Annotated in this window: 55 protein-coding genes and 1 pseudogene (1 of these 56 running past the window's edge); 20 read left to right on the top strand and 36 right to left on the bottom strand. The window is 41.1% G+C overall.

Annotation, left to right across the window (positions count from 1 at the left end; all coding sequences use genetic code 11):
- The 3 genes from dptF (JF50_RS27605) to JF50_RS14790 all read right to left on the bottom strand — a co-directional run.
- A protein-coding gene (gene dptF, locus JF50_RS27605; RefSeq protein WP_235423479.1) for a DNA phosphorothioation-dependent restriction protein DptF crosses the window boundary here: on the bottom strand, nt 1-398 show its 5' portion. The gene continues 352 nt to the left of window position 1, outside the view; only the first 398 of its 750 coding nucleotides appear in the window; its start codon is at nt 396-398; its stop codon lies beyond the left edge, outside the window.
- 262 nt (nt 399-660) lie between these two features.
- Entirely contained in the window at nt 661-1,242 is a 582-nt protein-coding gene (gene dptF, locus JF50_RS27600) for a DNA phosphorothioation-dependent restriction protein DptF (RefSeq protein ID WP_235423444.1), read from the bottom strand.
- A 928-nt stretch (nt 1,243-2,170) separates the two neighbouring features.
- Entirely contained in the window at nt 2,171-3,673 is a 1,503-nt protein-coding gene (locus tag JF50_RS14790; protein ID WP_039610241.1) for a calcium-binding protein, read from the bottom strand.
- Between the two features lie 418 nt (nt 3,674-4,091).
- Here JF50_RS14790 and JF50_RS14785 point away from each other — a divergent pair, with 418 nt between their 5' ends.
- Both JF50_RS14785 and JF50_RS14780 read left to right on the top strand, forming a co-directional pair.
- On the top strand, nt 4,092-5,036 hold the full coding sequence (locus tag JF50_RS14785; RefSeq protein ID WP_052262330.1) for a sensor histidine kinase: 945 nt from the start codon (nt 4,092-4,094) through the stop codon (nt 5,034-5,036).
- Nucleotides 5,036-5,593, top strand: coding sequence for a heme NO-binding domain-containing protein (locus tag JF50_RS14780; RefSeq protein ID WP_039610240.1), 558 nt, complete (start codon nt 5,036-5,038; stop codon nt 5,591-5,593). Before JF50_RS14785 ends, JF50_RS14780 begins: the two co-directional genes overlap by 1 nt.
- Before the next feature lie 13 nt (nt 5,594-5,606).
- On the opposite strand, the gene JF50_RS14775 is transcribed toward JF50_RS14780, so the two are convergent.
- Both JF50_RS14775 and JF50_RS14765 read right to left on the bottom strand, forming a co-directional pair.
- On the bottom strand, nt 5,607-6,191 hold the full coding sequence (locus JF50_RS14775; RefSeq protein WP_039610239.1) for a hypothetical protein: 585 nt from the start codon (nt 6,189-6,191) through the stop codon (nt 5,607-5,609).
- A gap of 1,197 nt (nt 6,192-7,388) precedes the next feature.
- Entirely contained in the window at nt 7,389-7,952 is a 564-nt protein-coding gene (locus JF50_RS14765; protein ID WP_039610237.1) for a hypothetical protein, read from the bottom strand.
- A gap of 241 nt (nt 7,953-8,193) precedes the next feature.
- Between JF50_RS14765 and JF50_RS14760 the strand changes: the two genes are divergently transcribed.
- Nucleotides 8,194-8,592 (top strand): helix-turn-helix domain-containing protein, encoded by a 399-nt coding sequence (locus JF50_RS14760; protein WP_039610236.1) that lies wholly within the window; start codon nt 8,194-8,196, stop codon nt 8,590-8,592.
- 638 nt (nt 8,593-9,230) lie between these two features.
- On the opposite strand, the pseudogene JF50_RS14755 reads toward JF50_RS14760, so the two are convergent.
- The 11 genes and pseudogenes from JF50_RS14755 to JF50_RS14705 all read right to left on the bottom strand — a co-directional run bounded on the left by JF50_RS14755 (nt 9,231) and on the right by JF50_RS14705 (nt 21,396).
- A pseudogene (locus JF50_RS14755) lies at nt 9,231-12,325 on the bottom strand (efflux RND transporter permease subunit).
- Entirely contained in the window at nt 12,303-13,388 is a 1,086-nt protein-coding gene (locus JF50_RS14750; protein ID WP_080760255.1) for an efflux RND transporter periplasmic adaptor subunit, read from the bottom strand. Before JF50_RS14750 ends, JF50_RS14755 begins: the two are co-directional and overlap by 23 nt.
- Nucleotides 13,389-13,622: 234 nt before the next feature.
- On the bottom strand, nt 13,623-14,477 hold the full coding sequence (locus tag JF50_RS14745) for a formyltransferase family protein (protein WP_039610235.1): 855 nt from the start codon (nt 14,475-14,477) through the stop codon (nt 13,623-13,625).
- Nucleotides 14,477-15,592 carry an acyl-CoA dehydrogenase family protein gene (locus tag JF50_RS14740; protein WP_052262328.1) on the bottom strand — a complete coding sequence of 372 codons (1,116 nt, stop codon included), beginning with the start codon at nt 15,590-15,592 and terminating at the stop codon, nt 14,477-14,479. The genes JF50_RS14745 and JF50_RS14740 overlap by 1 nt, the downstream gene beginning before the upstream one ends.
- On the bottom strand, nt 15,589-16,035 hold the full coding sequence (locus JF50_RS14735; protein WP_052262327.1) for a type II toxin-antitoxin system RatA family toxin: 447 nt from the start codon (nt 16,033-16,035) through the stop codon (nt 15,589-15,591). Before JF50_RS14735 ends, JF50_RS14740 begins: the two co-directional genes overlap by 4 nt.
- Before the next feature lie 9 nt (nt 16,036-16,044).
- A complete protein-coding gene (locus tag JF50_RS27375) occupies nt 16,045-17,268 on the bottom strand; it encodes an aspartate aminotransferase family protein (protein ID WP_039610234.1) in 1,224 nt (407 codons plus the stop codon).
- Nucleotide 17,269: 1 nt separating this feature from the next.
- Nucleotides 17,270-18,283 (bottom strand): SDR family oxidoreductase, encoded by a 1,014-nt coding sequence (locus tag JF50_RS14725; RefSeq protein ID WP_039610233.1) that lies wholly within the window; start codon nt 18,281-18,283, stop codon nt 17,270-17,272.
- A gap of 303 nt (nt 18,284-18,586) precedes the next feature.
- Nucleotides 18,587-20,473, bottom strand: coding sequence for a M6 family metalloprotease domain-containing protein (locus JF50_RS14720; RefSeq protein ID WP_039610232.1), 1,887 nt, complete (start codon nt 20,471-20,473; stop codon nt 18,587-18,589).
- Between the two features lie 74 nt (nt 20,474-20,547).
- A complete protein-coding gene (locus JF50_RS14715) occupies nt 20,548-20,928 on the bottom strand; it encodes a hypothetical protein (RefSeq protein ID WP_152614553.1) in 381 nt (126 codons plus the stop codon).
- Nucleotides 20,929-20,942: 14 nt separating this feature from the next.
- Nucleotides 20,943-21,239, bottom strand: coding sequence for a tetratricopeptide repeat protein (locus JF50_RS14710; protein ID WP_080760254.1), 297 nt, complete (start codon nt 21,237-21,239; stop codon nt 20,943-20,945).
- Entirely contained in the window at nt 21,211-21,396 is a 186-nt protein-coding gene (locus JF50_RS14705) for a hypothetical protein (RefSeq protein ID WP_039610229.1), read from the bottom strand. Before JF50_RS14705 ends, JF50_RS14710 begins: the two co-directional genes overlap by 29 nt.
- Before the next feature lie 861 nt (nt 21,397-22,257).
- Here JF50_RS14705 and JF50_RS27850 point away from each other — a divergent pair.
- A complete protein-coding gene (locus tag JF50_RS27850) occupies nt 22,258-22,446 on the top strand; it encodes an NUDIX domain-containing protein (RefSeq protein ID WP_327077598.1) in 189 nt (62 codons plus the stop codon).
- A gap of 269 nt (nt 22,447-22,715) precedes the next feature.
- Here the strand turns inward: JF50_RS27850 and JF50_RS14690 are convergent, their stop codons facing one another.
- Nucleotides 22,716-23,336, bottom strand: coding sequence for a class I SAM-dependent methyltransferase (locus tag JF50_RS14690; RefSeq protein WP_039610227.1), 621 nt, complete (start codon nt 23,334-23,336; stop codon nt 22,716-22,718).
- 149 nt (nt 23,337-23,485) lie between these two features.
- Here JF50_RS14690 and JF50_RS14685 point away from each other — a divergent pair, with 149 nt between their 5' ends.
- The gene (locus JF50_RS14685) at nt 23,486-24,439 is read left to right on the top strand and encodes a slipin family protein (RefSeq protein WP_039610226.1); all 954 of its coding nucleotides are present in this window, start codon (nt 23,486-23,488) and stop codon (nt 24,437-24,439) included.
- Between the two features lie 3 nt (nt 24,440-24,442).
- Entirely contained in the window at nt 24,443-24,898 is a 456-nt protein-coding gene (locus JF50_RS14680; protein ID WP_039610225.1) for an NfeD family protein, read from the top strand.
- Nucleotides 24,899-25,129: 231 nt separating this feature from the next.
- Here JF50_RS14680 and JF50_RS14675 read toward each other — a convergent pair whose 3' ends face one another.
- On the bottom strand, nt 25,130-25,465 hold the full coding sequence (locus JF50_RS14675) for a helix-turn-helix transcriptional regulator (RefSeq protein WP_080760252.1): 336 nt from the start codon (nt 25,463-25,465) through the stop codon (nt 25,130-25,132).
- 165 nt (nt 25,466-25,630) lie between these two features.
- Between JF50_RS14675 and JF50_RS14670 the strand changes: the two genes are divergently transcribed.
- The 4 genes from JF50_RS14670 to JF50_RS27205 all read left to right on the top strand — a co-directional run bounded on the left by JF50_RS14670 (nt 25,631) and on the right by JF50_RS27205 (nt 27,328).
- Nucleotides 25,631-25,951, top strand: a complete 321-nt coding sequence (locus JF50_RS14670) for a helix-turn-helix domain-containing protein (protein WP_039610224.1) — start codon at nt 25,631-25,633, stop codon at nt 25,949-25,951.
- Between the two features lie 328 nt (nt 25,952-26,279).
- Nucleotides 26,280-26,435 carry a hypothetical protein gene (locus JF50_RS27210; RefSeq protein ID WP_160290487.1) on the top strand — a complete coding sequence of 52 codons (156 nt, stop codon included), beginning with the start codon at nt 26,280-26,282 and terminating at the stop codon, nt 26,433-26,435.
- Nucleotides 26,436-27,041, top strand: coding sequence for a hypothetical protein (locus tag JF50_RS14665; protein WP_039610223.1), 606 nt, complete (start codon nt 26,436-26,438; stop codon nt 27,039-27,041).
- Between the two features lie 146 nt (nt 27,042-27,187).
- The gene (locus JF50_RS27205) at nt 27,188-27,328 is read left to right on the top strand and encodes a hypothetical protein (protein WP_160290486.1); all 141 of its coding nucleotides are present in this window, start codon (nt 27,188-27,190) and stop codon (nt 27,326-27,328) included.
- Nucleotides 27,329-27,367: 39 nt separating this feature from the next.
- Here JF50_RS27205 and JF50_RS14660 read toward each other — a convergent pair whose 3' ends face one another.
- The 6 genes from JF50_RS14660 to JF50_RS26775 form a co-directional block, all read right to left on the bottom strand.
- The gene (locus tag JF50_RS14660; RefSeq protein WP_235423443.1) at nt 27,368-28,288 is read right to left on the bottom strand and encodes an SDR family NAD(P)-dependent oxidoreductase; all 921 of its coding nucleotides are present in this window, start codon (nt 28,286-28,288) and stop codon (nt 27,368-27,370) included.
- 118 nt (nt 28,289-28,406) lie between these two features.
- Nucleotides 28,407-29,261, bottom strand: a complete 855-nt coding sequence (locus JF50_RS14655) for an AraC family transcriptional regulator (protein WP_039610221.1) — start codon at nt 29,259-29,261, stop codon at nt 28,407-28,409.
- A gap of 21 nt (nt 29,262-29,282) precedes the next feature.
- Entirely contained in the window at nt 29,283-29,780 is a 498-nt protein-coding gene (locus JF50_RS14650; protein ID WP_039610220.1) for an SRPBCC family protein, read from the bottom strand.
- 166 nt (nt 29,781-29,946) lie between these two features.
- The gene (locus tag JF50_RS14645) at nt 29,947-30,702 is read right to left on the bottom strand and encodes an SGNH/GDSL hydrolase family protein (protein ID WP_235423442.1); all 756 of its coding nucleotides are present in this window, start codon (nt 30,700-30,702) and stop codon (nt 29,947-29,949) included.
- Entirely contained in the window at nt 30,689-30,934 is a 246-nt protein-coding gene (locus JF50_RS27595) for a hypothetical protein (protein ID WP_235423478.1), read from the bottom strand. The genes JF50_RS14645 and JF50_RS27595 overlap by 14 nt, the downstream gene beginning before the upstream one ends.
- The gene (locus JF50_RS26775; RefSeq protein WP_080760251.1) at nt 30,847-31,047 is read right to left on the bottom strand and encodes a hypothetical protein; all 201 of its coding nucleotides are present in this window, start codon (nt 31,045-31,047) and stop codon (nt 30,847-30,849) included. The genes JF50_RS27595 and JF50_RS26775 overlap by 88 nt, the downstream gene beginning before the upstream one ends.
- A 240-nt stretch (nt 31,048-31,287) precedes the next feature.
- On the opposite strand from JF50_RS26775, the gene JF50_RS14640 reads away from it, so the two are divergent.
- The 3 genes from JF50_RS14640 to JF50_RS14630 all read left to right on the top strand — a co-directional run bounded on the left by JF50_RS14640 (nt 31,288) and on the right by JF50_RS14630 (nt 35,462).
- The gene (locus JF50_RS14640) at nt 31,288-31,983 is read left to right on the top strand and encodes a response regulator transcription factor (RefSeq protein ID WP_039610219.1); all 696 of its coding nucleotides are present in this window, start codon (nt 31,288-31,290) and stop codon (nt 31,981-31,983) included.
- Nucleotides 31,970-33,307 carry a sensor histidine kinase gene (locus JF50_RS14635; protein WP_039610218.1) on the top strand — a complete coding sequence of 446 codons (1,338 nt, stop codon included), beginning with the start codon at nt 31,970-31,972 and terminating at the stop codon, nt 33,305-33,307. The genes JF50_RS14640 and JF50_RS14635 overlap by 14 nt, the downstream gene beginning before the upstream one ends.
- A gap of 139 nt (nt 33,308-33,446) precedes the next feature.
- Nucleotides 33,447-35,462: a TonB-dependent receptor domain-containing protein gene (locus JF50_RS14630; RefSeq protein ID WP_039610217.1), complete on the top strand. Its 2,016-nt coding sequence runs from the start codon at nt 33,447-33,449 to the stop codon at nt 35,460-35,462.
- 70 nt (nt 35,463-35,532) lie between these two features.
- On the opposite strand, the gene JF50_RS14625 is transcribed toward JF50_RS14630, so the two are convergent.
- Nucleotides 35,533-37,473 (bottom strand): RecQ family ATP-dependent DNA helicase, encoded by a 1,941-nt coding sequence (locus tag JF50_RS14625; protein ID WP_039610216.1) that lies wholly within the window; start codon nt 37,471-37,473, stop codon nt 35,533-35,535.
- 288 nt (nt 37,474-37,761) lie between these two features.
- Here JF50_RS14625 and JF50_RS14620 point away from each other — a divergent pair, with 288 nt between their 5' ends.
- From JF50_RS14620 to JF50_RS14600, 5 genes are all read left to right on the top strand, one after another.
- On the top strand, nt 37,762-38,187 hold the full coding sequence (locus tag JF50_RS14620) for a GNAT family N-acetyltransferase (protein WP_039610215.1): 426 nt from the start codon (nt 37,762-37,764) through the stop codon (nt 38,185-38,187).
- 102 nt (nt 38,188-38,289) lie between these two features.
- On the top strand, nt 38,290-38,925 hold the full coding sequence (locus JF50_RS26180; protein WP_052262326.1) for a hypothetical protein: 636 nt from the start codon (nt 38,290-38,292) through the stop codon (nt 38,923-38,925).
- A gap of 480 nt (nt 38,926-39,405) precedes the next feature.
- Nucleotides 39,406-40,383: a GGDEF domain-containing protein gene (locus tag JF50_RS14610; RefSeq protein ID WP_039610214.1), complete on the top strand. Its 978-nt coding sequence runs from the start codon at nt 39,406-39,408 to the stop codon at nt 40,381-40,383.
- A 596-nt stretch (nt 40,384-40,979) separates the two neighbouring features.
- Nucleotides 40,980-44,213 (top strand): two-component regulator propeller domain-containing protein, encoded by a 3,234-nt coding sequence (locus tag JF50_RS14605; RefSeq protein WP_152614552.1) that lies wholly within the window; start codon nt 40,980-40,982, stop codon nt 44,211-44,213.
- Between the two features lie 150 nt (nt 44,214-44,363).
- Complete coding sequence (locus JF50_RS14600; RefSeq protein ID WP_235423441.1) at nt 44,364-45,920, top strand: tannase/feruloyl esterase family alpha/beta hydrolase; 1,557 nt, start codon at nt 44,364-44,366, stop codon at nt 45,918-45,920.
- Nucleotides 45,921-46,128: 208 nt separating this feature from the next.
- On the opposite strand, the gene JF50_RS14595 is transcribed toward JF50_RS14600, so the two are convergent.
- The 5 genes from JF50_RS14595 to JF50_RS27585 form a co-directional block, all read right to left on the bottom strand.
- Nucleotides 46,129-46,521 carry a hypothetical protein gene (locus tag JF50_RS14595; RefSeq protein ID WP_039610212.1) on the bottom strand — a complete coding sequence of 131 codons (393 nt, stop codon included), beginning with the start codon at nt 46,519-46,521 and terminating at the stop codon, nt 46,129-46,131.
- 320 nt (nt 46,522-46,841) lie between these two features.
- Nucleotides 46,842-47,246: a DUF4177 domain-containing protein gene (locus JF50_RS27370; protein WP_039610211.1), complete on the bottom strand. Its 405-nt coding sequence runs from the start codon at nt 47,244-47,246 to the stop codon at nt 46,842-46,844.
- Nucleotides 47,247-47,580: 334 nt separating this feature from the next.
- Nucleotides 47,581-47,958 (bottom strand): DoxX-like family protein, encoded by a 378-nt coding sequence (locus JF50_RS14580; protein ID WP_039610209.1) that lies wholly within the window; start codon nt 47,956-47,958, stop codon nt 47,581-47,583.
- Between the two features lie 582 nt (nt 47,959-48,540).
- Nucleotides 48,541-49,419, bottom strand: coding sequence for an alpha/beta hydrolase family protein (locus JF50_RS27590; RefSeq protein WP_235423440.1), 879 nt, complete (start codon nt 49,417-49,419; stop codon nt 48,541-48,543).
- Nucleotides 49,398-50,612, bottom strand: coding sequence for a TolB family protein (locus tag JF50_RS27585; protein ID WP_235423439.1), 1,215 nt, complete (start codon nt 50,610-50,612; stop codon nt 49,398-49,400). The genes JF50_RS27590 and JF50_RS27585 overlap by 22 nt, the downstream gene beginning before the upstream one ends.
- Nucleotides 50,613-50,751: 139 nt before the next feature.
- On the opposite strand from JF50_RS27585, the gene JF50_RS14570 reads away from it, so the two are divergent.
- Nucleotides 50,752-51,267 (top strand): DUF2975 domain-containing protein, encoded by a 516-nt coding sequence (locus JF50_RS14570; RefSeq protein WP_039610208.1) that lies wholly within the window; start codon nt 50,752-50,754, stop codon nt 51,265-51,267.
- A gap of 2 nt (nt 51,268-51,269) precedes the next feature.
- Nucleotides 51,270-51,479 carry a helix-turn-helix domain-containing protein gene (locus tag JF50_RS14565; RefSeq protein ID WP_039610207.1) on the top strand — a complete coding sequence of 70 codons (210 nt, stop codon included), beginning with the start codon at nt 51,270-51,272 and terminating at the stop codon, nt 51,477-51,479.
- A 200-nt stretch (nt 51,480-51,679) separates the two neighbouring features.
- Here the strand turns inward: JF50_RS14565 and JF50_RS27795 are convergent, their stop codons facing one another.
- From JF50_RS27795 to JF50_RS27200, 6 genes are all read right to left on the bottom strand, one after another.
- Nucleotides 51,680-52,150 (bottom strand): alpha/beta hydrolase, encoded by a 471-nt coding sequence (locus JF50_RS27795; protein ID WP_268747834.1) that lies wholly within the window; start codon nt 52,148-52,150, stop codon nt 51,680-51,682.
- Entirely contained in the window at nt 52,117-52,479 is a 363-nt protein-coding gene (locus JF50_RS27790) for an alpha/beta hydrolase-fold protein (RefSeq protein ID WP_052262324.1), read from the bottom strand. The genes JF50_RS27795 and JF50_RS27790 overlap by 34 nt, the downstream gene beginning before the upstream one ends.
- Nucleotides 52,480-53,017: 538 nt before the next feature.
- Nucleotides 53,018-54,910, bottom strand: coding sequence for an acyltransferase family protein (locus JF50_RS26160; protein WP_152614551.1), 1,893 nt, complete (start codon nt 54,908-54,910; stop codon nt 53,018-53,020).
- 634 nt (nt 54,911-55,544) lie between these two features.
- Complete coding sequence (locus tag JF50_RS26155) at nt 55,545-55,820, bottom strand: hypothetical protein (protein ID WP_052262322.1); 276 nt, start codon at nt 55,818-55,820, stop codon at nt 55,545-55,547.
- 222 nt (nt 55,821-56,042) lie between these two features.
- On the bottom strand, nt 56,043-56,816 hold the full coding sequence (locus JF50_RS14545; protein ID WP_039610206.1) for an alpha/beta fold hydrolase: 774 nt from the start codon (nt 56,814-56,816) through the stop codon (nt 56,043-56,045).
- Between the two features lie 383 nt (nt 56,817-57,199).
- Nucleotides 57,200-57,671, bottom strand: a 472-nt coding sequence (locus JF50_RS27200) for a hypothetical protein (protein ID WP_039610205.1), incomplete at its 5' end; no start/stop codon positions are given.

Here is a 57,671-nt window from a genome sequence, read left to right as displayed (position 1 = left end):
ATTAAGTATTGCCCTTTATCTAGTTGCGGAGCATTGCGGTTGTTGTACTTTCTAATTGCAGAGCGGAGTAACTCGTTATAGAAAGGTTTTAACTGCTTTCGTTGTTTACCACTATTATCAAAATCTCTATGTAACTGATAAATTTGTACGTATTGCTCAATTAGGCTTTGACTATAATCTTGAACAAACTTTGCATGATAATTATTACTAAACTCAGCTCCTTTAAGTACATAGAAAAGCCGTAAATATGAAAACGCGTTTGATAATGGCTCAATACCAAATTGCGAAAGTGAATCACAATACTCATCAAAAGCTTGGTCTGTGAGCCCTAAGTCTTTTTCTATAACAAATGAGTCGATATTCTTAGTGCGGTTGTGTGCGGGGTCGAAATCTACCAGTTTATTTGCCAGTTCGTTATCACCACCAGCAAATAGGTTATCAAATAAATATTTTGGCCCCGGTAATTAACAAGAAAGTAAAATCTAGTAAAGCACGTGCAGTTAAAAACTGGTCACGCATTAAACGAGCTTTAAAAGAAGCTCAATTATATTGCTTTGGACTGCGGGTAAGCTTAATAACTTATAGTTGGCTTGAATACGACGACTTTCTTTATCTTTGTTTTCAAGAATATCTTTGTCTACAAGCTGGTGGATTAAGCTGTCATTCGCAGTTAAACGCTGCAACAAACTTCTGCGCAAACTCAGCTGTGTAGCCAGTTTCGTCAATGTAAAACTTTGGATAATCTTCAAAGCTAATAAAGGTTATATTACCTACTATTTTAACACCTTCATACAAATAAGATTTTATTGCCTGTTTGAAAGCAACATTTTCACCTTCTTCGGCGTAGTTACCAAGCATGCCCGTATTAATACCGACCACAAGTGGGTAGGTGCCTTCATCAAAGTCAGCAAATACTTTATCCAATGTTTGAATAGCATTTTGACTTGGTTCAAAACTGTGTGTCGCGTCTAAATGAAATTTTATACGAGCATCAAATTTCTTTTTAAACTTGGTAAGTAACTCAGATTTACCATCACCACTACTACCACAAAAAAAGAAGATTTCTTTGGACCCTGAAGCCATACTTGAAAGTTGCTTTTGGACATCAGCTTCAATCGGCATTTCAATGAAGAGCTCTTTTTTAATTCTGCGATGATGATTCATTTCACCTTCACTACGTTCTGTAGAGACAGCATAAGGTGATGCCATTGACATGACACTAAGGGCTTCTTTTAGGCGCATAAAAATCCTGTTATCACACGGTCGTTCGTCCTTAACCGCGTTACGTAAATACTTATTGCCAGAGATTTAATATAAAACTCTGATTATTGACGTATTAAACACGAATTTTTTACTCATTTGTAGTGCTTCAGCTCAAGTTTTGAGCACTTAACTTCCCTTAAATCAATTTGTTTGCGCAATACGAAGCCAATAAACAATTAAAAAACTTTTAAAGGTAGCAATAACAATTAAAAATTTACATTACATAGGATTACACCTTATATAGTTCCCTCCGAGCAGCTTAAATACAATTTATATCTGCAAGCACTCCACTTCATCATTGTAAAGCCATTCTTTTAATCAACCTCAATGATTAGCGCTTTGGGTAAGCAGAAAATGGATCCTGACGTTCATCAGGATGACGCAGTTTGGGTTCTGTTTAAATCTAAACGTTCGTCATTGTGGGCTTGCCCCGCAATCTATTCATTTAAACAATCTGAATGATTGGCCCTTTGAATGAGCAGAAAATGGTTCCTGACGCTCGTCAGGATGAAGGGGTTGAAACCTGCTTTCTATTTAAACGCCCGCCATTGTGGGCTTGCCCCGCAATCCATTCTTTTAAACAATCTCAATAGTCAGCGCTTTGAGTGAGTAGAAAATGGATCCTGACGTTCGTCAGGATGACGCAGATGAAACTCAGCTTCAATCTAAACACCCGTCATTGTGGGCTTGCCACGCAATCCATTCTTTTAAACAATCTCAATAGTCAGCGCTTTGGGTGAGCAAAAAATGGATCCTGACCTTAGTCAGGATGACGAAAGTTAATACACCACTGCACGCACTCAACTAAGATCCAGAACCCAATCCCTAATACCAAAGCCACACTCACCCACCATCAAAAAAGCCCACAAATGTGGGCTTGGGTTGATAACCTAATTACCAGATCAGGTTAGTCACATGAAATTGTATTGCCGTCTTTGTTATAGCATTGCTGGCTTTGGCCGATTTGCCATACACAGTTATAAGCCACATTGTCTTCCATACAGTGAGTATATGTACCATACATGCCATTGCCTGGATTGAACGACACTTTCCACTCGTAATATGACCAAGGCGTGGTCGCGCGGTTATCTAACCAGCGGTAAAACACCGACGATGACACTATGTCATACAAGGCATGGGGCTTTTGGTTTTCTTTATAACTACGCCAACCGTTTTTAAAACCTGAGTGCGAGTTATCCATTTCTACTACGGCATCAGCGGCATCAAAATATGGATTATCAAAGTTACTGCGCTTATCCACTTTTGACAGCAAGCCTTGATAGTCATCTACCCAAGTCGTGCCTTCGCATTTGTCCAGGAAGACCATACCTTTGTCATTGCCCTGACCACATGACCCTTGTGGAGCACTGTCGCCAGTCCAAATGTAATCGCCGTTTTTACCGCCTTCAATTTTGGCATCATATCCCGTTGAAAGCGCGATGATCACATCGTTTCCTTTACCCCCTTCTTGATCAGAAAACTCGCCGTTGGTCACGAGGATATCGTCGCCGTCATTACCCCAGGCTTTGTGCCAACGCTTGTTGTTTGAATTGCCGTCGCCATCTTCAAACAACGCATCATCGCCGTCGCCACCATGCAAGCGGTCTTCACGGCCTTCGTTACCCGCAAGGTAATCGTCGCCGTCATCACCATGTAAAGTATCGCTGCCTCTGCCGCCGCTTAGCACGTCATGGCCGTTGCCGCCATACAGCTTATCTGCGCCGTCTTTACTGTGGTCACAGTGCGGTGCATCGTAAATATCACCGCCATTGGCGTTTTCAAGCACACACCCGCCGCCAATGTAATCATTATCATTGCCGCCGTACAGTCTATCTTCGCCTTGACCGCCCATGATGAGGTCGCCGCCATTGTCACCTAAAATCGTATCGTTGTTGTACGAGCCCAATAATTTGTCATGGCCACTCCCACCGCGGATAGAGTCATTACCATAACCGCCATCCACTTCATCATCGCCATTGTCACCTAAAATGGTGTCGTTACCGCTGTTCCCAAAAATCGTATCGTTATTATTTCCACCGCGAATATAGTCATTCTGACGACCAGTAGTGATGTGATCGTTACCATCGCCGCCATACACCTTTTGAATGACATTGACATCCTTGCCGTTGTAGGTGTCATTGCCACTGTTGAGTACGGCATAAACCTCATCAATTTGGCTCAAATAAAAATTATCGCAACTGCTACTGTTACCCACTCTTCGAGTAACCTTTAAGTTGTCACCAGACACACTCAGCGTGAACTTCTCGCTGCTATTCGTGCCATTAATTTTTAGTGTATCGCCGTCAATGTAAGCGATTGCGCCATCACTTAAGCCGCCGCAGCCCGCCATCGCATAATTTGACAAACCCAATGCCAAAGCTGCGCAGAGTGTACTTTTTTTAAACATCATTTTATTTCCTCAATATGATTGATATAGAGGCATTTTTATTCCTTTACCTGCCTACTCTTGAGGAAGCTAAAAAGCAAATAAGTAAGAAAAGTGAAGGCCGCAACTCCCAGCCCTTTTTGGCGTAAACGGCATGTATTTTGGCAGCATCTGCCAGTACCAACTTGCAAAACAGCTTTGCTTTTCGCAAATTGAGACTCACGGCTTTTATATCGTGAAATTTTGCATTTTGAGAATTAATTACGCCTTTTTAGGTCTTTGCAAAATGCAAAAAACGCATTTACATTCGCCGTCAAACTGAGGCTGGCTATTCCTTACTTGCTGTTTTTTATAGGTAAAAAATACAAAGTTGATATTGAGAGCTAAATTGGAGCTATTCTTGCTTCGTTGCTTATAAATGTAACAACTAGATTGGATTTGCATGACAACACTAGAAGCAAGTAAAACCATCGCGCTGCTTGAAAAAAAGCTGCAACGTGCGCTAGCAGGTAAAGCACATGCTGAAGATTTACTCGAGTCCAGAGCTCGCAGCTTGTACAAAGCCAATGAAGAGCTTTGTGAAGCACTTGAAGCCCTTAAAAAGCAGGAGGTGCAACTAATTCAGCAAGAAAAAATGGCGTCATTAGGCCAGCTATCTGCGGGCGTTGCACATGAACTCAACACCCCTACCGGCTATGCTAAGTCTAATATTGAGACGCTAAAAATGTATCTCATCACGTTACTGGCGTATCAGGAAGATCTTGAAAAAATGGCACCAAACGAGCAAGCAATGTTAGCGCTCAAATCCAGTTACGACGTCGCCATTATTCAAGACGACATTCCCGATTTAATGGATGAGTCTTTGTGTGGCTTGAATAAGATCGCATCTATCGTTACTGAGTTGCGTAACTACACACACATCGACAACGAGGAGATGGTACCTGAAGATCTTAACCTAGTCCTTGACCAAGCCATCAATCTAGCACAGAGCAGCTTTAAACATCACGCGACCTTGAACACCCAACTAGGCAAATTACCCAAGCTTGTATGTAGCGGTAACAAGCTGTGCCAAGTGTTTTTAAACTTATTGATCAATGCTGGTCAAGCAATTGAGAAGCTAGGCAAAATTGACATCAGCAGCAGCTTTGATGAGCGCAATATTTACATCACTATCGCCGATGACGGCATGGGGATCTCAGCACAAAATCTACGCAATATATTTGACCCATTTTTTACCACTAAGCCAGTCGGAAAAGGCACAGGGTTGGGCCTCTCGATTTCTTATAAAATCATTCAGCAACACAAAGGTAAAATCGCCGTTGAAAGTACAGAGGGTAAGGGTACGCGCTTTACCATTAGTCTGCCATTCAAACCGGAGTTTGCATAATGAAAGGTCATATTTTTATGTTACTTGAAGAATTTGTCACTGAAGTTGCCGGTGAAGAAGTATTATACGACGCTTTTGAAGCCTGCTCGTTTGATACTAACACCGCATTTGTGCGGACAGAAAACTACCCTGACGAACATCTTATTGAATTGGTCGATATCGTCATCAATAAAATAGGCATTACGCTCGCACAAGCGCATTTTAGCTTTGGTAAATGGCTTTACCCAAGGCTGTCAGGGTTACTGCCTAAGCATTTCACTGATTACGCACACCCCGCGTATGTATTACAACAATTGGATGACTTACATCATATCGAACTCAAAAAGCTTTACCCAGATGCACTGCCGCCAAAATTCCAATACAACACGTTGTCCTTATTTGAAGCGCAGCTTATTTATACTTCGTCACGTAGAATGTTCGATCTGGTTGAAGGCGTATTGGCTGGTATGGCCGAATACTATGGCGTACAAATCACCGTTACTAAACAGCTAAATTGGCAAGAAAACCCAAACAGTGCAAAGTATTTAATTACTTACGCTAACGGCGTTGAACTGTGAAATGACAAAGCGCCTATTGGGCTGCACGTCTGCTCGCACGCTGTTTGAAGTCAGCGTAAAGCTGCGATGCAATAAACGAAAATATGATGATCGGATACGCTAATTGGCTAATACACGCAACCAACCTATGCCAAGGTCTAAACACTTCAATATCTAAATACCCTCTCAATACAAGTTGTATCAAGGTCGTCGTGGAGATTGGCAACAATACATACACTATCGCGCGCGAATATCGAGAAAAGCTACACCCTCTAAGAGAATGCAATGCCACAACAGAAACGATAAAAATCCCAATAGAAAACAACCTAGAAAAATAGAATAGGCGTCGTCTAACAACATAATCCAAATCTAAAGCAACAAGCGAATATTGCAATATATGATCAATTAGCTGCATAACAAATAAGGTCACAATGGTGATATGCCAAGAGACCAAATCCCTATCGGCCGGGTTATCTAGCTTATGTCTTCTATCGCAAAAAAAACCATAACCACGCCGACGCGTTACGTACAATGTATATAAAAAGGCAATAAACAAAGAGGCTTGTAAGCCCTTGTACAAAACACCCGACACTATCAAAAAATCTACAATTTGATCCATCTTTAAACACTTTAAATGTAAGTAACTACTTTAAAAGTAATTTCGTTAAACACAGAAAATCTGGCTCAGTTGCATTGTTATCTTGTCAAAAATCAAAGCAACCGCCCTCTTTCATCAATAGCGTAAGTACAACTGCACGGGCCCGTTCACTCAAGCGCCCTAAAAACTCTGTCGTTTTAATGAATATACTTACATCAATTTCTTTCTATATGATTGATATATCTCTTTAACTGGGTATGACAACACAAAGACCGAGAGCACAAAACACTGAACGATGGCTAGCCAATGATATAACGGCACTAACGCTTCAATCTCTAAGTATCCACGTAAGATCAGTTGTACAAAAAAGATCGAAGCAACGGGGATAGAGATGTAAAAAACGACTCTCGTGGCAGGTGAATAAGGACACCTTCTCAATAAATGCACAGCATAAATAGAGACTATAAACACCAAAGTACAGCTGAGCTTTAAGAAATAGAAAATCTTTCTTCTCAATAAGTAATCAAGATCCGCCGCAATAATCGTGTTCGAAACCTGTTCATCTATGAGTATATGAATAAAAAGACAAAAGAATGTAATCCAAAAAGACACAAAACACTGTTCTTGCTCTGTTTTTATCTCAAATCGTTTATCATAAATTCGAACAACTCGTTGGCCTTTGGCGGTAACTACGAAATATATGAAAACCAGCACTAAACTAATTTGCAATCCCCTGAAAGCAATCGTGTTCAATAATTCTGTTTCGGTTAGTAGCGACACTAAAGTACTCTCAACTGTTCACTGGGCTGATAGAAAATGCGCACACTCAATAAAGCAAGTTTTTCGCATAATTTTGCACTTCCCTTATCAATATATATTGAATTGCAACACATATTGGTTTGACGTTATCCAATGCTCATAACGATGAAGAGCAATTTTCAGCCACGTCAAAAACATCCCTATAATGTAAAAACTTGCACAAAATACACTAACCCTTTCTATGATACAACTGCGTATTTCAACCAGATAAAAAGAATATTAAATTCCAACAGAAGGAAATATTAAATTCAATAATAACCGGAGTAATTAAGGTTATGTATATTCTGATATGTATATCGTAGCTCAAGACGAGTCAAAAAAATTACCATTTCAACTATGCTTAACAGACGAAGAGACTGAGTGTGGTGCGTTTATGAAAATGTGCGCTTATGTATGCTACTAACCTGCTTTTCGTAACATCCATAACTGACGAATTGGAAAAGCCATGAGCGCAGCCATAAGTAGTACATAATGCAACACACCATAAAATCGATATACTGGAATGAACGTATTAATGTCCAAATATCCCCTCAAAAAGAGTTCTATAAAGCTAATCGTCATCGTGGGTATGATGACATAAATACAATTTCTAGCGGTCTTTGAAAATGGGCAGTCGCGAAGAGTATGCAAGGCATAAATGCACACAATACTTATAAAGCTAAAACACATTTTCAAAAAATAAAAAAGTCTTCGCCTTACAGTTTGATCAATATCAGCATCGAGCACAGCGTCGTTCACAGGCTGATCTGTAAAGTGCAGAATAGAAATAACGCAGAAGGTGATGCTCCAAGAAACAAACTGTTTATCAAAGTCACTCTTTAGTTGATGGTTTTTATCATAAAGTCTCGCAAAACCATTACGATTCACTTCATACAGAAAATACAGCAATGTAAAGAATAATAATATTTTAAACCCTTCATGCGCAATAATATTTAATAACACAGGGTCAGTTGAATACGTCAAACATGAGCTCTCTATAATTATGCACTTCAACTTTTAACATATTAATCATATCGAAATAATTGACTTTATTGCAACACCATTGTGTATTGATTAAGCCTTATTTAGATTTAAGCTTGGTTTATTTACCTTACTGTTTATTAGCCTATGTTACGGATTAATTTTAAAACAAGCTTATGCTTAACAAGCTTGGAAAAATGTGACAAAGTAACAAAACTAACGCGCACAAGTTTAAGGGCTATACATGCTAGATATCGGCCAAGTCACTAAAAAAACGGGCATCAATGCGTCCGCATTGAGATATTACGAATCAAAAGGGCTCATAAAGCCTGCTGGCAGGCAAGGATTGAGAAGATATTATACCCATGACATCATTGATCAGCTTTCTATTATATCTCTAGGTCAATTAGCTGGCTTTTCATTAGATGAAATTGCTTCATTTTTTAACGGTAAAAGTATTGAAATTGACAGACAGATGTTAATTAAAAAATCTGAGGATATTGCAAATAAGATCATACAATTAGAAGCAGTCAAAGCAGAGTTAGTTAAAGTAGCTAACTGCCCGAACTCAAATCATTTAGATTGTTATAACTTCAATAAACTAATGAAAAATGCTTTTGACGCACCTAAACCTGAAAAATAAGCACAGGCACGATTAGTCAGTCTAAAGCTAAATAATTACCATCAGGTTTATGGTGATAGTATAGACAGCTGAAGGTGAACTCCTGTTTTGCACAAAGCATCCTAAAAATAGCATCACTTGGTCTTTAATAAGCAAATTGCAATGGATAGAAAACCCATGATGTTTACCATTTTAAACCTTTCACTCTACTGAATACTTTGACCAAAAAATGTGTTGTAGTAAGCCGTTATAGGATTTGTACAGAAACACTCAACCCCATCTACTATTATTCATAAGTCCCCACTTAAACTTATTGCGACAGTCTCATTACCTAATAATAAAACTCAATATGAACTGTCATCAACACGCTTCAATATGTAGAAGCAGAAAGAATACAAATCGTTCACTTTTCAAAAACTGACAGATTAGTATAAAACTGTGATGTTCTATTTTTTCTAGAAGGAGATACATGGAAGCGACAAATTAAAAAGTCACATCCATGTGACTCTGCTTGCTTGGAAGGTATTAAAAGCCGCAATGCTTTAATACCCTAAGCATAGCCATAAAATATGCAAACAAAATGGAGACAACGAAACACGCTAACAGAATAAAACAGTGTATGACCATCCAATAAAATGGCCATACTTAATCTAAATGCTCTAGGTTTTTAGATTTTTTAATTTAGTCATCAGCGCTGGCGTACGTTTCCTTTGCATTAACCAATAACAACTTGGCACAAAGAAAAATGATAATACGGTTGTTAGTACCGTACCGCCCGCAATCGCAATGGCAAATGGCGGCCAAAAACTCCCCCCGCCAAAATGAGAGGTAAAAACCCACCCACTGTAGTGATGGTGGTCGATGTGATATGTCGAGCACATGTCATAACCCCAGTGACAATCTCATCTACGGTCTTGGCTTCATTCGCTCTGAGCTCAGATAAAATTACAATGGCCGCATTAATGGCGAGTCCCATTAGACCGAGCAGACCGATTATTACCGTAAAACCAAACGGATGACCTGCGATATACACACTTAAAATGCCTAACATGGCCGACTGAAACGCCGTGATAAGTATCAGCCCCGTTGTTGTAAACGAGTTAAATGTAAGAACTAATACCGTGATCAATAGCACAAAAATAACGCCAACTTTGCCTAACAAACTGCCCACAGCTTGGTCTCGCTGCTGAGACTCGCCACCAATTTCCAAGCGGTAACCTACGGGCAATGTAAATTGCTCTTTCTCTAATTGAACTTGCAAATCTTTCAGCACTTTAGCTGGTAAAACATCAGTCTGTAAAAATGCTTCAACAACATTCAGCCGCTCACCATTACGTCGGTGGATGGTGCTTTGCTCTGGCACAATACGACTGGTCGCAAAAGCCGATAACAACAATGGCTGACTGCCCATGACTTCAACGTTAGCAAGCCCATCAAGCCCGTCACGATATTGATCATCAAACCTTAAATTAACCGGTACTGTCTCTGTATCTTCTAAAACACTGGCCACCGTCACGCCTTGTGACTGCGCTTGAAGCTGAGCAGCAACACGCTGTGCCTGTGCACCTGCGTGAGTAAGTTGTGATTCATGGGCTAACAGCTCGACTTTTGCAGCGCCTGATTGCAGCGTTGTGCGCGTATGCGTTACCTCTGGATGCGCTATAACGGTTTGCTTTATGCGCTGACCTAATTCAGCCAAATTATCTAAATCTGGCCCAAATATTCGAATTTCAATCGGCGCATTAAAAGGGGGTCCCTGCTCTAGCTTTCTAACCAGAGTTTGTGCTTCTGGGAAGGCGCGATCAAGTTCGCCCTGCAAGGTTCTAATTAACGTATTTGCACGCTCGAAGTCGGTTACTTTGACCATGGCTTGTGCATAATTTCGCGCCCCCTTATCTCTTTGCATTAGGTTGTAATAAAAGATGGGGATATTTCGCCCTACCATCCAGTCCAAGCGCTCAATACCCTCGTGCTTTAAAATGTGGGCATCCATACGTTTAACAAGCGCTTTTGTGGCGTGAATACTGGCGTTGTCTGATAAACGCACTTCAATATGAAACATGTCTCGGTCTGCTGGCGGGAAAAACTGCTCTGTTAATTGCCCAGCAGAAATAAAACCAAGTACTGGCAGTACCATGACACATAGTGCAGTGACTAAAGGTCTTTTTAAAGAACGACTAAGGAGCTGCTCAAATACATTGCTCAGTCTTTTCAGTCTGATCCCTTGCGACAAAAAACCAGTCGCTGTGTGATTGTCTGATTGAACATATTTGCCCGCAAAGACAGCAATAAGCGTATGTGAAATAAGGTATGACCCGACTAATGCAAAAATAACACTCAATGCAATGCCCCCCACAAACTCACCAGAAGGCCCTGGCATGAGTACGATGGGCATAAACGCCAAAATGGTCGTTAAGGTTGAGCTCAATAACGGCAGCCAAAAATGATTGACCGCTTTTGTAACTGCTTTGAGTACCGCCATGCCTTGCTGACGGTAACGTTGAATTGCATCGGTAATAACGATGGCATTATCAACCATAATACCCAGTGCAACGACCAAGCCCGTTACTGATATCTGATGGATGGGCAAACCATAGATATTCATGCACGCAAGCGTAAACATCACGGTGAGTGGCAGCGCTAAGCCTACGATAATTGCGGCTCTTAATCCTAATGTGACAAACAACACACCCAGAATAAGCGCAAAGCCCAGTAAAATATTATCGAGTAAGCCGCCTAGCCTGTCTTCGGTATACCCTTTTTGATCAAACAAACTGAGCAATTGAATATTGTTAGGTAACGTGAGTTTAAACGCCTCTAACAACTCATCTATCTGTTCAGAGAATTTATCGATGCGTACATCGGGTAGCATTCGAATACCTAAGTAAGCACCAGGCAACCCATCAACCCATGCAATTTCTTGCTGGGGCTCGACCAACATACGCTCTACTTTAGCGATGTCACTTAGTTGGATCTGACCATAACGGTCATCACTTTGGATAGGAATTGCTTTAATGCGTGTAATCGACTTAAACTCGCCACTGAGCTCCACCTGCATTTGAATTTGGGGATTGCTGATCATCCCAGCAGAGACCTTGGCATCCGCATTTTTAACCGCGTGTGCGACTTGCTCAAACGATAGGCCTGCTAACTTCAATTTAGCCGGATCTAACGTGACTCTGACCTCTTCATTCGCTACCCCAAATAAATGGACAACCTCCACACCACTTTGATTACGCAACTGATTACGTAATTCTTTGGTATAGCGATTGACCGCTATCTGTTTGGCTTGCTGTAAAGACTGCGACTCACTCTCATCGGGTTCAATGGTCAACGCCACTATTTTTGTATACGCATACCCTCTGTCATCTTCAAGCAGCGGCGACGATGCATCTTCTGGCAATTCTATTTGCACATCTGCCAGCAAGTCACGCATTCTAGACCACACAGGCGTGCTGTCTGTGACGTCATCTTCCAGCTCAATACTCAACACACTGATCCCAGCACGAGACATGGCAATGAGGTTTTTAATTTCTGACTGTTGCTTTAATTTTTGCTCTATTTTCTCGGTAACCTGCGCTTCAACACGCGCAGCTGATGCCCCTGGTAAATAAGTGGTTACAAAAGCAAAACGATTTATGATCCGTGGGTCTTCAGTACGAGGCAAGCTGCTTAAAGCAGCAAAACCAGATACGAGAAGCAGCGCAATCAACAGAACTTGAAAACGCGCATTATTCAACAAAAATGGAATCATTGTTGCTCACCTCGGGTAGCAACAGATTGCACAATATCGACTTTATATTGGCGGCGACCTTATGAGTGCCATTTGCCAAAATCTCAGTGCCATTCACAAAATCGCCATCAATGTAAGCATATTGACCATCGCTATGCAGCACTTCAACAGCCGTAGGTTGCAAGCGTCCTTGTTCAATTTGATATATTTGCCATGTGCCTCGAGTACCGTTCGTAAGCGCACTGATTGGGACCCAGTATCCGTTTTTCTGTTGCTTTTTGGCGATGGTCATGACCGCCATTTGACCAGAAAAAACCAGTGCATCTTCAGGTAGAGAAAATCGCAACTGTACCGTGCGAGAGACGGGGTCTAGATTGGTGCCATCAGAGCGCTTTTGAGCCTGATAAACAGTGCCACCAACCGTAATAGGCATGGTTTTTTGAATATCAGATAACAGGCCTTGAGGCACACCAATGCGTACCTCTGAGTTGCTTTGCTCAAGCACTCTCAACGCGACTTTACCAGGGCCAACCACTTCGCCAATTGACACTTCACGCGCCGCAATGACACCGTCAAATGGGGCTTTTAAGTTTGCTTTTTCTAGCCTAACGTCCATGCCTTGTAACTTCACATTTAATACTTGAAGCTCGGCTTTTAAGACCGATATTTGCGAACGATTTTGATCCAGTTGCTGCTGGGCTGAATAATTAGACTTACTTAACTTCAAAAGGCGCTCACTGTCTTGCTCAGCAAGTGTCAATTGTGCTTTTACCTTGTCTAGGTTTGCAAGTAATTCGAGCTTTTCGATGGCTAGGAGCTGGGTATCTTGTTTCGCTAGTAATTGGCCTTTTTTAACCGCATCACCTTGGTCGGCATAAAGAGACTCTAATACGCCATTAAATTCAAAGCCAATTTCTGCTTCTTGGTGTTTGACAACTTGACCAGTTACTTGACGAAATTGATAAAAACCCGTTGCTTGTTGAACGCTATAAGCTGCTACAGGCAAGCCTTTACTTTGCACATCATCTGTAGCCGACGCCCAATGTGCGTTCACCAACAACATTAAGCTCCATAAAACTCTCATAATAGATCCTTGCGAATTTCTTTACTTTTTATACTTGCCGAGTCAGCCTTGAGTTTAGTGCATTGTGTCAAAAGCATGTCAAACTCCAGTATAAAGCTTTTAAATACTAAAAGCGGGTTATAAACCCGCTCAAAAAATATGTGGCACAACCCAAATTAGAATAAATAGACTAAACCAACCTTCATTGTACCCCTGTTTGATTTTTATACTAGATGTACTGATGATATTTCATTATTAATTTATCTTAGATATTTGTTTATCCACGAGCTGTGTATCTTTGTTCCCTAATGCGCGAAGTACCCAACACCAATTAATGAGCGGCAGCGTCTCATTTAACTCGCGCAGCTGTGCTTTTTGCGGATAAGAATAATAGCTGCTCTGTTGTGCTTGAACTGATGCATTGACCTGTTGGTTTTGCAAAATTTCAAGCACTTGCGTATACAAAGCTGGAAAATGGTTACTCACTTTCCTATCAATTTCCAATAAGCACTTTGCATTACTCACCTTAATCGCACTTTGAGCAATGACAGGTCCCGCGTCAATTTCTTTATTTTCAACCCAGTGTGCTGAGATGCCATAATTTTGCTCATTATAAAGATAGCTAAACATAATTGGGAATAGCCCTCGGCATTTTGGCAAATAGGCCGGATGAAAATTCACCACACCTTGGCTAGGAACTTCTATGACTTCATCATGTAAAATTTGATCAAAATAATAAATGCTCAATAAGTCGATTTGCTTATCTTTTAGCAACTGAACGACAGAGACATCATTGATGTCTTTCACTTTGATATACGCAATACCCAGTTCGTTGCAGCGCTGTTCAATGCTCGGCAGCACATCCATACCTAAGAGTTTTAATAGCGGCCGGATAACAGATAAAAATACCATTTTTACAAATAAGTACTCTGTAAAACCATATCCTCTAAAACGCATATTTCTATAAGCTTGCGCTATAAAACCGCCATTTTTCTTTGAATAAGGATCACTGGTGATAACCAACTTGATCTCATTCTTGTGTGCCTCTAAAACCTGCAAGATAGCGGGTTGTGTCGCCAAATTTTCAATATTGCACAGCGCTACACGCATTACACCATCTCCAATTCTTGTCCATCAAAATAATTATTTAGCGGCGCATACATTGCGTGCTTAGCTGGTGGGTGGAAATTAAATGCATGGATGACCTGCGCAATCGTTGCGAAATAGCCATTGTTAATGTAATTAATACCGCCAACCAAACTCAAGGTACTTTGAGTCACCTCTGCAAGCACATCCTGCAAGTGATAACGCACACTCAACACTTGTGCCAGCGTGTCTTGAGTTTGGTTGTCCATATCTCCAGCGATGGCTTTAAGTGACAACGCGCATGCTTCCAGTTGAACATGCACATGTGCTTTATCTGCACCTTGTAACCTACCCAATTCACAAGCCCGCTCTACAAGACCACACACCATGCCCAAATATGACGCACAAGTAATGAGTTCAAACCACACAAAACCCGCCACATGAGACTGATATGCAGACTTTTCATCGACATTAACCAACATTGAGCTAGGTACGAAGACGTTTTCTAGTACCACAGCCTCACTTTGGCTTGCTTGCAAAAACGGCGCTTGCCAGAATTTTTCTACGGTAATGCCCTCACACGCTTTGTGGATCATGGCAACGGCAAAATAAGGCTCGCCATCCTTAGGTTCTACTTGAACGCTTGCTGTCAATAAATCCATGCAATGGGCTAAACTACATGGTTTCTTCACACCTGATATGACGTAGCCTTTATCCACTTCTTTAGCGATAATCGAGCTCTTTAAAATACTTTTGCCAATTTGTCCTTCACTAAATGCAGAAGAAACAAGTAAATTTGAGCGAGAGATCCCCTCTAACATCAGTGACTCAAGCCCATTTCCGACTTTTGCCATTTCTTGCAAGGTTGCAATAGAAAACTGATGCATGCCAACGGCGATTGCCAATGAAGGGGAAGCGGCACCAATGGCCATTTGCAACTGCACAGCCTGCCAAGCATTCAGGCCTCTGCCTCCATATTTTTGCTTAACTAAGGTCGAAGCGCCACCGGTATCTCGAAAGATATTGATCGCTTGGCTCTGTTCACTTTCAAGTGCATCAAAAGGCGTTTCAGTAAGATATTGCGCTAACTCTGGCAAGGTGCCGCGCAGCAAATGCTGCGCTTTTTGAAATGTGCTCATGCAACAGCCTCTTGCTGAGGGACGAATAATTCATTTAACATCTGTTCGACATTTTGCTTAATCGCAGACTCAGCGATTGGCTCTAAAATATCGGCAAGTGTCGGGATCCCCATACAAAAGCGTGCGTCAAATGTGACCGTACATTCAGTGTCTGACACAGCCTCAATCGCCCAAAATCCCTCGAAAATATCCGCATCACCTTCGATTTGCGTAAATTCAATTTTAAGCGCGTCTTTATTAAATAGGTCACGCTCACGCCAAGACATCTTGCCATCATGAAAATGGACTAACCACGTTGACTCTGACTCACGCTCATTAATTTCAGTCACATCAACCGAAATCACAGCCTGACAATGACTTTCGAACGATTTAAAATCGGCAATTTTAGTGAATGCCTGTTCTGCTGAAGCATTCACAGTTTGGGTATATTTTACGTCTCTCATGGTATTTCCTTAAATCTTGTCTATTGCGTTTTCAAACGCGGTATATAACTGTGCTAGCTGGTCATCAGTTAAAAAGGCGCACGGTGTTAAGCGCACAGTGGATGCGTTACTGAGTGAATGACTGGTTAGGATTTGTTGATTTAACAATGACAGCGTCAGCTGACCTGCTCGCGCAGGTGTGCCAACGTCAATACCGATCAACAGTCCCTCGCCACGGATGATAATTTGCTGAGATGCAGTTTCATTGTGTGCTTTGACAATCTCATTTAATTTGCAAACAATCTCTTTACCTAAATAGGCTGAGCGCTCAGCTATGTTTTGTGATGTTAAAACGTCAATGGTTGCTTCAGCGGCACTCAGTGCAATGGGTGAACCACCAAAGGTGCTCGAATGCAGCATGAAATCCTTATTTAAAGGGGCAAAAGCCGCTTCGGTTGCAACTACCGCAGCGCACGGTATCACGCCACCACTGAGCCCTTTGCCGACTAACATCACATCAGGCACAATATTATGTTTATCGATCGCCCACATGGTGCCTGTACGCGCCAGCCCTGACTGGATCTCATCACAGATAAAGAGTCCCTTTGATTGTTCGCATAATTGCTTGGCAGTATGCAAAAATTCATAGCTCAAGGCGTAAACACCGCCCTCACCTTGTACAGGCTCAGTGATGAACGCGACAGGCGCTTTGTACTTGGTAAATGCGGCTTTTAAGGCCTCAACATTATCACGCTCAACAAACTCCACATTGTCAAACAAAGGCGCAAATGGCGTACGGAATTCATCACGATGTGTCACCGATAAAGCACCTAATGACTTGCCATGATAACTGCCCGTGACCGCAATAATATGTTTACAGCCATTGGCTCTGGCAAGCTTCAAACCAAGCTCTGTCGACTCCGCGCCAGAATTAGTAAAAAAGGCATATTGAATTGCATCGGGGCATATATCTATCAGCTTTTTACTGGCAGTCGCTAAATTAGGGCTCACCAGAGTGCGCGAACTCATAGGCATGATGTCCAATTGAGACTTTACCGCAGCAACCACCTGAGGATGTTTATGACCTAAAATAAATACCCCAAAACCACCAAAATCTAAGTAGGTTTTCCCATTTTCATCGACGATTTCGGCACCGTGTGCACTGTGTTCAATGGGCAAATTCATCATGCTAGACAACCGCGCTTTTGAACGATTACTGTGGGCTTTGAGTAGTTCGAGTGTTTCCTCTCTCACGTTACTGCGCTCCTGAAAGCTCAGCAATCAAAGGGTGCTGATGATCGTAGGCAACCAAGTTTTTAGCTAACGTATGACGTACATCAAACTGATAGCATTCGCCTGCAACTTCAGCGAGTTGGGGAACATCAGATTGAAACCCTTCTGACATATCAAGATATTTTAAATAAATAGAAGTTTCTTCAAACATGCGTTTAAACCGCTTTGGTAGCGCAGGCATAAACACAGGCTTAACCAGCCTCTCAAATGTGGTCGGGCTCATCAATTTAGGGGCTTTAAAACGCACATCGTAACGTGATGTGATATCATCATCTTCGCCAAGTGTAAGCAAATCGCCTAACGTTTTAGCCAAAGTGCCCGCTGTTAACCAAAACTCTCCCGATAGTTTTTTATCCACTATCGTCAAAATACATTTAGCGACAATATCACGCGGGATCACATCAACCAGCGTGTTTGCATCTCCAGGTACGATCGGGATAACTTCCTTCGTCGCTAGTTTAAGCATATTATGCAAACCCTGCTTTTTTGGCATCAAACCAAGGGTACTGTCACCAATAATGACAGAGGGACGTACAACGGTAATGTTGTCACTTAGGCAGGCTTCTGCTTCGCGCTTACTTTGCTCATAATTATTAAAATCATGACCATTTCGACCTTTCACAAATGCGGTACTTATATGGATCAATGGCACATCTAAACGTTCAGACAATTCAATAGCATGTTTGAGCCCTGCCACATTAATGCCGGCCAGTACGTCTGGATCGGCTGTGAAGTCGGTCAATGCTGCACTGTGCACTATGCAATCAATACCTTTGAGTTGAGCAACTTGCTCATCATTTAAGCCAAAGTTGGCTTTACGGATATCACCCTGAATTTGCTGACTTACCCCTTGAGGTAACTCACTAAAAGATCGTTGATTTACTAGAATAACAATCTCATCATTTGGTGATAACAGCTCTATCATTGAGAGCCCCACGACACCGGTCGCGCCAGTCAATAAAAATCTACGAGACATAATTACTCCTTAATCATTTTGTGTGTAAAAAGCACGCTATATACTGCAAAGTCCCCTTTACAGGTAATAATGATAATGATTTTCAATTTCAGATCAAACAAATAATTCACTAAATTTTAACTTGTGAGATTCGTTTATATTGATCGCACAATGTAAATGCGGACTACCTGCTCGCTTTATTGAGGTGTATCAAGGAAATGTGCACGAAATATTGATATGAAAATTATGTAGGTAAAAGTTACAAAGTGGACCTAGTGTCAAACACCCAGTCCACGTATGATTGTGAGCTATTCTGTTAAGTCACTACTTATTAACAGTTAAAGTGTAATCCCCTGCGCCAGAGTATGAATACACAACTATGCGGTAATATCCGCTTGCAGCTGTATAGGAGATAGATTCAACCGACGTCGGCGTTTCTGAAATAGACACTTGAGTCCATCGTCCACCTTGCCAACGCTCTAACTTCAAATCAAAGTCCGCATTGTTCGGACCGGTTAAATCGAGCTTAATCGTCCCACCAGAGTATTGGAACCAACTGCCATTAGGTTGGATCTGTTGCCCTTTATCACTGAGTGTTCCTCGATATGTATCTCCTTTAGGTGGCTCGACAACGTTTGACTCAAGATTAAACGAAATCGTCTGAGCAGGCGCTGAGATACTTGAAATAGCCAACCCAGAATCCGCACCATTCCACCACAGAGAGTTAGTCCCTTTCGATGACAAACTGTTTGGATATAAGTTGCTAAACTCGCCATTAGCTACAAATAAATCTGTACCGTCACCTCTATTGCGATTATTTTCGGGGTCACGATTTCCGTCTGCATGTTCCATCTGAATATAAGGGAACCATTCATTGGAGTTACTACCGCGCGTATCAACGTGCCAAATTGCAAGGCCTTGACTTGGCTGTTCCGTGTTTTGACCTGACTGATGAATTGCCTCAATATAAAAGGCTTCATTTCGATTGCTTGGGTTAGTCCACTTGTATGAAGTGTGGCTACCTGACGTATGAGTGAGTGTCCCTGTTGGCGCATTTGCATCAATGGCAGGGTTTAGCTCAGTCACTGTATCCCAACCGGCAATGGCTCTAAAGTGCGCAACAGGTGGAGTCGGTCTAAATTTATTGGTTGTACCAATCGCACCGAACCCCATCACACCGTAACTTGCTACCGATCCGTGAGAGCTGCCGTCATAGTCATATAAATCAGGCCAATTTGTGATCAGGTGTCCCGATTCGTGAACAAATGTACCAATTGATAAACTGGCTCTCATATCTGTAATTTGATACCTGTCCGTACACACGCCATCTGCACAAAAGCGCGGGCTTAATCTCGCCATGTGAGGCCACAACCCTTTAGACCAAGCACTGTCTGAGTTGCCTGCATAGAAAATATTTAAGCCACGTATTTGACTACTACCATTTGTAGAAAGCGTGGAAAAATCAAACCCCTGTTGATACTCCAGCCAATCTAGCGCCTCTTTTATTAACTCTTGTGAACGTACAGTGGAGCTCAGACTAGAATCCGCATAGTAAGACTTATTTTTTTTGGCCGTGTAATAAGCTGTCACCGTATTGGTATAATCCAGTTTATTATCTGATACTTCTAAAAAGTAACCGCGTACAGACTGTGCATTACCAAATTCAGTATAATTTCTATCATTTAGAAACCGCTCTACCTGTGACTTTGTTATACTGCCTCTCTCATCTGGAAAGTCGATGATAATGGTCAGTCCTTTGATATTACCAGCAACCTGCGTACTCATATCAGCAGTTTGAGTATGCACAAGCAAAGGGCTTTCCAAAGCAGGCAGAAGTTCATTTTGCTTTTGCACCACTAAGTTTTGAATTGCTTCGGTAGATAACCCACTGGCTTGTTCAGCATTAATCTGTGACGTGCTCAGCGCCATGTCAGACTGTTGAGAGACCAAAATACCAGATGAGACAAAATCAGTGCCTGATTTATTAACCGACGCGTAAACCATACCGCCTTTGCTTTTATCAAATATGACTAACCTACCATCACGGGTTCTTTGTTCTGCATAGTACGTATTTCCCTGCAAAAATATCGAAATGACTTCGCCATTAGGCTGAGTGAATTGGTATTCCTCATTTTGATATGGAATTGCCGCCAGTGAAAGCGTGGGGATCATAAGCGACGAGACAGCCGCCAGAGATTTTACTAACTTCATTATAGTTTCCTTTACATGTTTTCCGATTTAGGAAACTAGATTATTGACCTTTTTTTAACCAATTTCAAACTATATTAACGATTAGAAAAGTATTTTTTTGCAATTATTCTGGTCGTACAGAGCTTTTCGAGCTTAATTCTGATGCCATTTGGTTCACTCATCCCCTTGATATCTGGTGTTTTAGTTAACTGTTCATCAAGCTTGCTTTGCAACACTGCGTTTTTGAAAAGACCCGAATAGTGTGAAAGTGATGGGCCTAACTCACTCTTTAGCAATATTGGTATTGATTCAACTAACGCATTGACCCTGTCATCGTCTAAAAGCGCATGTTTGTTAACGTGATCATTGAGATAGCTTTGCCACATATAAAACAACCTAAAAGCCTGTTGTCCACTGTGCTTAACTTCCAGTGCGACTGACGATTGATACCGTTCAAAGCTTGGCCAATCACCCAAAAATATCTGTGTATTTAATAAATTAAGCCCGTTCCCGCAGCATAACCCGCCTGCCCTACTTCAGAATGAAAGCGAAAGGCCCGAATATACATCAGTTGCGCATGACGGTATTTTTCTTGGTCAAAATAGATGTTGCCTAGGTTGTTTTTGATATTTGCGACAACCTCTCTGTCTTCGGCCAACATTAAAGACTCTTTTAATATATTTTGCGCTTTCTTTGGTTGACCACTATATCGATACACAACAGCCATATTGTTTGCGACTCTTGCAAACTCTTTCGGATCAGCGGCATACGAAATAGCAACATTCATTTAATGTTTCAGCATACGCATAATCGAAGATTCGGCGATGGTAAATTGCCACAGCTGTGGCAATATCAAGCTCTGCGCCTTCCACAGTATCACGCCAGCTTTCTCCTTCAAGGATCGACACAATATGCTGTACTACGTCAGCATCATTGACTCTCACGCCAGACTCTAATCCGACCAAATAATAGCTCGAGTAAACCTCTGCTAGGTTTTTTGGGTAACCGTAAACGCACAGATCGAAAAACCTGCGCAGCTTGTTGTGGGTTTTTACTATTCAGTTCTTTTAATTTATTGAGGGTCATGAACATTTCGCTCGCGACATCACAACAACCACAGATAACCAAAATGCGATAAACATAGTGTCTGTATTTTTTCATGTTCTAGTTTAAGCATGTATAGAACATACTGAAAACCAAGCTAGACCACAGAATTTCTGCGCTGGCTCACAGCCTGCCTTGCAAGCATCTAGTGCGCTTAAATTGGCCCCTACGACACCAAGTTAAAACACAATTATTTAACAAAATAAAATAATTAATACAAACATAAATATCCCCAATAAAATTAACCCTTATTTTCATTACCATACAAACACAGTTAAGTACCCAATAAATGTACCAACTGTAACAATCTTACTTTGAGTATTTTTATAGCACTGTAAATAATAGATTTTTTCAACCCATATGAAAAAACGCATAAAAATACAACAAAAAGAACAAAAAACACAAAATGTACACATTTACAATTTTTACCCCAAAATGGTTTACATTTTAAAAACATCCATGTAGGATGAAGTTGTTCCTTTGGAGACACCACCTTTTTAAGTGACTCCTAGAACTCCCGAGAAGTAGAGCTTACTGATAAGGATATTGGTTTATTGGGTATTTCCTTGGCAAAGATTATTGCTATTGGAGATTGGGCAGGCGTTTGCCTGCCTTTTTTTTATTGTTTTATAACCTTAACTCCCCCTTCCTGCGTATCAATTTGTTATAATAATTTGGTACACATCCTCATGGAAAATATAATGTTACGCCAACCCATTTCTGTACTCGTCGTTATATACAATCAAAATAAACAATTTTTAATTCTACAAAGAAAAGATGACCCTGATTTTTGGCAATCTGTAACTGGCGGGGTCGACCGTGGAGAGCAGCCGTTAACAACGGCTTATCGGGAACTTAAGGAAGAAACGGTATTGATGCACACACCCTAGGACTAAACATTAAATCACACGACGTCATCAATCATTATGAGATTAGGCCACAATGGCGCTATCGCTACGAAAGTAACGCGCTCATTAATTGTGAACATGTCTTCAGCGTGTGCGTCCCCAATGATATCCAAGTTACCTTGTGTGATGAAGAGCACACTGACTATGTTTGGCTGGACCAACAACAGGCCGCAGATAAAGTATGGTCAGCGAGTAACCAAAAAGAGATACTCGCGATATAGTTTTATACTAATGCTATATATATCATGCAGCTATGTCGGCTTAAATAATAACGTTTGCCAAGTTGTATGGGCTCTGCCTTGTGCATCTGGCTCAAGATCAGTCAAAAGCTCTAGAGTGAGATCAGCACTGTCGGCCATGGCAATGAGTACTTCAGCATTGATATTACTTAGGCCACGCTGAGTTAAATGCACGCGATCTTCGCAATGACGGAGCTTTACAATTAACAAGCCTTGCGGCTTCAGTAAGTGCCTAATTGTGATCAGCGCTTGAACACAAGCGCTGTCGTCCAAATAATTAAAAACAGAACTCACCAAAATTACATCAAAAGATTCGTATCGTTTTTTTACCTCATAAAGACAAGGTAACTCATCTCGTAACCAAGTGATAGGAAGCTCCCTAGTATAAGCTTGCCCTAATCTGTTGAGCGAGCTAACAGGTTCCACAGCGACCACTTCAGCTTCTTGGTTTTGCTCGACGATAAACTTAGCGTCTCGTCCAGCCCCCGCACCAATATCCAAAAACTGTACTGTTTGCTTTCGTAAATATGGAATTAAATGGGTCAACCAATTGGCATGTAATGACTCAAAGTTGTCTGACTGATATAGCTTTGCTAGCTTTAATGCATTTTGCTCATAGTACTGCGCACTCATTTCTCTGTGCCTCGTAAAGTTAAAACTACTCTTAGTATCTATGTTAGGTAAACTGTATAACAAAAAAATGACAACAAGCCTGTCCAATTTAACTCTAGTCAACATCATGCTATTGTTATAGCAATTGCATAAAAAAGGAGTATTTTCTTATGGATCCAGTTACCACAATACTGAACTTTTTGTTCACCATCGAAGCAGTATTGCTGATTTTCGTCATTTTTATCTTAAAAGGTTCAATCAAGTTTGTACCGCAAAATCGCGCTTGGATCATTGAGCGTTTTGGTAAATACCAATCTACTAAAGAAGCTGGTTTAAACTTTATCATCCCCTTTATCGATCAAGTCGCTGCCGATAGAAGCTTAAAAGAACAAGCGACTGATGTGCCTTCTCAATCAGCGATCACCCGCGATAACATCTCGCTTGTGGTAGACGGAGTACTTTATTTCAGAGTCCTTGATCCATACAAAGCAACATACGGCGTCGATGATTATGTGTTTGCGGTAACACAATTAGCGCAAACGACCATGCGTAGTGAGCTGGGTAAAATGGAGTTGGACAAAACGTTTGAAGAACGTGACATGCTCAATACCAATATAGTAACGGCCATCAATGCGGCCTCTGAACCTTGGGGTATTCAAGTCCTGCGTTATGAAATCAAAGATATTGTGCCACCAAATTCAGTGATGGAAGCCATGGAAGCGCAAATGAAAGCAGAGCGTGTTAAGCGCGCACAAATTTTAGAGTCTGAAGGTGACCGTCAAGCCGAAATCAATGTTGCTGAGGGTAAAAAGCAAGCCCAAGTACTCGCCGCTGAAGCTGAAAAAGCCGAGCAAATTCTCAAAGCGGAAGGTGAAGCCAAAGCCATTATTGCCGTCGCAGAAGCACAAGCTGATGCACTTAAAAAAGTCGGTGAGGCCGCCAATACTGAAGAAGGTCAAAAAGCCATACAACTTGATTTAGCCACTAAGGCAATCTCTGCGAAAGAAGCCATCGCAAAAGAGTCTTCCGTTGTCTTACTTCCTGACAACGGCACTGATGCGAGCTCTCTTGTCGCTCAGGGAATGTCTATAATTAACACATTAAATAGCAAGAGAAATGGGTAAGTTATGGCGTTTATAACTGACAATCTACCCCAAGCACTGATCATCTTTGGCCTAGTTGCACTTTGCATTGAAGTCATTATCTTGGGGTTTGCAACCTTTGTACTGTTTTTCTTAGGTTTATCCCTCATCACCAGCGGTATATTTATGTACTTTGGGCTTGTTGAGCCCAGTTTATTAAATGCCGCATGGATAAATGGTGTGCTGACAGCCTTACTTGCTGGTGTGTTATGGAAACCACTCAAAGCAATGCAGTTACAACAAGATAGCAAAAAAGTAGACAGTGACTTTGCAGATATTAGTTTTACGCTGGAGCAAGACCTGAACAATGAAAGCCCCGTCTTTTATCAATATTCAGGTATTCAATGGCAATTGAAAAGTAAAACAGAAATCGAAAAAGGCGTGCAAGTGAAGGTCGTCGAAAAGTCCGTCGGCGTACTCTGGGTCGCACCTGCTGAATAATACGACTTTACAGAGTCACGCTAAACACACCGCCCACTTAATGTGGGCGTTTTTATTTCACAGCAAAACGCTCAATCGCCAGCAAGGCGTTGTATTGAAACGGTGGGTTATTTAACTTCCGGCAAATAAATAATGCTGAGCAACTTGCCAAGCCATAACACAAGTTATATACAGAACTTGTTTTTTATAATGGATTTGCACAGTGCTATTTAAACAAGATTGAATATATCTCTAACTGGCTTTAGGTAAACTCATAATCCCGGATAAATCACACTCAACATAAAAGTCACAGCCAAAAACGAGAATAAGCTCATAGGCTAAATCTAACGTCATAATCGTTTTGCCACTCTCAAAATTACTGATGGTCGCCTGATCAACACCCAGAATATTACCCAGCTGCCTTTGCGTTAATTTTTTGCTTTTTCTTAATCGGCGAATTGATTTTTGCATATTCATTTTAAACTGCGACACACGTAGCTGCCTTGCCGGCCTATTATGTATGAAGCTTCTCTTCGTCGTACAGTCAGTCGTCGTATAATTGGATTCAATAGCGTATTCAAAGGTCATGATGATTTCCTTCCAAACCTTATAAAATAATGAGTACACACAATTTAACAGAACCCGTGTTCCAGAATCTGGACAACTTAATTACAATTACCACCACCAACATTTGTTGATAAAACAAACACAAGAAGTTAACATGCATTTAATTTTTAATCTGGTGTTTAGGTTATGGATGAAATTGACCCGTTTAAATTCGGGGAAAAGCTGAGGCACTTTGTAAGGAAAGAACTCATTGCAAAACAAGGCTCTGTTTCAAAAGGTTGCAAAAAAGCGGGTGTGTCACGCAGTACAATGAATAACTACCTAAATGGGACGTCTGAGTTTCCTCAAAGCGTGTTAACTAAATTACACAATGGGTGTAAGATAGATGTGTACGGTTTTTTGGCCTCCATGGCTGGAGTTGCTGGAAAATACAATAACGCTTGTATCGAAAAAGAACCCCAATTAGAGGCCTCTGATGAAAAAAATGAAGATAAAACAAAAGATTAATAATAATCAACTTAAACAGGTATTTGCTGGATATACTTCAGCTAAAGGTTCTGGGCCCAGGCAACAAAGCGTAGCCATTGGCTATCCGCCAGTAACGATTATTCCAGATGATTTCCAAGGAGGTTGAGTGAAACCATTTACAGCATGAAAACGCGTATTTATGAAGGAAGTATGTTTATAGCATGAAAACGCGTATTTATGAAGGAAGTATGTTTATAGCCTGTTTGGCTTTTGCTTTTTATAAAACGACTCATGGCTGGAGTTGCTGGAAAATACAATAACGCTTGTATCGAAAAAGAACCCGAACTAGAGGCCTCTGATGAAAAAAATGAAAATAAAATACCTGATCAATAATAAAGATCAGCTCAAACAAGTTTATGCTGCTGGATTGACCGCAGGTAAAGGTTCAGGACCTAGGCAACAAAGCGTAGACATTGACTATCCGCCAGTAACGATTACCCAAAATGAATTCCAAGGAGGTTGAGTGAAACCATTTACCAAGCTATTGCTTATCTTTATCGCGGTTGGTTTTGCCATTTACAGCATGAACATGCCTATTTATGAAGGAAGTATATTTATAGTCTGTTTGGCTTTTGCTTTTTATAAAACAACCCACTTGCCAAAAATGAATATATTTATTCTATACTTGATAGTATTCACGCTAATTGAGATTATAACAATTGCAGCGCTGGATAACTTTGTATATGGAAAATATACTGGCTTTACAGAAAACACTTGGTATTTTTCTTCTTCATTAATATTAAATCTATGTATCTGTTTATACTGTAGGAGGTCAGCAGTTTATTTTTTAAGAGAAGAGCCAAAGCTATTTGATATGGCAAACAGCTTATTTTATGTGTTTATGCTTTACCTTTTTGTAGACTTATACGCATTAGGTGAAAACTTCATACGTAATTTGGATAGGCTCGGGTTCCCTGAAGAGGAAGTTCGCCATCTTTGGGAAGTCACACATATGTATTACAATCTAGAAATTTATAATTCAATATTGCTGAGTTTGGCTGGCATTTGTTTGTTCGCCAGTGTGTATGCCCACCGCTCAGAAGAAGCACTCTCAGTTGAAAAAGAGTGAAGCTCACTAAAAAACACGATTAGCATTTATTTTTTATTATCTAGCTAATGAGTATGTTAATAGAGAATAGCTTCACATTAAGCCTACCAAATAATCCACTACCAAGGCGCAGTTTTTGCGCCTTAAAAAACGCATAAAGGACTGATATGCAAAACACAAAACTAAAGCAACAAAAACAGCCAATTAAAGATAAAAAGCTACTCACACAGATCTTTGCAGGCAGTAATACAAGTAAAGGCTCTGACCCTAGACAGCAACGCATTGGCGGATACTTCCCAACTAAATAATCATCTACACATCGCCCACTCATTGGGGACATTTATATTTTATTTAACACCGAAGCGCTCAATCGCCAGCAGCGCATTGTCTTGAAACTGGGGGTTATCTAAATCTGCAAACACATGATGCTGGGCACTGAGCGCGCCAGTTAGTCCTTTTTTACTGGCGTAAAATCGGCCTGACTCTAAATTTGCATCAAATATCGCCGTTAAGTACCGCGCTGCGCCTGTCTCAACTCGGTGCACTTTGCCAAGCCACAACATGACTTGCATCATGCCTTTCATGGCATACTGTTTGATAAACGGGAGTGTGTTAAACCCTTCAGTGCCTTTGGTCGCACCTGGACTCATAGTCACAAACTTAATATGAGGATGACGCCTCGCCATTGCTGACATCCACAGCGCGCCCATGTATTTGATTGGGCCATAATGTGCTGTTGCATCTTGGTTTTTTGCAAACGCAGAGCCATCACAGATACTTATAAACTCCGCAACAGATGAGGTGCTTAAGCTCGGTCTGGGCATGCCCATTTCCGGTACTCCTCTGGCAGCTTCAGAGCCTGCATAAACGGCAACTTGTGTCAGCTTGCCACACTTCAAAAGCCTCTCTGTCAGCACACTGTGACCGAGTAAGTTCACCGCGAAGATCTCTGTCACGCCAGCGCTATTAATTGCTGAAAAACGCTTTCCCCCTGTGCCACCAGCGTTCATGATGAGCGCATCAACACTTTGCGGTAAATCATGTACAGCACGCTCAACAGAAGCGATGTTACTGACGTCTATTTCGAGCACCTCAAAAATATTCCGCCCTGTGATTTGCTCAAGTGCTTGTTGCGCAGCAGCGGCTTTGTGTTTATTTCGACAGCCTAAATAAACCACTTCGACCTCTGGGCGTGCTGCAAGCTGCAAAGCCGCTTCTTTCCCTAAACCTGCGTTTGCACCTGTAATTAAAACACGCTTAATCATCATAACCCCTTTTCATTTAAGAACGTCAAAACTCAATGAGGTTAGATTAAATGAAGCGCGAAATGCACTTTTGATATTTTTTGCGGTCTTTAAAATTCAGGCATAAAAAAAGCCTGATAAATCAGGCTTTGGGTTTTATTGGAATATTCAAGTAAATCTTATTGTTTGGATCTGCATCATTGAAATTTGCTGGCAACAATTCAAAATCAGGCTTATTGGCATACTCATACTTACTTTTAGGTAACCAACTACCCCAAATGTAGCGCAGGGTTTCTTCTAGTTTTGCGATCGGTCCTATGTGGGTAAAACGCGCATAGGTTTGCGCCGCTAGCTCGCGGGTTATCAAGCCTTCAGGGACATCGTCAAAGTTTTCAACTTGTGCAGAGCAAATATAAACAAACCGAGTTACCTCTTCCGACTCTTCATAATTTTCATAAATGCCAAAAAAGTCACTGCCGACACGATTAGGAATTTTATCCCGATAGGGTCTAAACCCTGACCATAGCTTGGGTAGGCTTAGGTCTCCATCATCATACTGAGTGGCGATACCGACGATTTTCATCGCGGGTTGCTCAATGATCTCAGGCTCCATGCTCAAGTTGTTTTGTAAAAAAGCGAGATCTTCTTGGCTTACCGGCTTTTTATACAACAACCTAAATGGCTCATTTATTTTGCGATACTGGGCAGGCGTCATATCAAATAACGCCTTAAACGCACGGGTAAATGCCTCTTGTGACTCAAATTGGCACTCTATCGCCAAATCTAAAATGCCGACATCGTCTGTGAGTAATCGTTTTGCAGCAAGCGTTAAACGCCTTTTACGTAAATACTCTTTTGGTGTATCTCCAACCAAAGCTTTAAACACCCTACTGTAATGATAAGTTGAATAATGAGCGGATGTCGCAATTTCATGTACACTTATCTTGTCATATAGATGCGCTTCTATGTACTCAATACTTTTAAAAAAACGGTCCATCTCATACCTCGTTAATAATAATTACGCTTGTGCCGTATTTACTTTGAGCACATGTGACTCAGCATACGCTTTAAGGCCTTTGAGTAGTTTGCCAAACGCCACCGGAAATACCAGCCTTAACAACGGATAAAATGGATAAGCAAATAATTTAAGCGCAGGAGAAGCAACCCAAATTACCTCAGCTTGGTTTGGATTAAGTGCACGCACAGACATGGATACATGGTTTTGCTTAATTGGCACAATTTTAGGGTTGTTTACGGGCAACACATCAAATGCCAACTGCTTTTTTTGCTCATTAAAGTCGGTGATAACTTCTTTGACTTTCGCGCCATTGGGATCGGCGTTTAAATCACAAATGCGCCCTTCCATCGGTGCACCTGTTTTACTATTGCCGCGGCCCATTGCCACAGAGTTAGGAATAGGTACCATCCATAAGTGGGCTTTATCAAACTCATGGGCAATCAAATGCCAAACTTGCTCTGCGGATTTATTAATGATGATTTTTTTAGTTACTTTCATAAATACACCTGTGTGTGTTGCGTTGATAGGTGTACTTTAAAAAATAACGACTGCGTTTTTTTGATATTTCTTGCTGTATAAACTCACTTGAATAACTAAAAACAAAAAACCTATCTGCTATACAACAGATAGGCTTATGTAAAATTGTTTTAAAATTGTCTTTAATTTAACAAGTCATTCGAATTGATAAACGCAGACAGTTTATTCGCGATATCCGTGTGCTCTGCTTTGGTCGGATGCCAAATACACCCTCTAATGGTGATGAGAAGGTATGTGAGTACAACTTATCAACCCCTTGCTCTTCAAGCTTGGTTTTTGCCTCTAATGTCGCAGGTATGATGAAGTCATAGGGATAAGCCGGTCTTGGCATAAATATAATGGGTGCATTCGGGTAGCGATAACGTACCGTATTGACGAACTCGACCATGGTAGAGATCCAGTCGGCTTTGACTTCTTCAATGGTTGTCCATGGTTCATGAGGCTGGGGATCTGTGCTGAAGTCGTTCGTGCCCACCTCAATCACAACCAAATCTGGATGTGTATCTTCATACGCTTTATTATCGCCAAATACCGCAGAGGCTTTGTCTAAATAAGTACGAAGATCATGGTGTGGGTCGTTACCGCTCCAATTACGAATTAAGCCCAGCCCTGAGTAAGACACTTGTGTGAAGCTGGCTTCAAGCATGGATGCGGTCAAATAAGGAAAAGCCACTCTGGCATTGCTGCTATCTACAATCTCCTGCCAAGTACACTGGCGTTTAGTGGATTCACTGCCAAAACCGGCACTAATTGAGTCTCCAACAAATAAAATATGGGGTTGCTGCTGCCAAATACCCTCTAAGCGGCCATCCGTTGAAAAGCTCAGTATTTTGGTATTGTTACCATAGTTTTCCCAGCGCTTGACGATTTCAATCTCGACCATTTTGGCTTCCTGCTGTGTAAAAAACAACATGCTCTTCAAAATTGCCATTTGCATTGGTCACAATTTTTTTATGCAGCTGACCGTTCACCAACACATCAAACTGATCGCCATAACCAGCGAGTGTCACCTTCAGTGATTTGCCTACTAACTTGGTTTTAAGCTGCGTGCCTGGCCAGTTAAACTCAACCTGTCCTTTACTGTAATGCTTGCTGACTCGCCCTTCATAAACAATGGCATGGTGCGTCGCTTGATAGCTTTTGCAAACGCGGTGCTAGACAACAGCGCACTACTGCAACTGAGAAAAGCCACTAACAGTGATAACTTAATAGATATTAACCTTAACATGTGTCATTCCTTAATTTAGTTTGTATCCGAGACCGTATTTCAACATCACATATCGATATGCAATGCACACAGTGCCCGCCAAATTAGTCAGCATTAAGTACCACCCTCAAATACAGCCCATTTCATTTGAAAAAAACTCATACAGCAAACATCTGTTCACAATTCGACCTAGTCACTATTGTATGCACAAGTGCAATAATCTTAAAATACAATCATTCTCATTTTAGAAGACACAGATCTGTGAACAACCGTATTTTAGTCGTAGAAGACGACATTACTCTCAACCAGCAAGTTTGCGCCCTACTTAATAACAGAGGCTATCAGGTCGACTGTCTTCATGATGGAGAACAAGGACTTAGTCAAGCACTCGCGGTGGATTACGACCTCATTATCCTAGATATTCGCTTGCCGAGCATGGAAGGCTATGAAATTTTGGCCCAGTTAAGAAAAATAAAACACACACCAGTCTTGATTTTATCCGCCTGTGGTGCTGAGCAAGAACGCATAAAAGGCTTAAGCTTAGGAGCGGATGACTATTTATCTAAACCCTTTAACCTTGATGAACTGGTATTGCGCATTGAAGCGATTTTAAGACGTGTTCATGCGAGCCACACACAAGCGCAAACGCCCTTTGAGATTACGCTGTCTGACTTACATTTGGACAGACAAAAACAGCTCGCTGCCTATAACACAGAGCCGCTAGACATTACTGCCATTCAATTTAAATTGCTATGGCAGTTAGCACACAACCATAAAGAGACACTCAGTAAAGCGTTTTTATATCAAAGCGTGCTTGAACGTCAATTCAGCCGATATGACCGCAGTTTAGACATGCACCTCAGCCGCTTACGTAAAAAGCTCGTTGCAGTTGGGCTCAGCCCCGAGTCAATCACCACAGTGCATGGCAAAGGGTATCGTTTGCATGTTCAATCTTAGAGCTTCTTACTTTTTACGCCTATGTGCGTTAGTCATTGCAGGCTCTATTTTACTCTTTGCCGTGATTGACTACTTGGTCAACCACACTGAGTTTAGGATGAGCCAAATTAAAGTCGCGCATCAGCAAGAGCTCATCGCACTGGGCAAGCAAGCCGAGCAATTATATTTGTCAGGAGACATGGCTGCACTCAGTAAATATGTAAAAAACATAGAGCGAGACCATGATACTTGGGCGGCGGTGGTACAGCGCGAACTGACGCCACTGGCAGGCACGCAGCTTCAGCAGTACTACCTAGACGAGTTTACCCTTGGTCGGGATGTACGATGGAAAATCCACTTATACTTTGCCCGTAACCCTGTCATGGACATTCCGTTTGCAGATGACAAAACCCACTTTTTGATCCAGTTACCCAGTCATATGCGCCCGGGTAATTATTGGCAAATTGCTTATATTTTGCTGCAATTTTGTGTGCCATTTTTAGTTTTAACGGGCATTTGCTGGCTGTTATATCGCGCCATTATGAAGCCACTCAAACAACTAGAGCAAAGTACCCGCGCCTTTGCAGATGGTGACTTAGACAGCCGAATTGGTGACAAAATCTCGAGTCGCGATGCCGAATTTAAGCAAATTGCAGCCACTTTTGACAAAATGGCTAACTGTACCGCCAACACCATTCGTGCACAAAGGCAGTTCATTGCGGATTTTTCTCATGAAATACGCACCCCCATAGCCCGTATTGAAACTGCGCTGGAGTGCCATAAATCAGGATTAGATCAGCAAGATATGCTCAGTCGTGTAACCAAAAACACCCATACCATGCGAGAACTTGCCGAAAACACCTTAACACTCACTTGGCTCGAAAATGAGCGCTTCTGCCCACATACAGATACAGAAAACACCCCTTTTGATTTGGTCGACTTAATTGACTGTATTGCGGAAGAGGTGAAGTTCGAAGCCCCTCATTTACAAATTAACCTCGAATTACCCGACTCCAAAACGCTGAATAGTGATGCCAGAGTCCTTGGCCAAGTCATTGAAAATGTAATGAGAAATGCTAGCCGTTTTGCCAAGAGCAGCATTTTCGTGAAGCTCGACAACACCACCATGCAAATCATTGATGATGGACCTGGTGTGTCAGACAATGAACTGACAGATATTTTCAAACCCTTCTATCGCAGCCATGGCTATTCACATACGCAGCCAGAAAGCGATTCATTCGGTTTGGGGCTTGCGCTTTGCAAACGCCAAATGGAGCGACTCAACGGGCAAATATATGCGAAAAACAATTCAGATTCAGGACTGTGTATCGTCATAAAGCTCTAACGCTGGTTTTTTAGTCCCAATTACATGCCAATTGTCACTGTAAATGTAACAGTTGTAAAAGTGCTTTGTTTTGGGACAGAACCATGAATAATACACGCGTATTGATAACTATTTTCATTTAAGATAAAGGAACACACCAATGCAGTTTGGTTTTTCTCGCACATCTATCGCCCTTGCTGTCGCTGCAGCAACTTTCGCGTCTCCCGCTACTTTGGCAGACAATCAACAGCAAAAGATTGAAATCATCGAAGTTCATGGAAAAGTCTCTGACGCCGATATGATCATTGACCAAACTGATCTAACCCAGTTACAAGCCAACGACTTATCTGACATTTTTAGATCTTTACCACAAGTGTCTGTGGGTGGCTCAAACCCAGTCGCACAGAAAATTTACGTGCGTGGTCTTGAAGACACCATGCTGAATGTCAGTATTGATGGCGCATTACAAGCAGGCTACTTATTCCACCACCAAGGTCGTTTATCTATTGAGCCTGAGCTTTTGAAGCAAGTTGATGTTGTCGCTGGTGCGGGTGATGCAACTTCGGGGTCAGGTGCACTTGGTGGTGCACTGAGATTTAAAACCAAAAGTGCTTCGGACTTACTTGCCCCAGACGAGCAATTTGGCGCGTTATTCAAGTTAGGCTATTACGGCAATAGCGAAGGCTTTAAAGCAAGCTCAACACTATATGGCCGTGTAACTGAAGATATAGATGCACTTGTGTCACTGATCAAACGCGACACTGAAAACATGGAAGATGGTAATGGCGACGAGATCCCTTACTCACAATCAGAGCAAGAAGTCGGGTTTGCAAAAATCAGTGGTGACTTAACCAGCACTCAATCGTTTAGCTTAAGCCATGACGTGCGCCATGATGACGGCACGCGTTTACTTCGCGCACACTGGCACCCAAGTCGTAAGAACTTTGCCCTGCCGCAAGAAAGTGAGCGCACTACAAGTACATTAAACTACTTCTATGCGCCACAAGATGACCTTATTGATGTTGCTTTCTCTGCATATCAAACGAAGAACTCTATCACGCATGCTCATCCTGAAGGTGAAAATAGAGCCGGTGTTGTTGTCCAAAACACCTATTTTGCAGAGTATGACTCACAAGGGTTTGATCTAAAAAATACGGCGCTATTTGAAACGCACAAAATTGTTGCAGGCTTCGACTACCGAAGTGATGAGGCGATTTTGGAAGATATCGGTTCTAATTACGAGCTATCAGGGGTAGAAGAAGGCAAAGTACTGGGTTTATATATCCAAGATTATTTCCAAGTGACGGATCAATTCCAGATCAGCACCGGTGTCAGATACGACAAATATGAGCTAACAGACGATAACGGGTTTGACTTTGACTCAAGTGGCTTTAGTCCTAACCTGAATCTAACTTATGAGCTAACGCCTGAGTTATCAGTCAACACAGGGTATGCTAAAGCTGTTCGTGGTCAAAAAGTAAAAGAGTTATTTGTACTTGGCTACTATGACAACGATGAAAACCTACGTAAAGAAGTGGCTGAAAACATCGAAGTGGGCTTCAAATATCTTGGTGATAACCTCGTTGTCCAAGCTGATGTGTATATGTCGACCATTGATGATGCCGTGTCTACTGCGAAAAACATCGAAAGCCAACCTGCAAACTTCCTAAGCAATGTCGGCGATTTAGAAAACAGAGGCTTAAACATCAATGCGCGTTACAGCTTCGACCGTGTGTCTGTGTCTTTGGCGTTCAACAGCAGCCGCCCTGAATGGAAAACGCACGTTAACCCAGCACTGGCGGGCTCCGCGATTTCGGATCAAGATTGGTCAATCGGTACCTCTGTCGGTGACACTCTGACACTTGGTGCAGACTACTCACTCACAGACTCGATAGAGCTGGCTTGGCAAGCACGCTTAGTGAAGCGACTGGATGATTCAGGGACCTATGTTTGGGATAACACAGAGCTGCCTGAAAAAGTAGGTTACGGTGTCCATGATTTAAAAGCGACTTGGTACATCACGAACGACGAAAATGTGAAGCTAGATATCGCCATTAAGAACGTCTTTGATAAGTTCTACTACGACCACGCAACTTACGCAGCCATCGGCCCAATTGACACGGGTGTTGCAGAGCCTGGCCGTGATATTCGTGCCACCATCACATGGCAACTATAATAAAATTCTAGTCAGCTGAACAAAGAGGCCTTGTAGGCCTCTTTTTTCTTGCTAGGCGATTGCAACCAGATTAAACCAACCCAAGCTGAGAAAGCTTACTCTCAACCTGTTTATATCTCAAAGCACTACAACTACCAAAACCAGCTCTCTGCCTAAACTTATTGGCCGTCGACATCGGTGTTGTCATGCCTGTTAAAAAGCGCACCAGTACTGCGGCTGTCGCTTCAATGCCTGCTTGGTTGAGGTAGTTTTTTAACCCGTTGATGTCATCTCTTAATTGCTGATCATCTGGAAAAAGCGGCTCTTGACTAAATTGCAGTTGCGCAGAGCTTCCACGACAAACACTACAATGCCCACAGCTTTGCGGCACTTGCTGATCGTCAAAGTATCTGGCGAGGTTATTAGACAAGCAGTTTTGTAACTCAAAAAAGCGCAGCATGGCGGCTATGCGCTTTACTTCCCCAAGCTCCTTATCAGAAAAATAATCACTTAACTTGTTAGCGAGCTCAGGGGCGTTCAAAGCCGTCTCATCTACTTGGTAGACTTGCATCATGCGCTTAGATTCAAGCAAGATCATGCCTTGCTCATGTAGATAATCCAATGCTGCTACCACGCGGCCCCGTTCTAGACCTTGATTGACCAAAGCGGCCATATCAACCGTTCCCCACACTTTTTTAAAGTCGGTGTTTGACACGAGCTGCTGAATAAACGCTTGGCGATTTGCGTCGAAGGAGCTCAGCACTTTGTTTTCTGGGTGCAGCCATTTAAAACGAAAATCAGCATAGAATGCGTATTTGGCTTCCAGCACACCAAACAGTTCCAGTTGTACAAGTGCCGTTTTTAGTGCAAGCAGACGAATGTTTGTCGCCTTAGATACACTCAGCTCTTGCATTTCCCAAAGCCCTTGCGACATTGACGAGCGAATTTCATCAAGCAATGATTCAATATTGCCAAGCTCTGGCGTGTCTGCATACACAAAATTCTCAAGGGTTGACACCCCGTCTAAATTTGCCAGCGTAATACATTTTGACGGCTGCCCGTCTCGCCCAGCACGGCCAATTTCTTGGCTGTAGTTTTCAATAGACTTTGGTAAGTCATAATGAATAACAAAGCGAATGTCTGACTTGTCAATCCCCATACCAAATGCGATGGTGGCCACGATGATACGTTTTTCATTGTGCATAAATTGCTGTTGGATCTGCTGCCTTACGTCATCTTTTAATCCTGCATGGTAGGCAACCGCGTCTTGCCCTGCCGCTTGCAGCTGTTTTGCAACATCTTCTGCCGTTTGCTGCAACGTGACATAAATAATGCCGCTGTCCTGTGTCTGGCTTAAAAACGATAAAATCGTCGGCAGCTTCTCACTCTCGGTGCAGCCCTGAATACTCAAATCTAAATTGGCGCGATAAAACCCAGTTTGTACAATATGCTGCTCATCTATGGCGAATCGATGCGCCATATCTCGTTTTACTTTTTTTGTTGCGGTTGCTGTTAATAGCAGGACCAAAGGAATATTCAGCTCATTGCGAATTTGCGGTAACTTCAAATAATCCGGTCTAAAGTTATGACCCCACTCTGAAATACAGTGCGCCTCATCGACCACCAGCATAGAAATGGGCACTTGCTTGATAAAGCCACGAAAGCGCTCATTTTTAAAACGCTCAACAGACACCATCAAAATTTTGATGTGACCATCTCTCACACCTTGCATCACACTTTGTGATTGCTCATAGGTTTGCGTCGAATCTAAACTTGCAGCTGGTATCCCCTTTTTATTTAAAAACTCGATTTGATCTTGCATCAAAGCAAGCAGTGGAGAAACCACTAACGTGAGATTGGGCAAATGCAAAGCAGTTAGCTGATAGCACAAGGATTTTCCCGAGCCCGTTGGAAATATCGCCAAGCTAGACTGGCCACCAATTAATTGCTCAATGGTTTGTGCTTGCCCAGCCCTAAAAGCGCTAAATCCAAAATATTGGTCTAGCGTCTGGTGTATATCTGCTTGATGCATAAAGTGTCTCGTTGTGATGTGTGAGCATAAGCGTTGGCCATCTTATTTAGCCAAACAGCAGGTCAAATGCTAATTCACGCCCATAAAAATTATGTATTTTATGATACCAGCTATTAGGGCACCTTTGCTTCACATATGACGAATTTCATTTATTTTGCACTACGTGCAAACAATGAGTGCTATCTATCGCTTTCTATTTGAACAGTACTGTTCCAATCGCCTATTATTTTGTGCGCAAAACATCCAAACACGTATTATTAAAGCCCATGTTTTTATAAGGAGTATTTAATGGCACATGTGCGCCAAGCAACCATCACTGACGCCGATAAAATTCATACACTATCGAGCTTTTTAGGCTACTCAAACACGACCTATGACGAAGCTCAGCAACGGCTGGCCTATTTACTTGAATCAACCAATGATGATGTTTGGGTATGTGAGGTAAATGGACACATTGCTGGGTGGCTTCACGGGTTTAAAGCGCACCGACTAGCCTCTGCTATGTTTTATGAAATAGGCGGTTTAGTCGTTGACCCAAAAGTCAGAAAGCAAGGTGTTGGCAGACGACTTGTTGAACAAGCTTATCAGTATGCTCAAACGCTAAATGTGGAGCTTAGAGTTAGGTGCAACTGCAAACGTGTGGAAACCCATGAATTTTACAACCGACTTGGCTTTACCCAAGCAAAACAGCAGAGTGTATTTAGCAAACGTTAGTACCCTGTTTGATCAAATAAATGCTCGTGTAATGTAGTGAAAGATACATTTTTATCAATGCACATTAAACTGTCGGTATGAAAAGCACAGGGAGCCAATGAAATGTCTTTGCCAAATCAACAACCTCACTACAGAACAATCACTAGTAGATTAAAGCCACTCGCGATATCTACCAGCTTTTTATTGCTATTTGGTTGTACTACAACCAGTTTAACGAGCGAGTCAAACGCACTGGAAACGGCAAAGAATGACTGCATTGGTACAATAGAGCAGCATACCGGGCTTAAGCTCCTACCAAATGAAAAGCTCCCACCTGGCGTGGTTATGCCGCAGCAACAAGGTGGCTTATGTAAAGGGCAGGTGTTTGTTACGACAAAAGAGATCACCATCTGGCGTGCATGGAACAGTGAGTACAGTGGTTCTAAACTTGGAAAGTGGTGGACCTTCGACAAACCTCGAGGCTCTATCTCTCAATATCGACGAGACAATGTGATCTGCCCGAGTTACTCCCCTTTAGATATGCTCGTCAGTTGTAAAGTTAAAGTCGGTACGCAAGTCGTCGTTGGCCCCGGGCAAAGTGCTAAATGCAGTGATTACTTTAGTTACCCAGCATCAAAAACAAATCAGATATACTTAGCGGATGCTGGAAATACCACATTAGTTTGCCAATCTTATGATGGCCGATTTTCATGGCGAGAAGCGCCGCAAAAAGTGGTCAAATCCGCGGAGTCTCTGTAGCTGAAACCACACATAACTCGCAGTCTTACCTTAGACGGCTGAGCTAACTTTTACCGGATAAAGCAGATGCTTAGCCTTGGTAAACTTAAGCCTCTGACTTTATCGATGATAACTGAAAAGCGCTGCGCTTTGTGAAGCTAAAGTACAGCGCTTGATCCCTACATGTCATACTAACTCCACATACAAAATTGATAACGCTATCCTTTGGTGGCAAATTTTGACTGGACAATTATCAAACAATCAAAAGGAATTAAAAATGAAAACGCTAGTAACTGTAAGTGCAGCACTTCTGATGTCATTCATGGCAGCACCTAGCTTTGATGCGCAAGCAGCAGAGCAGTACAAACAAATCATCGTATGACTGCCTTCAAAAAAGGGACACTGTTGATGATTTAAAATTGTGATTTACACTTATACCTGTAGATATTTTATTTTTTTGAAGGTATTCCTATCCTTAAGTTAAAAGAACGCTTTGGCGCCTTGACTAAAGCACAGCCAATTCTCATTAATCGATATCCAACTTATGCTGCTTACCTACTTATCGTAACGGCTGCGTTTTTGCTGTATTACCCTATTCATTACGCCATAGATCATAGTTATGGGCTAGCCATCGCGGTTGTTATTGTCATTGTTGCATTGCTTTTTACCTCAGTCAGACTATTACAAGGGCGGCTTAGTGTATTAAAGTGCCTAGTTTTAAGCGCAGTATTGGGTAGTACACTCATATACTTTTCATTCCAGTCCCCCATCATTGCTGTCATTTGGTTACCCGCTTTCTTAGTTGGCGTTTTTATGGTGTTCCCTTTCAAAATGGCCTGTTTAACAACTTCATGCTGCTGGGCTGTCATTACCTACCTGAACTTTATCAGTTTGCATATGGAAATTGCCTTGAGATCTGCCATGTCGTCAGGGCTTGTTTTGCTCCTGACAGCCGTGATTGTAAGAACCTATAACGAAGCAATTCATGCCGCAGAAAGCGTCGCAACACAAGACCCACTAACAGGTGCACTTAACCGACGCACGCTGATAGAAAATATTGAACTCGAGTCAGAGCGTGTCACCAGATATGGACAAACATGCTCTATCATCATGATTGACTTAGATAACTTTAAAACATTAAACGATAAGCTGGGGCATGGTATTGGAGATGAAATGCTCGTTAACTTCGTCAAGCTGATTAGCCAATATACACGTAAAAATGACAAGTTATTTCGACTCGGCGGTGATGAGTTTATGCTTCTGATCCCAGGCATGGATGCCGAGACAGCAAAAAGCTTTATTGCACGTATTCAAAACTTGGTGCCGTCTCAATTATCAGTCGAAAGTGTTGCGTTGGGAATGAGCTTTGGCGTCTGTGAGATTACAGCCAATGCTGCAATTGAGCAGCTGTTAGAACTGGCGGATCAAGCCCTCTATGAAAACAAAGCCCAGAGAAAATCCCAGCAAAAAGAAGAGTGAGGCAATTAATCTAGCGTTGAGTTTTCATTCGTTGAGTTGTGTTATTTAAAATAACTAACAAAGTAGAGAAACATGCCTACAGGCTCTGCCTAAGTAAAACAAGTGGTTGCTGACAAATCAAATATATGTGTCTCTTTGAACAATGCTGATGTTAGCACCCACTTACAAAAGAAAGCTTAAGAATCAATATATTAATATCAATAACCTTATCAGATCCAGTGTTCACATCGACCATTACGGGTAAAGTACTACCATGCTCATAGAACGACCTACCCATTAATTCAATTTCTAAGCATCGGCGACGCCATAGTGAACCAACTGCCTCTTACTTTTTATCAATACTTTCTAATTCCCTTATCCATCGAATGTGATAACATAATCTTGCTTTCAAAGGATTGCCATGTATCTGAATTAGCTATACTAAAATTCAAATTGTAGATTGGCCTTAACAGTAAAAATAGGCTAAAAATGTATCAGAATACATAATAAAAAAATAAACTTATCACTCATTAATGGCTATATAAAAACTCTCTTTAGGAAGTATATTTTTGTATCGACACATCATTTGCTTACTATGCGCGATAACAGCATGTTTTGTGGCTTCACACAATGCTTCACCGCATAATACTGTTTACAAATTGAGTGCAGAAAAATACCAAACGGCTACCTGGATCGATACATCAAAACTCACCTTGCCCCAAGGTAGCCCAGTGCTTAAAAAGTCTAATCAAATAGACTTAGACAAGCCTGATGCCATCAAGTGGACAGAGATAGGCCTCTTTACCAGACAACCATCTCACTTTGTTGAAACTTCATTTATTGCTTCTTTTGACGCTGTCGACAATAGCACCAGCGCCCCACGTTGGACACAAGTCAAACCCGCTCAATATGAACTGAATTCATTGTCAGATATACGACACTTTTCTACTCGACAAGGTTTACCGACTGGCGCGGTGTATAAAACTGTTCAAGACAAGGCAGGTATGTTGTGGTTGGCGACCAATGGTGAAGGGCTCTGTCAGTATATTGGTGATCATTTCAGGTGTTTCAATGATAGCCATGGTTTAAACAACAACAGAGTATGGGATATTGAAACCTCAGCGTCAGAGCAATTAATACTGGCAACTGACAACGGGCTTAATACTTTCGATGGGCAACAGTTTCATACCTTAAAAATTGATGACAAGCCTTTTTCTGGCAAAGTAGACCATGTCGCAACGATTGGTGAAACGCTCTTTTTCTCCAGCAATAACGCCTTATATCGCTTGAAAAGTAATACCCTTGAGCAAATCTCCCCTCGTACACCCTTTAAATTAATTAATGACTTAGAAGTTGACGGAGATACCCTGTGGATTGCCGCAAACTCCGGCCTATTTCAGTTATCCAAAGATAAATTAGCAGAATTTAAATTCCACAATGCGTGTTTAGGTGCCATAAATACAGTAACAAGCACACCAAGTGATGTGTATTTTGCGCTGCGTTCAGGCAATGTCTGCCATATTAATAAATCAACACTGTCTACGGCACGTTTGAGCGGAATAAACACACCCAATATCACCACGATGTATTTTGATACCGAGCAAAATACGCTCTGGCTGGGTGACGACAGCCAAGGTGTATTTAAGGTCAGTCACCACTATGCGCAAAATTTCAATAAACAAAACGGACTGAGTGACAAACACATACGCAATATTATGAAAGACACTCAGGGCAATATTTGGGTATCCACATACGGTGGTGGTGTAAATCGAATAAAAGACACAGGCTTTAAGTTACTGACGAGACGCGGCGGATTGCTCAATGAACGTGTCAGTGCATTAGCCAACATTCATGATCGGCTGTGGTTAGGTCAATATGGTACCGGCATACAAATACTCGATAATAAAACATGGCTTGAACCCGCTGCCCCCATTTACAATCGTTACATACACAGTATTGCACAAGATCAACACGGTCGAGTTTGGTTGGGCAGTCGCCAAGGGGTAACTGTTTTAGGCAAACAAAATAGTGTGCATATTTGGCGTGAACAAGGACTCTCGGCTGATATTATTCATCAAATCGTGCCCGCTCCAGACAACTGTCTATATATGGCAACACATAACGGGCTCTATCGTAGCTGTGGCAATCAATTACAGCTATTAGACGTGTCTAAGCGCAAATATATAATCGATGTTTTTATTGATAACTCTGAGCGCGTTTGGTTTGTTACAAACGGAGACGGTACATTTTATGTGGACAATGACACTGTGTATCGGTTTACTGAGTCAGGTGGGTTGCCCAGTAATTGGGCATACAGCATCGAACAAAGTGAAAACAATACTTTATTTCTCGGCACCAGAACAGGCGTTTTGGCATTAACACAAGTGAAAAATCAGTGGCTTGGACGCCATATCAGTACTCAAGAAGGGCTCAGTAGTAACATCGTGCTTGGGCTAAAGTATCACCAAGGTTATCTGTGGATAGGCACAGAGCGAGGTAATAACCGTCTTCTCACACAATCACTCTTCGATCCAGCCAGTCCGCTCAAATTAGACGCTTTTGTGTATGACAATGGTTATTTGGCGGTTGATGCCACCCTCAATACAGCAACCATGCTTGATGACACCTTCTACTGGGGCTCGGGCAGCGGTCTCACTTACTTCAAACCTGAGCACCTAGATATTACTCCGAGTCTCAACACACAATTACTTGAAATCGTATCCTTAGATAAGGACGGAAAATACAATTACCCCACGACCGATTCAAAAAATAGCCCTACTCAGTTTTCCCCAGACACGTTGCAAATTTTATTTAAGTTCACGCACAATGACTGGTCTTCACCAGAGCGAGCCTTGTACCAAACTCGCCTTCTCGGTAGCAGCGAAATCTGGAGCGAGCCGTCCACATCAAGCGAAATCACTTATAATCACTTGTCTCCTGGCGAATATGAGTTTCAGGTGAGAACCCGTTCACAAGGAAAGGTTGGAGATCCTGTTAGCTACTCCTTCCAATTGTTAGCCCCTTGGTGGCAAACAAAATGGGCGTATGCGTTAATGTTAACCCTCTTATTCATGCTTATGTATCAGGCTATGAAGTGGCGATTTAAGATTTTAGCGACGCAACAAAGAATCGAAGATCGTGCAGCGTTTTCAGAAGCATTACTAGCTCGAAAAAAGCAACTGCTTGCTGAAGTGTCTCATGAGATCCGCACTCCTTTAAGTGTATTGAAAATGTCCATAGAGGGTCTGGAATACAACTTATTAGACGACAGTGAAAAAACCTACGAGCTACTGCACAGACGTATTGGAGATATTAATCAGCTCGTTACGGACATCGAGCAACTGGCCATGACTGAACTTGAAGAGCGAGCTCTTAACTGTAAAGATATGGCGGTTAAGCCTTGGCTCACAGCATGGTGCCAAGATGCGCAAGCAAGAGTAGCACAGAGACCCAATACACAGTTTAATTTCAATATAAAAGTACCAATAACGACAAAAATTCATGCCGATATCGATCGTTTAACACAGGTGCTCTCTAATTTGCTATCAAATAGTCTTCGCTATACTGCGCCGCCTACAACAATCGAGTTAAATGCCTATTTAAAACTTGGGCAACTGGTAATATCAATTCAAGACAGTGCGCCTAGCGTATCAAATTCTGAGCTCACGACGATATTTCAACGAATGTATCAAAGTGAAAAAAATAAATCTCTCTACAAAGGGGGAACTGGGCTTGGGCTCGCTATTTGCCAAGATTTAGTTACCCGCCATGGTGGCAGTATTTCCGCTGCTCATAGTGAATTGGGTGGCGTTAATATCACCATCACATTGAGTATTTCGAGCCTGAAATAAAAACAACTCAACTCGTCATATAAGTGCCTCTGCGTACGCAAATTAACAAGTAATAAACCCGTCCCCTATTGAGTTTCTAAACCGAATACAAGACAATACCCGCAATTGATAATAATTATCAATTGCGATACCAAAAGGAGATAAATGGGTATGTCGATAAAAACTATCATGAAAGGTAAATCGATTTGGTTACTGGGCCTAACGAGTCTATGTGGCTTTTCAAATTTCACAATGGCAACACCTGCAGATCAGCAACTCAGTGCTGAAGAGCGCGCATGTATGTCACTTAGGTTTGATGACTTCTCTAAACTCGAGCGTGGAGAAGCCGCTACAAATGTAATTGAATCCAGTTTTATCAAAGGCTACACAATGAATGCCACGGAATCAGAGTGGGCATATAAACACAGTAGGCTCATGGGGGCGCCTATTCCTAAATCGCAAACAAGTTTGCCTGATCATTGCCTCGTGCGCGGCTATGTTACACCAACAATACGTTTTGAGTTACGCCTGCCCTCCCGAGCACTTTGGAATCAAAAGTATTTACTTAATGCGTGTATGGGCTTTTGCGGTGATGTTAGTCCCTACCCTCCTATGGCTGGCATTGTTAGACACTACGCCACGATGAGTCATGACGGTGGCCATACCGCATATGGATTTGATGGTAAATGGGCACGAAACAACGAACAGCTCAAAATAGACTTTGCGTATCGTGCAAACCATGTTGTCGCCGTTGCCGCCAAAGCAATTATTGAAAAGTTTTACCATTCACAGCCTCAATATTCATTTATCACTGGTTGCTCCAAAGGTGGTCACGCCGGTGTAATGGCAGCCAAACGATACCCTAATGATTTCGATGGCGTGATTGCCAGAGGGCCTACCGTCAATTATACAGACGTAAACCTTGTTAACTGTATGGATAATGCACGTGCGGTGCTCAACGACAGAAATGAACCCATTTTATCTTCGAGTGAGATCCCAATGATAGCCGGCGCGGTGATGGCAGCATGTGATCATAAAGATGGCGTGATAGACGGTGTAATCAACGACCCCAGACTCTGTGATTTTGACCCACAAACTCTGGCTTGCGATCCTGGGCAAGTCACCAACTGTTTATCTAGCCAACAGGTCAATGCTGTAAAGGCCCTTTACGCCCCATCTAAAAACGCCCAAGGAGAAGTAATTTATGGTGGATTACCCTATGGTTCAGAGCCTGAGTGGGTTGGCTGGGTCACACCACTGCTCGAACAGTTGAAGCCTTTCGCCTATTACGCTGCTACCGAGTACCTCAAATATATCGCGTACCCAGAAGCGCTTGATGTGGACTACGATTGGCGGGACTTTTCTTACCAAGATGAAAAGCAGAACTTACAGGAAGTGAGCCAGTTAATTGATGCAGACGACCCCGATTTGCGCGAGTTCAAAAAAAGTGGGGGTAAAATGATCGTGTTACATGGCTGGGCTGATGCAGCGATCCCCGCCTATGCAACAATTGATTGGTATGAAAATGTCGATGCTTTTATGCAGAGCCATGATCACGAAGTCAGAGACTTTGCGCGACTCTTTTTATTACCTGGTGTTATCCACTGTGGTATAGATGGACCAGGCAATGCCACTTTCGATGCCATCAGCGCTTTGGAAGCTTGGATAATTGGTGGTGTTGCTCCAGATAGCCTGCTTACGCAAAAGGAAAATACACAGGTGCTGTGATCAGGGCGCAACCAGTCTATCCTTACCCACTGCAAGCGATTTATGATGGTAAAGGCGACCCAACAAAAGCTTCGAGTTATAGACCTGGCTTTCTAGCACCTTAATTAAACTAGGAGCAATGATGCATCTGTATCCTTGCTCCTGTCTTTACCTACTTTTATATAGGCTGGGACACACGGTAGTATGCGATTCTAATTCAATGTGTTGATTAAATGCTTTGCTCAGTATTATCGGTATTGGGCTTAGCTCGAAGTAGTTTAATAAATATAATCAACATGATTGCCGCAAATAAGTTAAACCCAATATGTGTATGTTCATGAGTCAGTGCAAAGGAAAATGAAATAGGGCTTTCAAATGACCAGGCAAAACCCGAAGTTTCGATACGTATGACTTGTACCAAGAAATAAAGCAAACCAATCCATAACGCCCAACGCTGGTTTTTAAGCGTATATATCCCGGACACAATAGGCAAAATCGACACAGCCAGTAAAAAAGCTAATAGCAAATTCAGTTCCATAGACGTAAAAATCAAGTACCCAGTCAAACCCAATCCAACTACCCCTGATGTAACCAATGCCCAACCCGCTATTTTTTGAATCATACTACCTCTCAAGATTGATTTTCTGTCGTTAATACTATTCGCTCTGTTTGTTTTGTTTAGACCAATAAACCTAAAACAAGTCACCTGTTGAGCGTATCGCGCTCATACTATTAGTAATTAAACAATATTGCACGCTCTTTGTACTTGGTGCGGTAAGAACCCGGTATGCTCTCATTGGGTGCTGATGCAAGCCTGAGTCTCCTTGAGCGCTATAATCTTTATTGCAATAAAGGTCTTACGGTATGCTGTTTGACTTTCTAATGTCATTGAAATAATTTAATCAAACTCACTTTAACTACACATACCGTTTTTTGAGGTGGTTATTCAACTAACTCGCGCTCTAAAATTGCAATCATTTTTTCAGACTGCCCCATATTGGATGAAGCTGGTAAAACCATTTGCTTTAAACGCCACCCATCCTTGCCTTCTGCATTTAATGCCTCGTCAATGTCTGGTGTGCCCTGTTTAAAAATCCCAAATTTAAACGGCAGTTCTAACGTTTTATATTCATATTTTGTCATTGTCTTTGGCTCCTCGTGGTCCAACTCGCTAATACTCAGATCTAATGCCGATGCAATCGCTTTTTTTGACTGTAACGACGCAGTGCCTTCTGATTCTATTCTTTGCACCGTTCTTAGATTAAGCCCAGATGCAATTGCTAACTCATCTTGAGACCACGCTTTATCTTGTCTTGCACTGAGCACTAATTCAGCATTTATTTTCATATTTGTTGTGACCGTTCATTCTTTGAGATTTTATTATGTGGAAAGCGCTCGTATGCTGTTACGCAAGTTTGCCGATTGTTTTACGTCACTTATACGACAGCACTATATGCACCCGTGTACATTAAACTCTAACTACATGAAAAGTATACTTATAATTATTAACTTTCATATTGTTGGCAATCAGAAATTTGGCTGGGAAAACGCCAGTTTTCTAGCACAACACACGTTTAAGTCACTTGTGCTATGAGCAAACGACTTTGCTCTACACTGCCAAACTCTCAATAAATTAGATAAAACACGCTATTTTGACAACGGGCCGAAAGTCAAAAGTCGGCTAGGACTTTTTATGTTCGGCGCTTTCTTTGAGTAAGATATAGCTCAAAGCAATCAGTGGTATATTGGTCGTAACCGGGTTAAATGCTTCAATTAACAACTGAGGCTGTAATACATACACAGCTATGAGTAAACCTATTAAACCAAGTATATTTAACACATTGATGAGTTTATGCTTATAAAGAAAGAAAAACATCAAACCAAATAATACCTCTGCTACTCCAGCAGCACGGGTAATCATAATTGATACTTCTTCTGAAAAGCCTGCACTAGAAACCATTAGGCGCTCCAATGGTGCAACATGAACTAACTTTGGAAAAATACCATGGTACAGCCAAGCGAAACAGATAACATATCGAGCAATTTGAGTTGTGGACAAAACGAAACCTCTAGTAAAAACGAATTAGAATATGAATGCAGTGAAACTTTTAATTAGCTGATATATAAAATAAGAATGACTTTTTAATCATCATTAAAAACCTTTGTAATAAAAGTCGACAGTTCAACACAATTGCCCCATATAACCCTGATGCCCAAACCGCCTTTTACCCTAAGTTTAATTCATTAAATAACCAAACTGTAATGAACTTAAATTCTATCAGTTTAGATTTTTTCCCAAGCCTTTCGATTGCTAACCAAATCGACTAGTTAGAAGCAAGGTCACTATATAGGCCAATATCACTCCGGCTTTATTACCAACCTATTAGTTAAAAAGCACATAGTTACAAGAGTGATTGTTAGCTTTTTCAATTAAAGACCTTGCAATAGCAATTAATAGAACATGCTATATGTACTTATTATCACGCACTTTATGTTCTGTTGCTGTCGTCGAGTATAGTATTAGCTCGACGGGCTAACAGTGAGCACAAAGTACGCTTCCTTTATTTTGCTCTCTGCGGGCTCAATTTTGAATAAAAAAAGCGCACTATCCAGTGCGCATTACACAGTGAGAGATAAGTCATTACAACTTACTTACGTCTACCTTTAATGAAGTTAAGTGTTCTCTCACCTTTGGGTTAACCTTAGATGATTGCATGCCTCCTAAGTGCTTCGCAAAAAAGGCCTCCATCGCAATAATTGACGCTAACTTATTATCTTGTGACCTAAAACCATGTCCTTCATCTTTCGCTAGGATATACTCAACAGCTCTGTCAGTTTCAAATAGCTTTTTAGCAATCGTATCTGATTGATATTGTGGGATCCTCGGGTCATTTGCACCTTGAATTAACATGATTGGCGCCTTTATTTTGTCAACAAAATTAATGGGAGATCGTGACTCCATATCCGCTCTGTCCGCCTCAATTAAAGGGTCTCCAACACCCGCAAAAACAGTGCCCATATAAGGCCTAAAATGCGCAGGGAAAGACTCAACCATCGCCGTAAGGCTAGAAGGCCCAACATATGAAATCACTGCACTGTATATATCGGGTGTAAAAGTCGCGCCAGCTAAAGCGGCATACCCACCGTAAGAAGCGCCCATGATCCCTACACGCTGTTTATCCGCAATACCCATTTCAACAAGGTAATTAACGCCATCGGTTAAGTCTTGCTGCATAGCGCCAGTCCCCCAATTTTTATTACCTAGTTCGATAAACTGTTTACCAAACCCTGTCGAGCTTCTAAAGTTTGGTTGCAAAACAGCATAACCACGGTTTGCAAAAAAGTGAGCGACAGGCACAAAATAATTACTTGAATACCCCCATTCGTCTCTAGCCCATGGGCCTCCGTGTGGCAGGATAATCGTAGGCAAATTTTGCTTTATTTGTTTTGGTAAAGTTAGATATGCTTGGATTTGAACACCATCTGCGGCCGTGTAAGTTATCGAACTTCTATCCCCCAATAAATCGGGTTAAAACTTGGTGCTTGGTTCAACAAATCAGTCAATGTGCCCGAGTTGCTGTTATACACAAACTTTTCGTCAGGCCTATCAGCATATGATACTTTGAGATACCACTGCCCTTTATCATGCTCAATCTTTTCGACTAACAAATCATAGTCGCCACTAAGCTGTGCTTCTATTTTTCGCATTGTTGTGGCTGTGCTATTGCTCAAAGCATAATTGCGCAAGCGACCACCATAATACGAAACAATCATCGGCTTACCCACTTTATCAAATATAACTTGATATAAATCAGATTGATTTTCGGGATCTTTATGTGCGGTTTTTAGTTTGTGAGTCGTTAAGTCTAGCTCCAATAACTCCTCTTTATCCCGGCCCTGAATACTGCCAGAAATAAAGGCCTTATTACTGTCACTGTCGTAACTGATCACACTGACATTTTCGCCCACTTCAGATTGAAACACTTCTTGCCAACCATCACCAAAACGTTTGTATACTGTGACAGAGTTGTCGGAGTTTAATTTAGCGGCAACCGCAGCATAGCCATCATCATCCAATTGGGCAGTAAAAAATGAAATATCATTATCTTGCATCAAGGTGATTGCTTGTGTGTTGATATCAATATGGAACAGATCCAATTGGCTGCTACTGTGATTAGCCAAAACCGCTATTTTATTAGAGTCATTCTTTACCTGCTCGACAAACATGTAATCAACATCATCTCTGTGAGTTAACCGATTAATAACAGGTGCTAACTTCGCTTGCTTTGGAGAAAAACGTAAAGTAAAAATTTGGTCGTTCTCATTTCCCTCAAAATCTTTGTTAAACAGTATTTCATTACTATTTGCCGACCAGACAAACCCGTCGACCCCGTCAGCAAAATCAGTGAGTGCAACTGCATTCTCTAATTGATCGCCCTGACGTAATACAAAAATATTTTGACCGCCGTTATTCATTTGCATAAAGGCTATCCACTTTCCATCGTTTGATAGAGATACCTTATTGATCTGATCTTGGCTGAATAAACTTTCGAGCTCTACCAACTCTGTGACTTGCTGAGCTTGTATCGCCTTGGTGCTGTCCAGCGTATTGGTAAATTGGCACCCTGTTAATAAAATACTTGAGCCGATAGCGGCACTGATAACGACCGATTTAAATGCAGATAGGTTCTTATTCATTATTTGGTTCTCCATTTGATTCTCCTTGGTAACTTGGAAACATCATTACATGAAATAAAATTATTGTAAAACGATAAATTTTTATTTTTTTTCAGAAATAAATTTATGTGTGATATAGTTCATCACAAGAAGCAGGGCTGAATACGGATTACTCATGTCGCAAACAATAGAAACAATTCAAAGAAAGAGCGGTACGATCCGCCTAGTGGTCATCGCCATAACCGCATTGGTTATTGTGTTTAATCTTTACCAACTTGTGTTCAACAACCAAATTAATTATTTTGATAACGCACTGTTCAATATCTTATGGACGTCTGATCAGGTAAACCAGTGGGTGTTACTTTTAGCCAGCGCACCAATACTGCTGTTTGTCGTCGCTGCCATTTATTGGGTTTGTAAGCTGTTGTCATTATTTGAAAAAGGGATGTTTTTCTCTCATCAGTGCTTTCGCTGTTTCATCAACTTTATCTTCCTTAAGATTGCATCAACTGTTTACTACATCGCACTGACATTAGGTGTGGGGTTTTGGCATAAGGCTATTTTTGGTGATGCTGAAGTGGTCTTAACCATCGACTTTGATGAGCTGATCACACTGGGTTTGCTGGCAATTGTTGCCTACTTGCTAAAAGCAGCAAAAGAGATCGAAGATGAAAATAAGGAGTTTATTTAGTCATGGAGATCATCGTTAACCTTGACGTTGTTATGGCTATGCGAAAAGTCTCATCAAAGGAGCTCGCAAAAGCCATCGGTATCACAGAAGCCAACTTATCCCTGCTTAAAAGAGGTAAAGTAAAGGGGGTTCGTTTCGAAACTCTAGCGCAAATTTGTAATTACTTGGATTGTCAGCCAGGAGATATTTTGGCTTTTAAAAATGACGTGTAACCTAGCTCGTTAAAAATGTTCATGGGTTAAAATTCGGCCAAAGCTATCTGATAGTTTAGCCGAAATAAAAATCAATATAATCAAAGTGATATTAGAGTATTGGCATGCTCATTGTATGCACTCATTGAGCATCAGCAGTCAACCACGTATTACATTCGGAAACCCCCCAACATCGCAGCACCTGCTATCATACACGCACTCTACATGCCTTGCTGTTGTTGATATTGATAAAGCCCTGTCAGCGCATTAAACAGCCCCGCCGCCATTGTAAAGTCATGGGAGTCGTCATTAAACTCGTTTAGCCTGAGCTCTAAATCAAGATTGCGATTCCTCAAAATTGCTTGTGATAGAGAATTATAAACTTCACGCATTTCTCCACCTTCACTCCCAATATTCATGTATAAGTAATTTTTAATAGGCTGCTTAGAAGTCACATACATTTTCGTCGCCTTAGATGTTTCCCGGGCTCCCCACCAAACTGCAGGGCTAAAGGCTAAATGACTTTGAAAAAGCTTTGGTCTGGAATGAAAGCTATGAACAACTAATAAGCCAGCAATTGAGTGACCTGCTACAACGTTAAAATTGTTAGTTCGATAAGTCTTATTGACCTGTGGAATGAGCTCCTTTTCAATAAAATCTAAAAATTTATCACCGCCCCCACCCGCTCCCACAGGCCTCGCGGATCTTTATTAACAGTTGGCGCGAAATCTCTAAGACGATCGCGACTCGTAATACCGACAACAATGTGCTCATTCGCTCCGTTAGACTGGTACAACCTAGTTAGCATGCCGTCAACTAGCTCACCATTGAGTTCACCATCAAGTAGGTACAATACTGGGTATGTCTTTGTTGTGTCGGCTGCATAAGATGCAGGTAATGCAATAGTGATATGTGGAGGCTCAGCTAAATTTTGGGGTTTAGGAAGTTGTAAGACTTTAAAATTAGATGCATCAACAATGGTTGAAACAAGGAATAGAAATGCATAGACAAGAGTTTTCAAAATACAAAATCCCTTTTGAAGTGTTCGTTGATAGCAATTTTTAACTACCTATGAATATATCACTCAAAGAGCGAGTTCACCAAAATGATAATTAAAAAATATAGGTAGATTTTATAACATTCGAATATATTAAAAACAAGCTCTAAAACGACTCAAAGATTTTTATTTTAGTATGTGTTACTTTTAACTTTACATTAAATTGGCAGGTTCACGCATCATTGAAATATACACTTCAGAATAATGACTTTTAATTTCTACATAATTTATTAAATTATTTTTACAAGTCCTCATCAAAAATATAGACCTTTTAAAACTCATTATAAAACATTAAAAGCCTTTAAAATTTACCAAATTATTAATATCGCGCTCTTTTATAATCAGTATTACAGTTACATAGCCTAAACATTGCAAAAGTGACACTAGTCGTAAGCTACTTTTACTCAAAGCAATAAAATGAAAATATTACATGAGTAACCCTCTGACCCGAAAAGTTCAAGTCAGCGGCGCAAAAACGCCAACTGACTTTTCTATCTTATTTTTATAAAAGACTCTTCGTGATATGACTACTGACGTAGTCCGTTGCGGCATTAGATAGATGTTGAGAGTCACTATAGAATGACCACTCGCCATTATGTAAAGTACATGCTTCTTGGCAGAAAATGTCAGACGGCTCGATGACTAGCACATCTTTATTTTGATTATATCTCTCAAAGAAAGAGCTAGCTTGATTTAGCTGACTAATATTAGTGACCTCAAGTCGATTTAAGTGATTAATAAAAGTTTCTTTACTACTTGTAATGGAGGGCTGTAATGATAAAGTACCATTCACTTGAGGGTGCGCACCAAAAATTATAACCTTATCGGCAATCTTCAAGAAATGCTCAACAGTGTTATCTAGCAGTCCCGACCACTTTGAATAACCGTTAGCGCCGTCGTCGAAATTTAACACCGACGAGCCATAACTGCTCCATGCTTGTGATAATACAACATACTTATACTTTTTCTCTACATTGTACAAATCAACACGTAGATCATTGCATGATATATCTGAGAATTTATCTATAAAATCGGCGCCTTTGAGTAGTACACACCCACCTCTAGTAACCGTGTCCACATCATCATCCGCAAGATTAAGCGCCAACTTCATTGGTAATATGTAGTGTTGCAAAACTGAATCGCCAACAAATAATACGCTTGATTCTTTAGAATCTGAGACCTTAAATCCACGCTCAAAGTTTTCATGGAATGTTTGTGAATGTGCAGCACTGATCTCTAGGGCAAACGGGTTTAGATACTTGAATCTAGCTTCAAACCCATTGGTTTTCGCAATAAATAGGCCTACGACAGCAAACATAGGGATTAGTGCAGCCATTGAAGCAATTTTGATAGTAGACGCTTTAGACTCAGTTGAGTGAACCATCCTTCTACAAGGCTTCTCTACATATTTGTATGTCAACCAAGCTGCAACTGTTGAAATAAGCGTAACAACTGAAAACATTTCTAGTGAAGACAATTGTAAATTGAAAAAGTAAATAAATGATATTAAAGGTTGATGATACAAATACAATGGATATGAAATTAACCCTACAAAAACCATCCACTTGTGAGATAAGAGTTTAGTAACCAAGCCATTGTTAGGAAAAGATATAATCAACGCCGTACCAATACAGGGCCATAGAGCATTAACACCTGGAAATTTAGAGGTTTCATCAAGAATCAACATTGGAACGGCGATCAAAAAGAGGCCTGTATAACTTAAAACTTGCTTTACATTCTCACTGAAATTAAACCCTTTATTTTTTAATATCAACAATGCTGTGATAACACCAACTAACAATTCAAATGCTCTGTAATGCAGAAGGAAGTAGCCTTTGGTTTGACCTTCAGCAACAGAGTTAATCGATAGGCCTAAGGAAATAAAAAATAAAATACTAGCGACGGGTATGATTAGTTTCTTTGCAAACTTATAAGTAAGCAACAAAATAACAGGCCAAATTATGTAAAATTGCTCTTCAACACCTAGAGACCACATATGAATTAATGGCTGATAAGCTTCATCTTTAGCAAAATAGTTCACTCCTTGAGCAAAGAGGATATTTGCGCCACCAAAAGATGAAAAGAAAATTTCTTTTCCTAAATTATCAAATGTCTTATTGTTGTAGTTTATAAACCCAAATACAAGCACAACAAATAGTGTTATAAATAACGCGGGTAACAACCTTGCAGCTCGTCTTTTATAAAATCGACCAAAGCTAAAATCGTTATTTTTCATTTCGTTGTATATTAATGTTGTAATCAAGTATCCACTTATTACAAAAAACACATCAACACCAACGTAGCCTCCAGAGAGTGCTGTGATTCCCGAATGGAAAGCAACAACTGACATTACTGCTATAGCTCTTAAACCGTCTATATCACTTCTATATTTCAAAATTATTATCCCGATTTTCTACCATAAAACCTAACGCCTTAATAATCGTCACATAAATACTATTCTAATCACTGCATAGAGTTGGTTAGAACCTAAAATATTTAAATCTGTTATATATGTGGAATCACTAACCGACAAAGTTAGATCAAGCTTCAAACGACTACTTTGGCATGCGACATCCAATTTGCCCATGCACTTTAACTGATTAACGATTACCTGCAAACACCTTAGTTTAAGTTTTACAATTAACTAAAGACTAGGCCAATCCAAAGTGACTCGCCCTCCAAACCAATACTAATTTTTTACCACAAAAATAATAAACAATAAAATAGGATTAGATCCTTATACATTCACCAGCAATAGACCTCCTAATTGTCTTGTCATTTTTACTGATAACTCGGCATACCTTGGCTTCAATCATCACTTCTGTCTGTTGGCGATTAAAGCTACGGCTTTTTAACGTGTCACCCACAAGTTGCTTAAAACGATAAACACCCGTTTCAGCCAGTGAGCGTTATGGTAACCAGACTTTCTTTCCATTATTTTAACCCAAATTGATGCATTAATACTATGGCGCTGTTTCTCGGATGCCCGTTCTACCAATATTGGGCGTTTTCCCCTGGCGGGATTCAAGCTACAGTACCTTAGCTGCAATTTCAACATAGCAATCTCGTGAATCATAAGCACCATCACTGGTCAATCTGTCCGCATTTGGGCACAGTGATCGCAGTAGATCACCTAACACTTCACCATCAGATACATTTAGCAACGATAATTCTGTACCGACAATGTTATGACTACTTACGCCAAGTTCCGAGAATAGCCATATTGCCACGTTGTATAAATGCGCGATTAGAGGGAAGCAGGCCCATTTTTGATTTCCTTTGCCATGATGGTTTTTTGATTGCATTATTTTTTCAATCTGTGTGACTCTATTGCTTTAAGTAATCCATTAACTATGATTAGGAAAAACGCTGACGATAAGTAGCTAAAAATGCTAAATCAATGATCTTTGTAATAAATGTTCCCCCCCACCTTACTCATCATATTAAAGTGGACACCTAACGGGTAACCAATCAAAAATTATATTCACTTTTGTAACTAGTACTCTCAATTTTAAAGTGAAATATAGCTAGAGATCACATCGTCTTTTTAACATGAACTGTTGCAGTATTTTACCCACAACTTCAGGTGATTCTTGATGAGAAGCATGCTCTGTAAATGGGATATTAGCAAAATCAGCATCCTTTAACTTGTTTTGTAAAGTAGCGGCCTCATCTAACGAGAATAAGAAATCATGATCTCCTCGCATGATAAGAGTGGGACATTGAATTTGCTCTACCGCACTATTTGGGTACCCAGACTCACTTGTATCTAGCCAAACCGCTTTGACTGTATCAACCAATTTATGAAAGTGTGGTTGTGGATTAGATAATTGATAATTGGCGACATCATCTGCAAACTTCTCCAACCAAAACTCTACAGTTAAGCCTTTTAGCACCTCTATTGAGGGATCCCCTGGCTCCAAACGCCACTGTGACCCAAGCGTTATCAGACGACTTACTTTTTCTGGATATTGAACGGCAATTCGATAGGCAACAATGCCGCCATCGCTAAACCCAAACAGTGAAAATTGAGATATTTTTAGGAAAGATAATATGGTTAAAACATCATTTTGATATAGCTCATAACTCAGTTTGACACTACCCAGTGTTGATTTACCATGTCCTCGCAAATCAATGTAAATTAGACAGTATTCATCAGCGAGATATGTATGTATCGGCGTCAGGTCTTTCATCGAACCTAGTCCACCATGAAGTAACACAAGAGGTTTACCTCTTAGGTTACCTGACACTTGATAATAAATAGAGGCATCGTCAATTTCGATATAACCACAGGTGTTCATTAATTCTCCCTACATCTTTGGCTGAATGAATTTTAAAATTCCTTTTGACTTTCACAGAGGTTCAGTAATGAATAAATCGAAAATACTATAACGTATTTATGCTTAACAAGAGAACCAACTTTGTATAAATGAACAGTTAAAGTTGAGAGAGATCAAATTCACACTTAACAGTTTAAAATGTCCCAAACTCCACGTCATACCCTATCATAAATAGATACACATACAGGGGAAAGTAAAATGACATTAGCGCTTAAACACTGTAAATTTAACGTATTTCCAACAGAAATATATAAAACACATTAAAAAAGCCACTAATACAGAGACTAAACTTTGCAGAGGTGGCTTTCATTAAAAATAACAGGTTAAATTAAAACCACATTATCTTAATCTATATTAACCTTTTTAATGTTAATAGATACATCACCTTTACTAGTAGTATCATCACCAATTAAAAACAGTTCGATCTCACCTTGAGTTTCGATATATCCAGGAGAAAAACCATTAACAGATTTAATTTCTTTTTCACCCTGATCATTTATATAACTCATACCTACAGAGCGATACTTATCACCTTTATCATTATAAGTCATATTATTTTCAATAATACTTACTGAGTAGGTTATATTAGGCTCAACGGCATGAGTCAATACTTCACCAGCATGTGTTCCCAAAGCATTTAATTGGGCATTCAAAGTCACCAAATCACCTTTGATTTTTGAAATACCACTTACTTGAACACGTACATCACTGATGGTTACACTTGAGTCGGTCGTAAATGGCGTAAACGCGATTTTACCTTCTCTAATGAAGCTTTTGGCAAAGCCCTCACTTTCGTTGAAACACTTAGAAAAAGTA

Source organism: Pseudoalteromonas luteoviolacea (assembly GCF_000814765.1).
In the GTDB taxonomy this organism is placed as follows: domain Bacteria; phylum Pseudomonadota; class Gammaproteobacteria; order Enterobacterales; family Alteromonadaceae; genus Pseudoalteromonas; species Pseudoalteromonas luteoviolacea_H.
The sequence above is the reverse complement of the archived record's forward strand: the minus strand, read 5'-3'. Positions and strand labels throughout refer to the sequence as shown.

What these genes read in the sequence shown, in the direction of transcription:
- JF50_RS14565 (WP_039610207.1), top strand. Translation starts at nt 51,270, where the DNA reads ATGGAGATCATCGTTAACCTTGACGTTGTTATGGCTATGCGAAAAGTC.
- JF50_RS14740 (WP_052262328.1), bottom strand. Translation starts at nt 15,592, where the DNA reads ATGAGCACATTTCAAAAAGCGCAGCATTTGCTGCGCGGCACCTTGCCA.
- JF50_RS14635 (WP_039610218.1), top strand. Translation starts at nt 31,970, where the DNA reads ATGTTCAATCTTAGAGCTTCTTACTTTTTACGCCTATGTGCGTTAGTC.
- JF50_RS14625 (WP_039610216.1), bottom strand. Translation starts at nt 37,473, where the DNA reads ATGCATCAAGCAGATATACACCAGACGCTAGACCAATATTTTGGATTT.
- JF50_RS14760 (WP_039610236.1), top strand. Translation starts at nt 8,194, where the DNA reads ATGCTAGATATCGGCCAAGTCACTAAAAAAACGGGCATCAATGCGTCC.
- JF50_RS14680 (WP_039610225.1), top strand. Translation starts at nt 24,443, where the DNA reads ATGGCGTTTATAACTGACAATCTACCCCAAGCACTGATCATCTTTGGC.
- JF50_RS14660 (WP_235423443.1), bottom strand. Translation starts at nt 28,288, where the DNA reads ATGATGATTAAGCGTGTTTTAATTACAGGTGCAAACGCAGGTTTAGGG.
- JF50_RS14775 (WP_039610239.1), bottom strand. Translation starts at nt 6,191, where the DNA reads ATGGATCAAATTGTAGATTTTTTGATAGTGTCGGGTGTTTTGTACAAG.
- JF50_RS14595 (WP_039610212.1), bottom strand. Translation starts at nt 46,521, where the DNA reads ATGATTCAAAAAATAGCGGGTTGGGCATTGGTTACATCAGGGGTAGTT.
- JF50_RS14750 (WP_080760255.1), bottom strand. Translation starts at nt 13,388, where the DNA reads ATGAGAGTTTTATGGAGCTTAATGTTGTTGGTGAACGCACATTGGGCG.
- JF50_RS26775 (WP_080760251.1), bottom strand. Translation starts at nt 31,047, where the DNA reads ATGTTAAGGTTAATATCTATTAAGTTATCACTGTTAGTGGCTTTTCTC.
- JF50_RS14745 (WP_039610235.1), bottom strand. Translation starts at nt 14,477, where the DNA reads ATGCGTGTAGCGCTGTGCAATATTGAAAATTTGGCGACACAACCCGCT.
- JF50_RS14685 (WP_039610226.1), top strand. Translation starts at nt 23,486, where the DNA reads ATGGATCCAGTTACCACAATACTGAACTTTTTGTTCACCATCGAAGCA.
- JF50_RS27205 (WP_160290486.1), top strand. Translation starts at nt 27,188, where the DNA reads ATGCAAAACACAAAACTAAAGCAACAAAAACAGCCAATTAAAGATAAA.
- JF50_RS14720 (WP_039610232.1), bottom strand. Translation starts at nt 20,473, where the DNA reads ATGAAGTTAGTAAAATCTCTGGCGGCTGTCTCGTCGCTTATGATCCCC.
- JF50_RS27850 (WP_327077598.1), top strand. Translation starts at nt 22,258, where the DNA reads ATGTTACGCCAACCCATTTCTGTACTCGTCGTTATATACAATCAAAAT.
- JF50_RS14570 (WP_039610208.1), top strand. Translation starts at nt 50,752, where the DNA reads ATGTCGCAAACAATAGAAACAATTCAAAGAAAGAGCGGTACGATCCGC.
- JF50_RS14630 (WP_039610217.1), top strand. Translation starts at nt 33,447, where the DNA reads ATGCAGTTTGGTTTTTCTCGCACATCTATCGCCCTTGCTGTCGCTGCA.
- JF50_RS14655 (WP_039610221.1), bottom strand. Translation starts at nt 29,261, where the DNA reads ATGGACCGTTTTTTTAAAAGTATTGAGTACATAGAAGCGCATCTATAT.
- JF50_RS14780 (WP_039610240.1), top strand. Translation starts at nt 5,036, where the DNA reads ATGAAAGGTCATATTTTTATGTTACTTGAAGAATTTGTCACTGAAGTT.
- JF50_RS14690 (WP_039610227.1), bottom strand. Translation starts at nt 23,336, where the DNA reads ATGAGTGCGCAGTACTATGAGCAAAATGCATTAAAGCTAGCAAAGCTA.
- JF50_RS14725 (WP_039610233.1), bottom strand. Translation starts at nt 18,283, where the DNA reads ATGTCTCGTAGATTTTTATTGACTGGCGCGACCGGTGTCGTGGGGCTC.
- JF50_RS14785 (WP_052262330.1), top strand. Translation starts at nt 4,092, where the DNA reads ATGACAACACTAGAAGCAAGTAAAACCATCGCGCTGCTTGAAAAAAAG.
- JF50_RS14670 (WP_039610224.1), top strand. Translation starts at nt 25,631, where the DNA reads ATGGATGAAATTGACCCGTTTAAATTCGGGGAAAAGCTGAGGCACTTT.
- JF50_RS27370 (WP_039610211.1), bottom strand. Translation starts at nt 47,246, where the DNA reads ATGAAAATAAATGCTGAATTAGTGCTCAGTGCAAGACAAGATAAAGCG.
- JF50_RS27210 (WP_160290487.1), top strand. Translation starts at nt 26,280, where the DNA reads ATGAAAATAAAATACCTGATCAATAATAAAGATCAGCTCAAACAAGTT.
- JF50_RS14600 (WP_235423441.1), top strand. Translation starts at nt 44,364, where the DNA reads ATGTCGATAAAAACTATCATGAAAGGTAAATCGATTTGGTTACTGGGC.
- JF50_RS14645 (WP_235423442.1), bottom strand. Translation starts at nt 30,702, where the DNA reads ATGGTCGAGATTGAAATCGTCAAGCGCTGGGAAAACTATGGTAACAAT.
- JF50_RS14735 (WP_052262327.1), bottom strand. Translation starts at nt 16,035, where the DNA reads ATGAGAGACGTAAAATATACCCAAACTGTGAATGCTTCAGCAGAACAG.
- JF50_RS27585 (WP_235423439.1), bottom strand. Translation starts at nt 50,612, where the DNA reads ATGGAGAACCAAATAATGAATAAGAACCTATCTGCATTTAAATCGGTC.
- JF50_RS14710 (WP_080760254.1), bottom strand. Translation starts at nt 21,239, where the DNA reads ATGAATGTTGCTATTTCGTATGCCGCTGATCCGAAAGAGTTTGCAAGA.
- JF50_RS14620 (WP_039610215.1), top strand. Translation starts at nt 37,762, where the DNA reads ATGGCACATGTGCGCCAAGCAACCATCACTGACGCCGATAAAATTCAT.
- JF50_RS14675 (WP_080760252.1), bottom strand. Translation starts at nt 25,465, where the DNA reads ATGACCTTTGAATACGCTATTGAATCCAATTATACGACGACTGACTGT.
- dptF (WP_235423444.1), bottom strand. Translation starts at nt 1,242, where the DNA reads ATGCGCCTAAAAGAAGCCCTTAGTGTCATGTCAATGGCATCACCTTAT.
- JF50_RS14545 (WP_039610206.1), bottom strand. Translation starts at nt 56,816, where the DNA reads ATGAACACCTGTGGTTATATCGAAATTGACGATGCCTCTATTTATTAT.
- JF50_RS14790 (WP_039610241.1), bottom strand. Translation starts at nt 3,673, where the DNA reads ATGATGTTTAAAAAAAGTACACTCTGCGCAGCTTTGGCATTGGGTTTG.
- JF50_RS26155 (WP_052262322.1), bottom strand. Translation starts at nt 55,820, where the DNA reads ATGCAATCAAAAAACCATCATGGCAAAGGAAATCAAAAATGGGCCTGC.
- JF50_RS26180 (WP_052262326.1), top strand. Translation starts at nt 38,290, where the DNA reads ATGTCTTTGCCAAATCAACAACCTCACTACAGAACAATCACTAGTAGA.
- JF50_RS14650 (WP_039610220.1), bottom strand. Translation starts at nt 29,780, where the DNA reads ATGAAAGTAACTAAAAAAATCATCATTAATAAATCCGCAGAGCAAGTT.